55 protein-coding genes and 1 other RNA gene are annotated in these 54,398 nt (G+C 70.6%); 20 read left to right on the top strand and 36 right to left on the bottom strand.

Annotated elements, in window-relative coordinates; genetic code table 11:
* The first annotated feature begins 14 nt into the window (after nucleotides 1–14).
* Nucleotides 15–1,469, top strand: a complete 1,455-nt coding sequence (locus tag EXE44_RS09170; RefSeq protein ID WP_137716908.1) for a hypothetical protein — start codon at nucleotides 15–17, stop codon at nucleotides 1,467–1,469.
* A gap of 57 nt (nucleotides 1,470–1,526) precedes the next feature.
* On the opposite strand, the gene EXE44_RS09165 is transcribed toward EXE44_RS09170, so the two are convergent.
* From EXE44_RS09165 to EXE44_RS09115, 12 genes are all read right to left on the bottom strand, one after another.
* The gene (locus tag EXE44_RS09165; protein WP_137716907.1) at nucleotides 1,527–2,675 is read right to left on the bottom strand and encodes a mechanosensitive ion channel family protein; all 1,149 of its coding nucleotides are present in this window, start codon (nucleotides 2,673–2,675) and stop codon (nucleotides 1,527–1,529) included.
* Between the two features lie 85 nt (nucleotides 2,676–2,760).
* Complete coding sequence (locus EXE44_RS09160; RefSeq protein ID WP_137716906.1) at nucleotides 2,761–3,528, bottom strand: HAD family hydrolase; 768 nt, start codon at nucleotides 3,526–3,528, stop codon at nucleotides 2,761–2,763.
* Nucleotides 3,525–4,319: a phosphonate ABC transporter, permease protein PhnE gene (phnE, locus tag EXE44_RS09155; protein WP_137716905.1), complete on the bottom strand. Its 795-nt coding sequence runs from the start codon at nucleotides 4,317–4,319 to the stop codon at nucleotides 3,525–3,527. Before phnE (EXE44_RS09155) ends, EXE44_RS09160 begins: the two co-directional genes overlap by 4 nt.
* On the bottom strand, nucleotides 4,319–5,119 hold the full coding sequence (gene phnE, locus EXE44_RS09150) for a phosphonate ABC transporter, permease protein PhnE (RefSeq protein WP_121600011.1): 801 nt from the start codon (nucleotides 5,117–5,119) through the stop codon (nucleotides 4,319–4,321). Before phnE (EXE44_RS09150) ends, phnE (EXE44_RS09155) begins: the two co-directional genes overlap by 1 nt.
* A complete protein-coding gene (gene phnC / locus EXE44_RS09145; protein ID WP_137716904.1) occupies nucleotides 5,120–5,950 on the bottom strand; it encodes a phosphonate ABC transporter ATP-binding protein in 831 nt (276 codons plus the stop codon).
* Entirely contained in the window at nucleotides 5,951–7,177 is a 1,227-nt protein-coding gene (gene phnD / locus EXE44_RS09140; RefSeq protein WP_394348228.1) for a phosphate/phosphite/phosphonate ABC transporter substrate-binding protein, read from the bottom strand.
* Nucleotides 7,178–7,340: 163 nt separating this feature from the next.
* On the bottom strand, nucleotides 7,341–8,618 hold the full coding sequence (gene hisD, locus EXE44_RS09135) for a histidinol dehydrogenase (RefSeq protein WP_137716903.1): 1,278 nt from the start codon (nucleotides 8,616–8,618) through the stop codon (nucleotides 7,341–7,343).
* A gap of 38 nt (nucleotides 8,619–8,656) precedes the next feature.
* Complete coding sequence (locus EXE44_RS09130) at nucleotides 8,657–8,866, bottom strand: hypothetical protein (RefSeq protein WP_137716902.1); 210 nt, start codon at nucleotides 8,864–8,866, stop codon at nucleotides 8,657–8,659.
* Nucleotides 8,867–8,875: 9 nt separating this feature from the next.
* Entirely contained in the window at nucleotides 8,876–9,841 is a 966-nt protein-coding gene (locus tag EXE44_RS09125) for a phytoene/squalene synthase family protein (RefSeq protein WP_137716901.1), read from the bottom strand.
* 159 nt (nucleotides 9,842–10,000) lie between these two features.
* Nucleotides 10,001–10,132: an HVO_2523 family zinc finger protein gene (locus EXE44_RS21910; protein WP_255409708.1), complete on the bottom strand. Its 132-nt coding sequence runs from the start codon at nucleotides 10,130–10,132 to the stop codon at nucleotides 10,001–10,003.
* Between the two features lie 98 nt (nucleotides 10,133–10,230).
* Entirely contained in the window at nucleotides 10,231–10,791 is a 561-nt protein-coding gene (locus EXE44_RS09120; protein WP_137716900.1) for a hypothetical protein, read from the bottom strand.
* Nucleotides 10,792–10,898: 107 nt separating this feature from the next.
* Nucleotides 10,899–11,477, bottom strand: coding sequence for a cysteine hydrolase family protein (locus EXE44_RS09115; RefSeq protein ID WP_137716899.1), 579 nt, complete (start codon nucleotides 11,475–11,477; stop codon nucleotides 10,899–10,901).
* Between the two features lie 180 nt (nucleotides 11,478–11,657).
* On the opposite strand from EXE44_RS09115, the gene EXE44_RS09110 reads away from it, so the two are divergent.
* Together EXE44_RS09110 and EXE44_RS09105 are read left to right on the top strand one after the other, a co-directional pair.
* A complete protein-coding gene (locus tag EXE44_RS09110) occupies nucleotides 11,658–13,403 on the top strand; it encodes an Hvo_1808 family surface protein (RefSeq protein WP_137716898.1) in 1,746 nt (581 codons plus the stop codon).
* A gap of 110 nt (nucleotides 13,404–13,513) precedes the next feature.
* Nucleotides 13,514–14,671, top strand: coding sequence for a nicotinate phosphoribosyltransferase (locus EXE44_RS09105; protein WP_137716897.1), 1,158 nt, complete (start codon nucleotides 13,514–13,516; stop codon nucleotides 14,669–14,671).
* A gap of 39 nt (nucleotides 14,672–14,710) precedes the next feature.
* On the opposite strand, the gene EXE44_RS09100 is transcribed toward EXE44_RS09105, so the two are convergent.
* Nucleotides 14,711–15,313 (bottom strand): TIGR00296 family protein, encoded by a 603-nt coding sequence (locus EXE44_RS09100; protein ID WP_121563097.1) that lies wholly within the window; start codon nucleotides 15,311–15,313, stop codon nucleotides 14,711–14,713.
* A gap of 129 nt (nucleotides 15,314–15,442) precedes the next feature.
* On the opposite strand from EXE44_RS09100, the gene rnpB reads away from it, so the two are divergent.
* An RNA gene (gene rnpB, locus EXE44_RS09095) (RNase P RNA component) lies at nucleotides 15,443–15,805 on the top strand.
* A 274-nt stretch (nucleotides 15,806–16,079) separates the two neighbouring features.
* Here rnpB and htpX read toward each other — a convergent pair.
* Nucleotides 16,080–16,949: a zinc metalloprotease HtpX gene (gene htpX / locus EXE44_RS09090; RefSeq protein WP_137716896.1), complete on the bottom strand. Its 870-nt coding sequence runs from the start codon at nucleotides 16,947–16,949 to the stop codon at nucleotides 16,080–16,082.
* A gap of 139 nt (nucleotides 16,950–17,088) precedes the next feature.
* Here htpX and EXE44_RS09085 point away from each other — a divergent pair, with 139 nt between their 5' ends.
* Complete coding sequence (locus EXE44_RS09085; RefSeq protein ID WP_137716895.1) at nucleotides 17,089–18,027, top strand: NAD(P)-dependent oxidoreductase; 939 nt, start codon at nucleotides 17,089–17,091, stop codon at nucleotides 18,025–18,027.
* 28 nt (nucleotides 18,028–18,055) lie between these two features.
* On the opposite strand, the gene flaJ is transcribed toward EXE44_RS09085, so the two are convergent.
* From flaJ to EXE44_RS09035, 10 genes are all read right to left on the bottom strand, one after another.
* Entirely contained in the window at nucleotides 18,056–19,792 is a 1,737-nt protein-coding gene (gene flaJ / locus EXE44_RS09080) for an archaellar assembly protein FlaJ (RefSeq protein WP_137716894.1), read from the bottom strand.
* Nucleotides 19,793–19,815: 23 nt separating this feature from the next.
* The gene (locus EXE44_RS09075; protein ID WP_121563101.1) at nucleotides 19,816–21,489 is read right to left on the bottom strand and encodes a type II/IV secretion system ATPase subunit; all 1,674 of its coding nucleotides are present in this window, start codon (nucleotides 21,487–21,489) and stop codon (nucleotides 19,816–19,818) included.
* Between the two features lie 69 nt (nucleotides 21,490–21,558).
* Nucleotides 21,559–22,308: an ATPase domain-containing protein gene (locus EXE44_RS09070; RefSeq protein ID WP_053770468.1), complete on the bottom strand. Its 750-nt coding sequence runs from the start codon at nucleotides 22,306–22,308 to the stop codon at nucleotides 21,559–21,561.
* Nucleotides 22,308–22,802 (bottom strand): flagellar protein G, encoded by a 495-nt coding sequence (locus EXE44_RS09065; RefSeq protein WP_137716893.1) that lies wholly within the window; start codon nucleotides 22,800–22,802, stop codon nucleotides 22,308–22,310. Before EXE44_RS09065 ends, EXE44_RS09070 begins: the two co-directional genes overlap by 1 nt.
* A complete protein-coding gene (locus EXE44_RS09060) occupies nucleotides 22,803–23,276 on the bottom strand; it encodes a flagellin (protein ID WP_137716892.1) in 474 nt (157 codons plus the stop codon). It abuts the gene before it with no gap.
* Nucleotides 23,266–25,143 (bottom strand): FlaD/FlaE family flagellar protein, encoded by a 1,878-nt coding sequence (locus tag EXE44_RS09055; protein WP_137716891.1) that lies wholly within the window; start codon nucleotides 25,141–25,143, stop codon nucleotides 23,266–23,268. Before EXE44_RS09055 ends, EXE44_RS09060 begins: the two co-directional genes overlap by 11 nt.
* Before the next feature lie 173 nt (nucleotides 25,144–25,316).
* Nucleotides 25,317–25,904, bottom strand: a complete 588-nt coding sequence (locus tag EXE44_RS09050) for a chemotaxis protein CheD (RefSeq protein ID WP_137716890.1) — start codon at nucleotides 25,902–25,904, stop codon at nucleotides 25,317–25,319.
* Nucleotides 25,901–27,091, bottom strand: coding sequence for a chemotaxis protein CheC (locus EXE44_RS09045; RefSeq protein WP_137716889.1), 1,191 nt, complete (start codon nucleotides 27,089–27,091; stop codon nucleotides 25,901–25,903). Before EXE44_RS09045 ends, EXE44_RS09050 begins: the two co-directional genes overlap by 4 nt.
* Nucleotides 27,091–27,447 (bottom strand): chemotaxis protein CheY, encoded by a 357-nt coding sequence (gene cheY / locus EXE44_RS09040; RefSeq protein ID WP_004597560.1) that lies wholly within the window; start codon nucleotides 27,445–27,447, stop codon nucleotides 27,091–27,093. The genes EXE44_RS09045 and cheY overlap by 1 nt, the downstream gene beginning before the upstream one ends.
* Nucleotides 27,448–27,592: 145 nt before the next feature.
* A complete protein-coding gene (locus tag EXE44_RS09035; RefSeq protein WP_137716888.1) occupies nucleotides 27,593–29,953 on the bottom strand; it encodes a BGTF surface domain-containing protein in 2,361 nt (786 codons plus the stop codon).
* Between the two features lie 208 nt (nucleotides 29,954–30,161).
* Here EXE44_RS09035 and EXE44_RS09030 point away from each other — a divergent pair, with 208 nt between their 5' ends.
* Nucleotides 30,162–30,611: a zinc ribbon domain-containing protein gene (locus EXE44_RS09030; protein ID WP_137716887.1), complete on the top strand. Its 450-nt coding sequence runs from the start codon at nucleotides 30,162–30,164 to the stop codon at nucleotides 30,609–30,611.
* A gap of 54 nt (nucleotides 30,612–30,665) precedes the next feature.
* Here the strand turns inward: EXE44_RS09030 and EXE44_RS09025 are convergent, their stop codons facing one another.
* The 4 genes from EXE44_RS09025 to EXE44_RS09010 all read right to left on the bottom strand — a co-directional run bounded on the left by EXE44_RS09025 (nucleotide 30,666) and on the right by EXE44_RS09010 (nucleotide 33,385).
* Nucleotides 30,666–31,388, bottom strand: coding sequence for a hypothetical protein (locus EXE44_RS09025; RefSeq protein WP_137716886.1), 723 nt, complete (start codon nucleotides 31,386–31,388; stop codon nucleotides 30,666–30,668).
* Between the two features lie 82 nt (nucleotides 31,389–31,470).
* Nucleotides 31,471–32,094, bottom strand: a complete 624-nt coding sequence (locus EXE44_RS09020) for an archaellin/type IV pilin N-terminal domain-containing protein (protein ID WP_137716885.1) — start codon at nucleotides 32,092–32,094, stop codon at nucleotides 31,471–31,473.
* Nucleotides 32,095–32,096: 2 nt separating this feature from the next.
* A complete protein-coding gene (locus tag EXE44_RS09015) occupies nucleotides 32,097–32,699 on the bottom strand; it encodes an archaellin/type IV pilin N-terminal domain-containing protein (protein ID WP_137716884.1) in 603 nt (200 codons plus the stop codon).
* A gap of 347 nt (nucleotides 32,700–33,046) precedes the next feature.
* Nucleotides 33,047–33,385 (bottom strand): hypothetical protein, encoded by a 339-nt coding sequence (locus EXE44_RS09010; protein ID WP_137716883.1) that lies wholly within the window; start codon nucleotides 33,383–33,385, stop codon nucleotides 33,047–33,049.
* Between the two features lie 205 nt (nucleotides 33,386–33,590).
* On the opposite strand from EXE44_RS09010, the gene EXE44_RS09005 reads away from it, so the two are divergent.
* Nucleotides 33,591–33,929 carry a helix-turn-helix domain-containing protein gene (locus EXE44_RS09005; RefSeq protein ID WP_017343751.1) on the top strand — a complete coding sequence of 113 codons (339 nt, stop codon included), beginning with the start codon at nucleotides 33,591–33,593 and terminating at the stop codon, nucleotides 33,927–33,929.
* 27 nt (nucleotides 33,930–33,956) lie between these two features.
* Here EXE44_RS09005 and EXE44_RS09000 read toward each other — a convergent pair whose 3' ends face one another.
* Nucleotides 33,957–34,688, bottom strand: coding sequence for an ATPase domain-containing protein (locus tag EXE44_RS09000; RefSeq protein ID WP_004597593.1), 732 nt, complete (start codon nucleotides 34,686–34,688; stop codon nucleotides 33,957–33,959).
* Nucleotides 34,689–34,832: 144 nt separating this feature from the next.
* On the opposite strand from EXE44_RS09000, the gene EXE44_RS08995 reads away from it, so the two are divergent.
* The 4 genes from EXE44_RS08995 (at nucleotide 34,833) to EXE44_RS08980 (ending at nucleotide 38,026) form a co-directional block, all read left to right on the top strand.
* Nucleotides 34,833–35,396 carry a HalX domain-containing protein gene (locus EXE44_RS08995; protein ID WP_137716882.1) on the top strand — a complete coding sequence of 188 codons (564 nt, stop codon included), beginning with the start codon at nucleotides 34,833–34,835 and terminating at the stop codon, nucleotides 35,394–35,396.
* Nucleotides 35,397–35,809: 413 nt separating this feature from the next.
* Nucleotides 35,810–37,348 (top strand): molybdopterin-dependent oxidoreductase, encoded by a 1,539-nt coding sequence (locus EXE44_RS08990; protein WP_137716881.1) that lies wholly within the window; start codon nucleotides 35,810–35,812, stop codon nucleotides 37,346–37,348.
* A 100-nt stretch (nucleotides 37,349–37,448) separates the two neighbouring features.
* On the top strand, nucleotides 37,449–37,730 hold the full coding sequence (locus tag EXE44_RS08985) for a winged helix-turn-helix domain-containing protein (RefSeq protein ID WP_121563115.1): 282 nt from the start codon (nucleotides 37,449–37,451) through the stop codon (nucleotides 37,728–37,730).
* Nucleotides 37,727–38,026: a hypothetical protein gene (locus tag EXE44_RS08980; RefSeq protein ID WP_137716880.1), complete on the top strand. Its 300-nt coding sequence runs from the start codon at nucleotides 37,727–37,729 to the stop codon at nucleotides 38,024–38,026. The genes EXE44_RS08985 and EXE44_RS08980 overlap by 4 nt, the downstream gene beginning before the upstream one ends.
* Nucleotides 38,027–38,071: 45 nt before the next feature.
* Here the strand turns inward: EXE44_RS08980 and EXE44_RS08975 are convergent, their stop codons facing one another.
* The gene (locus EXE44_RS08975) at nucleotides 38,072–39,490 is read right to left on the bottom strand and encodes a DHH family phosphoesterase (protein ID WP_137716879.1); all 1,419 of its coding nucleotides are present in this window, start codon (nucleotides 39,488–39,490) and stop codon (nucleotides 38,072–38,074) included.
* A 198-nt stretch (nucleotides 39,491–39,688) separates the two neighbouring features.
* Between EXE44_RS08975 and EXE44_RS08970 the strand changes: the two genes are divergently transcribed.
* From EXE44_RS08970 to EXE44_RS08960, 3 genes are all read left to right on the top strand, one after another.
* On the top strand, nucleotides 39,689–41,020 hold the full coding sequence (locus EXE44_RS08970) for an O-acetylhomoserine aminocarboxypropyltransferase/cysteine synthase family protein (RefSeq protein WP_137716878.1): 1,332 nt from the start codon (nucleotides 39,689–39,691) through the stop codon (nucleotides 41,018–41,020).
* Nucleotide 41,021: 1 nt separating this feature from the next.
* On the top strand, nucleotides 41,022–42,320 hold the full coding sequence (metX, locus tag EXE44_RS08965; protein WP_137716877.1) for a homoserine O-acetyltransferase: 1,299 nt from the start codon (nucleotides 41,022–41,024) through the stop codon (nucleotides 42,318–42,320).
* A gap of 423 nt (nucleotides 42,321–42,743) precedes the next feature.
* Entirely contained in the window at nucleotides 42,744–44,396 is a 1,653-nt protein-coding gene (locus tag EXE44_RS08960; protein WP_137716876.1) for a long-chain fatty acid--CoA ligase, read from the top strand.
* A 44-nt stretch (nucleotides 44,397–44,440) separates the two neighbouring features.
* Here the strand turns inward: EXE44_RS08960 and EXE44_RS08955 are convergent, their stop codons facing one another.
* Complete coding sequence (locus EXE44_RS08955) at nucleotides 44,441–44,881, bottom strand: DUF5807 family protein (RefSeq protein WP_137716875.1); 441 nt, start codon at nucleotides 44,879–44,881, stop codon at nucleotides 44,441–44,443.
* Nucleotides 44,882–45,218: 337 nt separating this feature from the next.
* Between EXE44_RS08955 and EXE44_RS08950 the strand changes: the two genes are divergently transcribed.
* The 3 genes from EXE44_RS08950 to EXE44_RS08940 all read left to right on the top strand — a co-directional run bounded on the left by EXE44_RS08950 (nucleotide 45,219) and on the right by EXE44_RS08940 (nucleotide 48,343).
* Complete coding sequence (locus tag EXE44_RS08950) at nucleotides 45,219–47,672, top strand: DEAD/DEAH box helicase (protein ID WP_137716874.1); 2,454 nt, start codon at nucleotides 45,219–45,221, stop codon at nucleotides 47,670–47,672.
* Nucleotides 47,673–47,741: 69 nt separating this feature from the next.
* Nucleotides 47,742–47,954, top strand: a complete 213-nt coding sequence (locus EXE44_RS08945) for an antitoxin VapB family protein (RefSeq protein WP_137716873.1) — start codon at nucleotides 47,742–47,744, stop codon at nucleotides 47,952–47,954.
* On the top strand, nucleotides 47,951–48,343 hold the full coding sequence (locus EXE44_RS08940) for a PIN domain-containing protein (protein ID WP_137716872.1): 393 nt from the start codon (nucleotides 47,951–47,953) through the stop codon (nucleotides 48,341–48,343). The genes EXE44_RS08945 and EXE44_RS08940 overlap by 4 nt, the downstream gene beginning before the upstream one ends.
* A 6-nt stretch (nucleotides 48,344–48,349) precedes the next feature.
* Here the strand turns inward: EXE44_RS08940 and EXE44_RS08935 are convergent, their stop codons facing one another.
* Entirely contained in the window at nucleotides 48,350–49,453 is a 1,104-nt protein-coding gene (locus tag EXE44_RS08935) for a molybdopterin-dependent oxidoreductase (protein WP_137716871.1), read from the bottom strand.
* A 56-nt stretch (nucleotides 49,454–49,509) separates the two neighbouring features.
* A complete protein-coding gene (locus EXE44_RS08930; RefSeq protein ID WP_137716870.1) occupies nucleotides 49,510–50,337 on the bottom strand; it encodes an MBL fold metallo-hydrolase in 828 nt (275 codons plus the stop codon).
* Nucleotides 50,338–50,460: 123 nt separating this feature from the next.
* Here EXE44_RS08930 and EXE44_RS08925 point away from each other — a divergent pair, with 123 nt between their 5' ends.
* The gene (locus EXE44_RS08925) at nucleotides 50,461–51,522 is read left to right on the top strand and encodes a succinylglutamate desuccinylase/aspartoacylase family protein (RefSeq protein WP_137716869.1); all 1,062 of its coding nucleotides are present in this window, start codon (nucleotides 50,461–50,463) and stop codon (nucleotides 51,520–51,522) included.
* A 27-nt stretch (nucleotides 51,523–51,549) separates the two neighbouring features.
* Here EXE44_RS08925 and EXE44_RS08920 read toward each other — a convergent pair whose 3' ends face one another.
* The 3 genes from EXE44_RS08920 to EXE44_RS08910 form a co-directional block, all read right to left on the bottom strand.
* Nucleotides 51,550–52,035, bottom strand: coding sequence for a Tfx family DNA-binding protein (locus EXE44_RS08920; RefSeq protein WP_137716868.1), 486 nt, complete (start codon nucleotides 52,033–52,035; stop codon nucleotides 51,550–51,552).
* 126 nt (nucleotides 52,036–52,161) lie between these two features.
* Complete coding sequence (locus tag EXE44_RS08915; protein ID WP_121563128.1) at nucleotides 52,162–52,635, bottom strand: TRAM domain-containing protein; 474 nt, start codon at nucleotides 52,633–52,635, stop codon at nucleotides 52,162–52,164.
* 146 nt (nucleotides 52,636–52,781) lie between these two features.
* A complete protein-coding gene (locus EXE44_RS08910; protein ID WP_137716867.1) occupies nucleotides 52,782–53,129 on the bottom strand; it encodes a hypothetical protein in 348 nt (115 codons plus the stop codon).
* Nucleotides 53,130–53,272: 143 nt separating this feature from the next.
* On the opposite strand from EXE44_RS08910, the gene EXE44_RS08905 reads away from it, so the two are divergent.
* Nucleotides 53,273–53,500 (top strand): hypothetical protein, encoded by a 228-nt coding sequence (locus EXE44_RS08905; protein ID WP_137716866.1) that lies wholly within the window; start codon nucleotides 53,273–53,275, stop codon nucleotides 53,498–53,500.
* Nucleotides 53,497–54,339: a 3-keto-5-aminohexanoate cleavage protein gene (locus EXE44_RS08900; protein ID WP_137716865.1), complete on the top strand. Its 843-nt coding sequence runs from the start codon at nucleotides 53,497–53,499 to the stop codon at nucleotides 54,337–54,339. The genes EXE44_RS08905 and EXE44_RS08900 overlap by 4 nt, the downstream gene beginning before the upstream one ends.
* Nucleotides 54,340–54,398 lie beyond the last annotated feature (59 nt).

The raw sequence follows: 54,398 nt of genomic DNA, 5'->3' as shown, positions 1-54,398 counted from the left end.
CGCGTACTGACTCCGTGAACGCCCCGTCAGAGGCGGAGTTCGCCCGACGGTACCGGTCGCTCTCGGGCGTTGAGCGCCGCGAGTTCGTCGCCGCGCTGTGGACCGCTCGCGGCTGGGAGCGGGTCGACCGGGCGGACGAGTCGAACGTCGTCGTCGTCCGGCGCGGCGGCCGGGAGCGGCGCGTCGCGGTCGGGACGCCCGTCCCGAGCGACGCCGACGCCGTCGTCGGCGACGGGGCGCGACGGCTCCTCTCCGCCTCGCCGCGTCGGCGGGCCGAGGCGGTCGGCGCGGCGTACGTCTCGCCGGCCGACCTCCGCGAGCGACTCCTCTACGGGCTCGACCGGGACGCGGCGGACCGCCTGTTCCGCGAGCGGTTCGGCGTCTCCCTCGCGACCGCCGCGTCGGCCGACGAGGGCGTCCGCGAGGGCGTCCGCGGTCGCCTCGAGCGGGTCCGACGGGCGGCGGCCGACGACCGGAGCGCCCTCCTCGCCGTCGCTCTCGCCGCGGTGCTGGTGGCGGCCCTCGCGGTCCTCGCCGCCGGCGGAGCGCCGGCGCTCGCCGGAATCCCGGGACTCGGGCCCGCGGCCGACGACGCGGAGCCGACCGCTCCCTCGCCGCCGGCCGACGGGGAGTACGCGGCCGCCGCGGCCGCCATCGGAACGCCGGAGTCGGCGGGGCGCGCCGTGTCGACGCTCGACGACGCGGCGTCCCTCGGGCTCGACGAGGACGGCCTCACGGGGACGGTCGGCTCGACCGCCAGGACGCCGCCCGGCGCCTTCCTGACCGGCGTGTACGACGCGGACGCGCTCGCCGACGCCCACGTCGCCGCCGCGGCGAACCTCTCGTCCGCGACCCTCCTCCTCGTCGCCTCGGGCCCCGCGAACGCGACCGGCCTCGACGGGGGGGCCGGCGACCGCGTGGGCATCGCCGGCGACGGCGGCGTCGAACTCGCGGTCGCGTCCGAGCGCCGGTACCGGCTCACCGCCTCGGCGAACGCCTCGATCGGGGACGCGACCCGCGAGGGCACCGTCGAGGTGTACGCCGACGGCGACGCCGTCTACGAGCGGGTCCCGGGGCCGTCCGGCGTCGAGACCCGCCGCCTCGACCCCGCCACAGCGCCGAACGCGACGGCGCTCGTCGGAGGGGCCGCCGCGGAGCCGATCCGCCGGTTCCTGAACGGGAGCGAGTCGACGGTCGGGGCGGCCGCCACCGCGGTCCCGCTGTACCGGATCGAGGTGCGCGGCGAGCCGCGCGCGCTCGGCGACGAGGCCGACGACTTCCGGGCGGTCGCGTTCGTCACCGCCGACGGGCTCGTCGTCGAGCTGTCGGCGACGTACGTTCACGTGCCGACGGGCGAGCGCGTCCGCGTCGCGTTCCGGTACGGCCGGCTCGGCGACACCGTCGCAGTCCCGCCGTCGTGGTACTGGGAGGTCGCTTCCGACGGCGACGCCGGCGACGCGTCGGCGTGACCGTCGACGCGCCCTGACGCTCAGTTGACGGCGGCGTGACCGCCGCCGGCCCGACGCTCAGTCGCCGTCGCCGGCCCGTCGCTCGGCCGGCTCCGCCTCGGGCGTCGGCGACGCGGGCGCCCGCTCTGTCCCGGGGCCCGGCGGCTCCGCTCCGGCGGTCCCCGCGATCGTCACGTCCCGCTTCGGGTACGGGATCTCGATGTCTGCCTCGCCGAGCGCCACGTACAGGGCGCGGTTGAGTTCGTGCTGCGCGCGGCGGCGCCGCGTCGGGCCGTTCACCCAGCAGAGGATCTCGTACTGGAGCGCCGAGTCCCCGAACGAGCGGAACCGCGCCCGCGGCTTCGGGGAGTCGAGGACGAGCGGCTCCGCCTGTACGACCTCGATCGCCAGCGCCTCGAAGGCGTCCACGTCGGTCCCGTAAGCGACCCCGATCGGGACCCGCACGCGGCGGCGGCGCTGCGGCGCCGACTCGTTCGTCACCTTCGAAGCGTTGAGCGTCGCGTTCGGTACCGTCACCAGCACCTCGTCGCGGGTGAGCAGCGTCGTCGACCGCACGCCGACCTTGATCACGGTCCCGGCGGTGCCGTCGTCTAAGACGATGTAGTCGCCGATCTTGTACGTGTCGTCGAAGTACAGCGCGATCCCGCCGAAGAAGTTCGCCACCGTGTCCTTCGCCGCGAAGCCGACGGCGATGCCGGCGACCCCGGCCGCGCCGAGCAGCGGCGTGATCTCGATGCCCCACAGCCACAGCAGGGTGCCGACGCTGCCGAGCAGCACCGCGAGCGTCCAGACGTTCGAGAAGACGGGCGCGAAGTCAAACCGCCCGCCCTCCTCGTTGACCGCGGCGACGACCCGGTTCACGACCGCGTTGGCCGCGTACGCCCAGACGAGGACGATCACCGACAGCGACGGGCGCCCGAAGACGGCGTCGAGCAACTGCGGCTCCACGAGCACCGAGGCGCGCACCGCGGGGACCTGCGTGAGCACGAACACCCCCGCGAGCGCGGCGGTGACGACGAGCGGCGCCCGCAGCGAGGCGATGACGATGTCGTCGTAGCCGGTGTCCGTGCCGGAGACGAACCGGCGCGCGGCGCGGAGGACCACGAACTCCATCGCCACGGCGGCGACGACCGAGACGAGGAGGACGGCGACCGTCGCCTCCACCGCCGTGAACCCCTCGAACAGCGCCCCGAGCGACGGTATCATCCCCGCAGAGACGCGACGACGGGAGATAACCGTTGCTGGGGCGACGCGCCGGTCCGGGCGTGCGGAGACCGGGGGCGCCGCGACCCTATTCGGACGGGCGACCGCGGTCGGCGTCCGAGTTCGGCGAGTCGGCGGGGCGAGCCGACGGCGTCGCGGACGGGTCGGGGGACGAGCCGCCAGCGAGGGGGAGCAGCTCGCGGAGGCTCTCGATCTCTGCGGTCGGCTCGACGTTGAGGTCGCGGTCCGCGTTGTGGTCGCGCCGCAGGAACGCGCTGTCGATCCCGGCCCGGTCGGCGGCGATCACGTCGGTCGCCCGGTCCCCGACGTATATCGCGTCGGTCGCGTCGAGGGCGTCGAGGGCCTCGTTGAGGTAGTGCGGGTCGGGCTTCCGACGCCCGTATCCGTCGGGACCGGGGTCGCGGCCGCGGACGAACGCGAACTCGTCGAGCCGGAAGTGGTCGACGACGAACTCGACGGTCGGGTGGTAGTTGTTGCTCACCAGTCCCAGCGTCGCGCGGTCGGCCAGCGCGTCGAAGACCGTCACGTCTCGGTGGAGCCGTCGCATCCCGGCCGCCAGCCGCTCGACGGCGCGCGTCGCGCTCCGCTCCTCGCGCTCTCGGAAGAGGCGCGCGGGGTCGAGGCCGAGCCCCTCGCAGGCCGTGCGGAACGCGTCGTCGTAGGCGGGGCGCGCCAGCGACTCGCGGCGCGTCGGGGGAACGGTCACGTCCCGGTCGGCGAGCACGTCGTCGAGGGCGCGCGAGCGGACCGCCGGGGCGGTCTCGCGACCTTCGAGAACGACGCCGTCCATGTCGAACAGGACCGCCTCGTAGCCGTCCGGTCGGCGGTGGCTCATCGGACCAGCCCCCGGGTGTACGCCGACAGGCTCTCGGTGACGACCACGACCCCGAGGATGACGATCAGCACCATCGCGACCGACTGCCACGCGAAGGCGTTGACCGCGCGGAACAGCTCGACGCCGATACCGCCCGCGCCGACGAAGCCGAGCACCGTCGAGTCGCGGATGTTGATGTCCCACCGGTAGATCGCCAGCCCGACGAGCGCGGGCTTGACCTGCGGGAGGACGCCGTAGAGCAACACCTGCGCCTGCGACGCGCCGGACGCCCGCACCGCCTCGACCTGCCCGAAGTCGATCTCTTCGATCTCCTCGCCGAGCAGCTTCCCGAGGAAGCCGACCGAGCGGAACACGATGGCGACGGCGCCGGCGAGCGGTCCCGACCCGAACAGCACGACGAAAAACAGCGCCCAGATGATGGTGTTGACCGACCGGCTCACCGTCACGATGAGCTTCCCGAGCCAGAAGGTCGCGCCGTTCGGCGTGGTGTTCTCGGCGGCGAGCAGCGCCACCGGAATCGCGAGCACCAGGGCGCCGAGCGTCCCCAGCGCGGCGATCTGGACCGTCTCGATCAGCGGCTGGACGATCCGCGTGGTGTACGCCACGTCCGGCGGGTACATCCGGGTCAGGAGGTCGCCGACCTCCCGCGGGATCGTCTCCGGCCTGACGACGCCGGTGTCCATGAACTGCCAGGAGGCGATCACGGAGACGGCGGCGGCGAGGAGGAGGACGAACCGGGTGATCCGCCGCCGCCGGTCGAACCGGTCCCAGCTCGGTTGCTCGACCGCCATCAGTTGTACCTCCGTCGCACGACCGCGCTGACGCCCTCGGCCACGAGGACGACCGCGATGATCGCGAGCAGGATGGCCGTGACGTACTGGTAGTCGTACCGGTTGAACGCGGTCAGCAGCACCGACCCGATCCCGCCGGCCCCGACGATGCCGATGATCGTCGAGGTCCGGATGTTGATGTCCCACCGGTACACGGAGAGCCCGGCGAACCGCGGGATGATCTGCGGGACGACCCCGTAGAGGAGCGTCTGGATCGGCGAGGCGCCGGACGCCCGGACCGCGTCGACCGACCCCATGTCGATGTCTTCGAGGTCCTCGGCGAGCAGCTTCGAGAAGAAGCCGACCGTCTTGAACGTGATCGTGAGGATGCCCGCGAGCGGTCCGAACCCGATGGCCTTGACCGCGATGATGCCGACGATGATCGCGTTGAACGCCCGGGAGACGGAGATGAACCCCCTGTTGATCGCGTACAGCGGCTTCGGCGAGAGGTTCTCCGCGGCCATGAACGCTATCGGGACGCTCAGCACGATGCCGGTGAGCGTCGACACCATCGCCATCGCGACGCTCTCGAGCATCTTGTCGAGGATCCGCTGGGCCTGTCGCGGGGTCGCCGAGGGCGGGAGGAAGTCCCCGACGAGCGAGCCGGCGCTCCCGAGCCCCTGCGCGATCCGCGCGGGATCAGCGCCGACCCCGGCGCCGGACCAGAGGAAGAACCCGACGATGCCGGCGTACACCGCCCACTTCATCCCTCGCCGCGGGAAGACGGTCGGCCGCTCCCAGGTCCGGTTGCCGGCGGCCATTCAGGTCTCCCCCGCGAGCGGTCGGTCCGCGTTCGACAGGGCGTCGCCGTCGGACCGCGACCGCGGCTTCTCGCCGTCGGTGTTCTCGGGCACCGCCGCGCCCCGGTACACCTGGTCGAGCCCGCGCTGGTCGAGCTCCGAGGGCGGGCCCTCGAACACGAGCTCGCCGTCGTGAAGTCCGACGATCCGGTCGGCGTGCTCCATCGCGAGGTCGACCTCGTGGATGTTGATCAACACCGGGACCTCGCGCTCTGCGGCGATGTCGGTCAGCAGTCGCATCACCGTGTCCGAGGTCTCAGGGTCCAAGCTCGACGTCGGCTCGTCGACCAGCAGGATCTTCGGCTGCTGGATCACCGCCCGCGCGATGCCGACCCGCTGGCGCTGGCCGCCCGAGAGCTCGTCGACGCGTTTGTTCTCCATCTCGGCCAGCCCGACGCGGTCGAGGATCTGGTACGCGCGTTCGATGTCCTCGGGAGGGAAGGACCGTCGGAACGCCTGCCACGCGGAGACGTACCCCAGCCGGCCCGTGAGCACGTTCTCCATCACGGTCAGCCGCTCGACGAGGTTGTACTCCTGGAAGATCATGCCGATGTCGCGACGGGCCGACCGCAGCGCGTCGTCACCGAGCCCGGTCAGCTCCGTCTCGTCGAGGTAGACCCGACCGCCGCTGGGCTCGGTCAGCCGGTTGACACACCGGATGAACGTCGACTTGCCGGCCCCGCTGGGACCGATCATCGCGACGGTCTCGCTTCCCTCGACGGACATCGTGACGCCCTGTAGCGCCTCGTCGCCGGTGGGGTACGTCTTCCGGAGGTCGGTGACTCGCAACATCTACGACCCGAGCGCGCTCCGCTCGTACTCGACGCCGTTGTACCGCTGGATGATCATGATGTCCTTCCAGACCGTCCTGTAGTCGATCGGGACGAACTTGTTGTACCCCGTCCGCTCCTGATAGGCCGTCCCCGAGAAGTCGGACTCGAGGTACGCCCGCTCGATCCCCTCCTGGATCTCCGGCTTGAGGTTGTAGCGGTACGCGACCGGGCCGCTCGGGAACGGCGCCGACGCCCACACCACTTTGAAATCGTCGAAGCTGAGATCGCTCTGGGCCTCGACGGTGTCGACGAAACAGGTCGAGCAGATCGGGCCGGCGTCGTAGTCGCCGGCCGCGATGCCGCGCGTGGTGTTGCCGTGGCCGCCCGAGAAGTTGACCTCGTAGTCCTCTTCGGCGGTCACGTCGAAGTACTGGTCGAAGAGGGCCGAAGGGGCCTGGTGCCCGGAGTTCGAGGCGGGCTCGGAGTGGCCGATCTTCACGTCGTCGCGGGCGAAGTCCTCGACGCTCTGGATGTCGTCGGCGTCGGCGCGGGTGGTCGCGAACAGCCGGTAGCCGAACTCCTCCTCGGGGGTGAGCCCGACCCCGAACGGGACCGCGCCGCCGAGGTTGACCGCGAACGCGGTCGTGCCGGTCGAGAAGTTCGCGATGTGGGCGCGCTCCGAGCGCATCGCCTCGACGGACGCCGCGTAGCTGTCGACCTTACTGAACTCGACCGGCTTCCCGGTCTCCTCCTCGATGCGGTCGAAGACCGCCTGGAAGTCCTCTTCGAACCGCCCCTGAACGTCCTCGCTCGGGCTCTCGGTGAACACCAGCGTGTCGGGGTCCAGCAGCTCGCTCTCGTCGCTCGGAGTCTCTCGGACCGGATCGCCGTGCGGGACCTCCTCGACCTCCCGGTTTCGCATGTTCTCGAGGTCGGTCGTCGACCCGCGCTGGTAGCCCGCGTCGGTCAGCGCCGCCGACAGGTAGTTGTTCTCGTCCCAGGCCGGTTCCGCGGGGTCGAACTCGCTCGCGTCGGCCAGCATCGGGTCGCCGGACTCGCCGTCGCTCCCGTCGCTTCCGCTGCCACTCGAACCGCCGCCGCTCCCGTCGGCGCCGTCCGAGCCGTCGCCGCCCGAACTCGACGCGCCGGAGCAGCCCGCCAGACCGCTCAGCGCGGCCGCGCCGCCCGCGATGAGGAACTTCCGCCGCGAGTTCGATTCCCGTCGTCCGTCGGTGTCGTCCACCATTACGGCTCGAACAGGCGTCTTAGCGGGTAAGAAGGCTGCTATGAGCCGAATATGGTATTTCAGGCCGCTCCGATCCGGTGGGTACCGCCGTTTCTGTTATTGAGTCTATGTGTTCGACGCAGAGCGCTATATATCGCTATCGAAACCGCTCCGAGGGGTCGGGCTACTCGAACCGCTTCCGCACGCTTTCCGCGTGCGCCTCCAGCCCCTCGGCGTCGGCGAGCGTCGTGACCGTCTCGGAGAGGTCGTCGAGGGCGTCGCGGTCGAGCCGCTGGACGGTCGAGGACCGCAGGAAGGTGTCGACGGAGAGCCCGCTGTACCGCTTCGCGCCGCCGTTCGTCGGCAGCACGTGGTTCGTCCCGGCCGCGTAGTCCCCGGCCGCGACGGGGGAGTACGGGCCGAGGAAGACGGAGCCGGCGTTGGTGATCCGGTCCAAGAGCGCCTCGTCGTCGTCGGCGACGATCGAGAGGTGCTCGGCGGCGTACTCCTCGACGAAGAGGACCGCCTCGGGCATCGAGCGCGCGCGGAGGACCCCGGAGGCCTCGTTGTCGAGCGCGGCCCGGATCGTCTCCTCGCGCTCGCGCTCGGCGGCCTGCGCGTCGATCGCGTCGGCGACGGCCGCGGCGAGGTCGGCGTCGTCGGTGACCGCGACGACCGAGGCGTTCGGGTCGTGTTCGGCCTGCGCGACGAGGTCGGCCGCGACGAGGTCGGGGTCGGCCGTCCCGTCGGCGAGGACCAGCACCTCGCTCGGGCCGGCGAGGAAGTCGATCTCCACGTCCCCCTGGACGATCGACTTGGCGGCGGTGACCCACTTGTTCCCCGGCCCCACGACCTTCTGGACCCGCGTCACCGTCTCCGTCCCGTACGCGAGCGCGCCGATCGCCTGCGCGCCGCCGACCTGGTACACCGCGTCGGCGCCGGCCTCGTGGATCGCCGCGAGGGTGACGGGGTTGAGCTCGTCGGCCGGCGGCGTCGCGACCGCGACGTGGTCGACGCCCGCGACGACCGCCGGGATGATCCCCATCAGCGCGCTGGAGGGGTACGCGGCCGCGCCGCCGGGCACGTACACCCCGACGCGGTCGATCGGGCGGAAGCGGCGGCCGAGCTCGCGGCCGCCGAAGTCGTCGCGCCAGTCCTCCGGGCGCTGTCGCTCGTGGAACTCGCGGACGTTCGCGGCCGCCTCCTGGACCGCGTCGAGGACCGGGTCGCCCGCGTCGGCCAGCTCCTCGTGCGCCCGCGCCGCGTCGTCGGTGACGTCGACGTTCCCGACGGCGACGCCGTCGAACTCCTCCGCGAACTCGCGGACCGCGACGTCACCCTCCTCGCGGACTCGCTCGACGATCTCCCGCACGTCTTCGCGGACCCCCTCGACGCCCGCGTCGCGCTCGAAGAAGGCGCGCCGCTCGGCCGGCGAGAGGTCCGCGACGGTTCGTACGTCCATACTTGTCGTCGGGGACGGCGGGGCAAGGGCGTTCCGACTCACCCCAGTCGCCGGATCCCGGTCACGTCGAGGACGGCGAGGACGAGGAGGACGGCCAGGAGCGCGGCCGCCGCGAAGAGGACCGGGGCCGACACCGCGACCGCGACCTCGTAGGGCGCGACCAGCCGCGTCGTCCCGCGGAGGAGGAAGGAGACGAACACGAGGCCGAACGCGGCGAACGCGAGCGAGACGAACCGGGAGCGGTCCATGCGGGCCGCTCAGTCCGTCTGCGGGACGCCCGTCCCGTGGGGACCGTGCCCGTGGGACTCGCGGGCGGGGTCGAAGTCGGTACACATGTCGTAGAACACCGCCTCCGGGTCGCGGTTCCACTGCCACTTCCAGCGCGTGCGGACGAGCAGCGACAGCTTCCGGGTGAGCGACAGCTCCGGGGTGGCCGAGACGGTGTCGTAGCCGCGGTTCCGGATGAGCCGGTGGTGGTCGACGTACAGCACCGCCGCGAGCAGGACCGCCAGCTGGCAGTCCTCGGGGAGGTACTTGATCCCCGCGACGCCCTCCTCGTAGAGCCGCTCGGTGCGGGCCATCTCCTCCCGGATCGCGGCCGCGACGTCCTCGTCGAACTCCAAGTCGAGGATCTGCTGCTCGCTCACGCCGTGGCGGCGGAGGGTCTCTAGGGGGAGGTAGATGCGGTCGCGCTCGACCACGTCTTCCCGGACGTCGCGGAGGAAGTTCGTCATCTGGAACGCCTCCCCGAGCTTCGTCGCGTGCGGGAGCGCCTCGGCCTCCTCCTCCGGGTCGAGGTCCATGATCGCCGTCATCATCCGGCCGACGGCGGCGGCGGAGCCGTCCATGTACGCCTCCAGGTCGGCGTACGTCTCGTAGCGGTCGGTGTCGATGTCGCTCTCCATCGCGTCCACGAACGAGTGGACGTCCTCGTCGGGGATGTCGTTGCGCTCGACCACCTCGGCGAACGCCTCCAACACGGGGTCGTCGGTCGGCTCCTCGCCGAGCGCGGCCGCTCGGAGGCGGTCGAGTTCGGCCCGCTGTTCGGCTGGCGGTCCGGTGTCCTCGGCGTCGACGACCTCGTCGGCGATGCGGAAGAACCCGTACAGCACGTACGTCGGGTGGCGGATCCGCTGGGGCAGCAGCCGGGTGGCGACGTGGAACGTCTTCCCGGTGCGGCGCTGGATCCGCTTGCTCCGGGCAACCTGTGTTTGCTCTACCATGCTGACCCCGAGCGGTCGGCAAGGAGGGTCGCGTACGGGTCGCCCATCATAGCAGAAAAGTCGGCCTCCAAGAACATAACAGTTCGCACGACACAGTTTGGATCCCGAGCGTCCCCGTCGCGTCCGCCGACCGAGGCGGCGAGCGAATCGCACGTCGGGTCAGTAGAAGGTGTCGCTACAGTCGTAGACGACGCCGTGAGCCGGACAGACGTACTTACAGTGTCGGTGGTACATCGGTGTCTCGCAGACCGGACACGGGCGGCCGCCGTCGTTCGCCGGGTCGTCGCTCACGGCGGGAACACGGGGGCGAGCGACAAAACGCTACCCCACCGGAACCGTCGGCGAGCGGCGGGTCGCGGCGGGGTCGCGGCCGCGCCGAACCTGACTGGTCAGTCGTCGGCCAGTCGGTCGTACACCGACCGGGCGACCGACTCCTGCCCGAACGGGAGCGTCAGCACGCCCCCCCACTCGGAGCCGGTGAGCGCGTCGACCGTCTCCCGGTCGAGTTCGACGCGCCGCACCTCGGTCCCGTCGAGCGTCATCGACACCACGAACGCGGCCGGGTCGTCGGTCGCGCCGGCCCCGTCGAGGCGGCTCCGGAACGAGTCGACGCCCGCGTCGGAGAGCACGACCTGGACGAGGAACTCGCCGTCCCTCGCGAAGACCCCCTTGACCAGGTCGAGGTCGCTCGCGTCGAACAGCAGCGCGTCGGTGCCGTCGTCGCCGGTCAGCCGCGCCTCGAACGGCGCCTCGGGGTCGACGGCGGCCGACTGCGGGGCCGTCTCCTCGTCCGTCCCGTCGCCCGTCGCCGCCGGGCCGTCGCCGCCGATACCGCCGAGGCCGTCGACCGTCGCGCCGTCCGTCACCGTCGCCGCGCCCGCGAAGCCGACGGCGCCGACCGCGCAGACCGCGCCGAGGCCCCCGAGCACGCCCCGTCGAGAGATGTCCATACCTCCCGGTTCCGGCCGGCGGTGAAAAGCGTTACACGCCGATTTCCGCGCGCGATAATTACGGAAATCCGGAACGTTCGCCGTCGGTGGAGGTCGGGGACGCGCGACTACCCCGACGCGAACGCGACCGCGTCGCGGGTCGTCGTCTCGCCGAACAGCCAGTCGGCGTGGTCGACGGCGTACTCGCGGTGCTCCTCGGTGATGTACCCGAGCGCGTCCTCGACCACGACCGGGCGGTAGTCCCGGAGCCCGGCGCTGCCGGCGGTGTGGAGGACGCAGACGTTCGCGAGCGTGCCGCAGATCAGCAGGTCGTCGACGCCGTGCGCGTCGAGGTACCCCTCCAGGTCGGTCCGGTAGAAGGCGTCGTAGGTGTGCTTCTCGACGACGTGGTCCCCGTCGCGCACGTCGAGGTCGTCGACGAGTTCGGCGTCCCACGACCCCTCGACGACGTGTTCGCCCCACCGGTCGAACTCGTCGTAGTAGTGGGTCTCGTCGAACTGCTCGGGCGGGTGGACGTCACGGGTGTAGACGACGGACGCGCCGGCCTCGCGGGCGCGGTCCACGAGCGCCGTCACCGGCTCGACGGCGGCCTCGCTCGGCTCGGCGTAGAGGCTCCCGTCGGGGTGACAGAACCCGTTTTGCATGTCCACGACGACCACCGCGGTTGCTGTCGGATCGAACGCCATACCGCCGGTTACCGCGCGGCGGACAAAAACCGTCGTCCCGCTCGCGGCCGGCGTTTCGGCCCGACGACGGCGGCGCCCTCACGCCGGGGCGTCCGCGGGCCGCCGCCCGCCGAAAAATCCGCCGGCCGCGGCGCCGAAGGAACCGACAAACTACTTACCGGGGCGGCCGATACGATTCGTATGCGACGGGTTCTCACCCCCTCGACCGCGGCCGCGGCCGTCGCCGCGGTCGCCGTCCTCTGTGTCGCCCTCACCGCCGGCGTCGCCGCCGCCCCCGACGCCGGCGCGGTCCCCGCCGCGTCCGGCACCGGGCCGACGGCGCCGGGCGCAGCGCCCTCCGCGTCCGCAGACGAGTGCGGTCCCGGCGACGGCCCCGACCTGGTGGGCTGCTGGAACGGGACCCACTACGAGGAGTCGGTCGACTTCGCGGAGACGGACGGGCTCAACGAGTCACAGCTGTCGGCGCTGACCGACCTCACGATGGCCCGGGTCGAACACGTCCGGCAGCGCCCGTTCAAGGAGGACGTGCCGGTCGAGACGGTCACTCGGAGCGAGTACGTCAACGACACGGCGAGCGGCAACGGGTCCGCGGCGTTCCGCCGCTGGAACGACCAGGTGTGGGAGGCGCTGTTCGTCGTCGGCGACGACACGAACGCCAACAGCGAGATCGACTCGGTGTTCGGCGGGGCGGTCTCCGGCTTCTACTCGCCCTCGCAGGACCGGATCGTGATCGTCGTCCCCGACGGCGAGTCGCCCGACATCGACCCCTCGACGCTCGCGCACGAGCTGCTCCACGCGATGCAAGACCAGTACCACGACCTCACCGACCCGCGCTACGTCGGCGCGACTCAGGACGGCGACCTCGCGGTCGACGGGATCGTCGAGGGGGAGGCGGTCCACGTCGAGGAGCGGTACGCCGCTCGCTGCGCCGACAACTGGACCTGCGCCGAGCCGCCCGAGGGCGACGGCGGCGGGGGCGGCGGAGGCAACTTCAACTTCGGCATCCTCCAGACCGTCCTCCAGCCGTACGGGGACGGCGCGCTGTACGTCCGCGAGCTCCGCGACGAGGGCGGGTGGGCGGCCGTCAACGAGACGATGAACGACCCGCCGGCGTCGACGGCGGAGGTCATCCACCGCAACCCCGACTACGAGGAGGGGAACGTCACGTTCGAGGACGCCGCGACCGGCGGGTGGGAGACCTACCCGGACCAGGGCGTCGACGGGGCGGAGACGACGGGCGAGGCGTCGATGTTCGTCATGTTCTGGTACCAGAGCTTGGAGTACCGTCACGCCGTGTTAGAGCCCGACGCGACCGTTCAACAGAACGTCCAGATCCACCTCGACACGGAAGCGCAGCTCGAGTCGCGGGCGGTGTACAACTACGCGCACCCCGTGACGGACGGGTGGGCCGACGACGAGCTGTATCCCTACCGGAACGGCGACCGGGACGGCTACGTCTGGGCGACCGAGTGGCAGACCGCGGACGACGCCGAGGCGTTCCGCGACGCCTACGTGCGGATGCTGACCGCGCACGGGGAGGCCGAGTACGCCGAGGGGACCGTCTACGAGATCGGCTCGGAGAGCGACTTCCCCGGCGCCTACGGCGTCGAGCGCGACGGGACGAGCGTGACGATAACCCACGCGCCGTCGCCGGAGGGCGTCCTCGAACTCCGGCCCGACGCCGACCTGACGCTTCCGGACGCCGACGGGACCGACGGCGACGACGGGAGCGACGGCGGGGACGGCACCGACGGCGACGACGGCAACAGCAGCGACGGCGACGACGGGAGCGGCGACGCGGACGGCGGCGACGGCGCGGACGGAGGGGCCGGCGACACGAACGACAGCACCCCTGGATTCGGCGTCGCGGCGGCGCTCGTCGCCCTCGCGGCCGCGCTCGGACTGGCCGCGCGACGGTCGACGTAACTCGGAGCGCTGCGCGCGCCGACGAGTTCCGCGCGTCCCCGACGACGGCGCGGTCCGCGCGGTCGCCGCGACACGGGTGGCTTTTCGTCCCCGCGACCGAACCGTCGGGCATGAGCGAGTTCGACATCGTCGACGCGGCCGCGATCCGCGAGGGGCGCGCGACCGACGCGTACTTCGAGCGGACCGAGGCGGCGCTGGAGGCGGCCGGTCGGAACCCCCGCGTGGTCGCCGAGGTGACCGCGGACCAGTTCCCGGACGGGGAGTTCGAGCTGTTCGCGGGCCTCGGCGACGCCGTCGAGCTGCTCGCCGGGCGCGACGTGGACGTGGACGCGATCCCCGAGGGGCGGCTGTTCGACGGCGGCCCGGTGATGCGGATCGAGGGGCCGTACCTGGCGTTCGCGCGGCTGGAGACGTCGCTCCTGGGCTTCCTCTCGCACGCCTCCGGGATGGCGACGGCGGCGCTGGACTGCCGGGTCGCCGCGCCCGACTCGCAGATCCTCTCGTTCGGCGCGCGCCACGTCCACCCCGCGATGACCGCGGCGGTCGAGCGCTCCGCGCTGGCGGCCGGGTTCGACGGCTTCTCGCACGTCGCCGCCGGCGACCTGCTCGGCCGGGAGGCCTCGGGGACGATGCCGCACGCGCTCGCCATCTGCTTCGGGCGCGGCGAGCAGGAGGCCGCCTGGCGCGCCTACGACGAGGGCGTCCCGGCGGACGCGCCCCGGATCGCGCTGTGTGACACCTACTCCGACGAGGTCGACGAGGTCCTCCGCGCCGTGGAGACGCTCGGCGACGACCTCGACGGCGTCCGCCTCGACACGACTGGCTCCCGGCGCGGCGACTTCCGGCACATCGTCCGCGAGGTACAGTGGGAACTCGACGCGCGCGGTCACGGCGACGTGGACGTGTACGTCTCCGGCGGCCTCGGGCCGGCGGACCTCCGCGAGCTACGCGACGTCGTGGACGGGTTCGGCGTCGGCGGCTACGTCTCCAACGCGGACCCCGTCGACTTCGCGCTCGACCTCGTCGCCGTCGACGGCGAGCCGGCGGCCAAGCGCGGGAAGCTCTCGGGCGCGAAGGCCGTCTACCGCACCGACGACGGCGGCCACGCCGTCGGGCTGGCGGACCGCTCGGGACCGGCGGACGCCGAGGCGCTCATGGAGCCCGTGATCCGCGACGGCGAGGTGGTCGCGGACGACGCGTTCGACCTCTCGGTGGCGGCGGAGCGGGCGCTCGCGGACGCGGAGGCCGTCGGCTACGGGGCGGACTGACGCGGGCGGCGAGACGGAGAAAACGCGGGCGGGCGCGGGCTACAGCTCCTCGACGGCGCCGCCGTCGGCGCGCTCTCGGAAGACCTGGCCCTCGATGAGCGTCACCATGGTGTCCTCCTCCTGCCACGCGGTCGGCGAGAGCTTCGCCTTCCGGCAGGTGCGCGAGAGGAACTCCGCGGCCGACCAGCCGTTCTCGACGGGGACCGTCGGGTAGAGCCAGCCGTGGGCGTTGCCGCTGTCGACGGCGACGCCGTGCGTGCCGATCTCGAGGTCCTCGGCGGGGTCGTTCGTGAGGACGGTGTTCGAGACGACGAACACCGAGACGGTGATGTTGTCGAGCTCCTTCGGCTCCACCTCGGAGCCGCAGGAGTCGTCGGACGCCGCCTTGATGGCGGCCTCGACGATCGCGTGACCGAGCTGGTCTGAGGTGTCCCACGCGCCGGCGCAGCCGCGGAGGCGGCCGCGGCCCCGCGTCGACTGGAGCCGAACGAAAGCGCCCGTGCGGGCGTAGAACGCCTCTCGCATGCTGCCGGGCTGTTCGCGTTGCCCGTGTCGGACGAACGACTCGACCGCCTCCCGCGCGAGTTCGACCGCTCGTGCACCGTCGTCGTACGACAGCTGAACGGTCTGAGCCTCGGACATGAGAGTCCGTTACAGTGCTGACGACTTGAACGCTTCCCTTGTGGCACCGCTCTCGCGGCGCTCGCGGCGTCTCGCCCGAGAGGCGCCCGACCGAACGCCTTATTCGCCGGCGGGAGAAACGACGAACCGGACAGAGGGAGCCCGACTCCCGTGCCCTTGGCATGAGGAAAGTCCCCCCACCGGCCGGACAGGCGACCGGGCACACGCCCGGAGTCGGAGACGGCTGGCTCTGGAACAGCAACGACACCCCCCGCCCCGACCGATGAGTCGCGTGCGGTCGCCTCGGCGACCGACGGCGTTCGCGGGGTCACCCGCGAACGCGCGAACCGACCCGCAAGGGAAGGGAGTTAACCCGACGAGGGCCGACGGGCGGGAACGGATGGAACGGCGAATCCTCGCCGGTGCAAGTCCGCGCCATAAGGTAGTCCGGCCGCGGCGCGGACGCTCAGCCGAATGTCGGGACGAACCGAAGGGGGCTTACTCCCCTCAGTCCGCTCGCACCGCAGAGCGGCGCGACTGTCACGCGATTGCTTACAAGTGAACTGCGGTGGCGCGTGCCTGCGAGCGGCCGCCCCCGGCGGCCGCGAGGAGCACGCGCGAGGGACGCGGTGAGCAACGGGCGACCGGAGGGAGCCCCGAGCGAACCGCGAGGTTGGGGAGGCGTGAGGCTGCGGTGCCGTGCGGGGCGGGACTTCGGCAGTGTCGTCACCGATTTGTGATTACCGACTCAAAAACAACCGATTACAAATACCAATCAAGCCCCGTATCAGGCCGTCTCCATCTCCTTTTCCAGCTCGCGGAGCTTCTCGATGCGGTTCTCCGTCGAGGGGTGCGTGGAGGCGATCTTCCCGACGAAGCCGGCCTTGATCGGGATGATGAAGAACGCGTTCATCTCCGCCTCCTCGCGGAGGTCCTCCTTGGGCACCTTGTCCATCCGGCCGTCGATGGTCATCAGCGCCGAGGCGAGCGCGCCGGGCTTCCCGGTGATGAGCGCCGCGCCGCGGTCGGCGGAGTACTCGCGGTAGCGCGAGAGCGCGCGGATGAGCAGGAACGAGACCACCCACACCAGAAGCGACACGAGGATCGCGACGATGACGGGCGCGCCCTGCCGGTTGTCGCCGCTGAACAGCCACCCCCACCGCACGATGAAGAAGGCGATGGTGGAGAGGAACGACGCGATGGTCATCACCATCACGTCGCGGTTCTTCACGTGGGCGAGCTCGTGGGCGAGCACGCCGTCGAGCTCGTCCTCGTCGAGGCTCTCCAGGAGCCCGGTCGTCACCGCGACGGTCGCGTTCTTCTTGTTCCGGCCGGTCGCGAAGGCGTTCGGGACGCGGGTGTTCGCGACCGCGACCTTGGGCTTCGGGAGGTCGGCCTGCTGGCTCAGCCGCTCGATCCGCCGGTGGAGGTCGGGGTACTCGTCCGGGTCGACCTCGCGGGCGCCCATGCTCCGCAGCGCGAGCTTGTCGCTGAAGAAGTACTGCGCGAGCGAGAACCCGCCGAGCATGATCAGCGGGAACAGGAAGTCGCCGAAGTACACCGTTAGGGCTCCGACGAACACGACGTAGAGGGCGAACAGGAGGAACATCGTGAACGCCATCCGTCCACGCAACCCCCAGTCTGTCTTCCAATCCATGCGCGTAAGTTACCGTTCTGCGCGTTAAAGGTTGCCGGAGCGGGAAGCCGTGGGTGCCGACCGGCGCCCCGGACCGGGACGCCGTCGCCGGGAAATCGTCGAGCAACGCGCTTTTGCCCCCGCTGCGCGAGGCGTTCGCATGGACACAGTCCTCGTCACCGGCGGCCGCGGCGCTTCCGGGCGCTGGGTCGCCGACCGGCTCGCGGGCGACTACGAGGTCGTCGTCGTCGACTACGACCACCCCGGGCTCGGCGTCGACCCGGCCCCGAACGTCTCGTTCCGCGCGGCCGACCTCGCCGAGCGCGACCAGGCGCTCGACGTGGTCGCCGCGGTCGACCCCGACGCCGTCGTCCACTGGGCGGCGATTCCCGTCGCCGGCACCCACCCGGAGGGGCGGGTGTTCGAGACGAACGCGCTCGCCGCGAAACACGTCTGCGACGCCGCGGGCCGCGCCGACGCGCCGGTGGTCCAGGCCTCCAGCGACGGCGCGTACGGCTTCTTCTTCGCCGATCCGACCCCGTTCCCGGACGAGCTGCCGGTCACCGAGGCCCACCCGCTCCGCCCGGAGGACCCCTACGGGCTCTCGAAGGTGACCGCGGAGGCGGCGGCGGGCGCGGCCGCGCGCCGTCACGACATTTCCGCCGTCTCCGTCCGCCCGTCGTGGATCCAGTACCCCGGCGACTACGCCTGCCGCGCGGACGAGTACGTGAGCGACCTCGACGCGGGCGCCGGCAACTTCTGGTCGTACGTCGACGTCCGCGACGTGGCCGACCTCGTCGCGGCCGCGGTCGCGGACCTCCTCGGCGACGACCCGACGGTCGACCCCGGGACCCACGAGGCGGTCAACTGCGTGGCGGCCGACAACGCGCTCGGCCGCCCGCTCCTCGACCTGTTGCGCGAGTCGTACGGCGAGATCCCGGCCGACTGCGCGGTCGACGCGGACGCGCTCGACGAGGGCGACGACCGCGGCGCCTACGCGATCGGGAAGGCGACGCGGCTGTTCGGGTGGACGCCGTCGCGCTCGTGGCGCGACGCCGCCGACGCGGCGGTCGCCGAGCCGACGCTGTTCGAGGAGTGATCGGACCCGAGGGAGAGCCCGTCCGCGGTCAGATCGACAGGATCGCGTTGACGAGCGTCCGCGTCGCGATGGCGGTGCCAGCGCCGAGCCACGTGAGGAGCACGAAGTGGATGTAGCCGTTCGCGGGGTTGCCGCCGTCGATCCGGCGGATCATCTGCGAGGAGAGCGCGGCGTTGAACAGCACGACGGTGAGCAGGAGGTACTCGATGAGCGGGATGTCGTAGGCGCCGGGGTAGACGATCTGCCCGATGTCCATCTGGTCGAGCCCGAAGTCGGCGGTGAGGTCGGCCAGGATGGCGACGATCTCCAGCCCGATGAAGAAGGCGAACGTCGCGGCCGCGGTGATCCCGTACAGCAGGCCGATGAACGTCATCGCCGCCTGCCGGCGCTGCTCGCGCAGCTGGTTGACGGCGTTCATGTTCTTCGAGATCAGCTCGCCGAGCAGCTTCGGGTCCCCGCCCATCCGCCGGCCGACGAGGTACATCTCGGAGAACTTCTGGATGAGGTACGAGCGCGTGTCGCGCGTGAACGCCCGCCAGGCGCCCTCGGTGCTGATCCGCATGTTGAGCCGGCGGTAGAGCCGCTCGATGGCCTCGGAGAGCTCGCCGAAGTTCTTGTCGCGCAGCGTCGTCAGCACGTCGGTGGTGGTGGACTGCTTCGCGCTCTCGGTCGCGCCTAGCGCGCGCACGAACGAGGGGAACTCGCCGTCGCGGGCGGTGATCGCCTGTTCCTCCTGCCGGAGGACGACCCCGGTGATGATCAGCGGCGAGATGGGGACCGCGAGGTACAGGGGCAGCCGGACGTCGTCAAGGAAGAAGAGGAGGCCGGGGAGCCCGGGGCCGAACCCGAACATCCCGGCGGCCGTGATCCCGATGAGCAGGAGCGAGAGCGCCCCGCCGCCGATCAGCGAGCCCCACAGCTTGAGGTCGCCGGGCGCCCGCTCGTCCGGGTGGTACCAGATCGGGTCGTACGGCGAGGTCGCGCGGATCATCGCGTAGAAGCCGAGCTGGACGAAGACGAAGAGGACGATGACGGCCGCCACCGTCGCGGTCGGGTTGTTCCCGGTGAGGATCGGGAGGACGACGGCGAACACCAGCGCGAACGTCATCGAGAGGATCATCGACATGTACAGGTCCTTCATCACCTCCAGGTTCGAGAGCGCGGACTCGTAGCGCGTCTCGTACTGCGCGAGCATGACGTCCTGCTCGGAGACGAGGAACTCCTCTAGCGACTGGCCCGCGCCCATCGTGTAGCCGAGGCGGTCGAAGAAGTCGGCCATCGCGTCGGAGGGGACCTCCTGCGCGCGGCGGCGACAGGCGTCGTCGAGGCTCTGGTTCCACGTGTCGACGAGGTGGACGACGCGGCCGATCTCCTCGGCGGCGACGCCGTACTCCTCCTCCTGGGCCAGCGTCCGGAACACCTCCATCCGGTCGATGTTCGTCGTCGACAGCACGGTCATGTGCGTCATCACGAGGTGCAGCTGGTTGTCGATCTTCGTCTCTAGGCTGGAGAGGTAGATCTTCGGGTAGATGACGGCCGCGAACAGGACGAGCCCGCCGAACATCGGGATCGGGACGCGGGCGGCGAAGGGGAGCGGGAGCGCGACCAGGCCGACGACGCTGCCGAGGAACACGAACAGGGCCGGCACCAGCACGAGGCCGACGTACTTCCCCTTGGAGATGTCGAGCTGCTCGTACGACTCCATCACCTCGGAGGTGAGCCGCGCGGCCGTCGCGAGCCCGTCGCCGAACTGTTTCACCGCCATCGGCTATCTCCCCTCCATCGTCGCTACCTCGTGTTCCGGTGCATGTCGAAGGGGAGCCCCTCGACGCCGTCGCGCTGGAACGAGTTGATCGCGTCGTTGACCTCATGGTAGCCTAAGATTCCCTCCTGGATCATTCGCTCGATCAGCTCCGCGCGGAAGTCGAGGTCGTCGTAGATGTCGCGGGTGTCGGCGTAGCCCAGGAGCGTCGCGATCTGCTCTTCGAGCACGTAGGAGTTGTTCATCCCCTGGAAGACGATCTCGTCTTCGACGGGGTCCCAGCTGAACACCTCGCGGGTGACGACCCCCTCCATCTCCTTCGAGTACCCCTCGATCTCCTGGACGCTCGTCACGCGGCGCAGGACCTGGTCGCCCTGCTTCACGCGGTTCTGGAACAGCGCCACGTCGGCGTTGTCCATGAACGTCTCCGGGACGTTGATCGGCTCGGAGGTGAACCGCTGGATCATCGAGACGATGTCGGACGCGTGGAACGTCAGCATGACCGGGTGGCCGGTCTGGGCCGCCTGGAACGCCATGCGCCCCTCGGCGCCACGGACCTCGCCCACGATGATGTAGTCGGGGCGCGACCGCAGCGCGGCGGCGACCAGGTCGAACATGTCCACGTCTGAGGAGCCCTCGCCGCCGCCCTCGCGGGTCAGCAGCTGCTGCCAGGTGTTGTGCGGCGGGATGACCTCCGCGGTGTCCTCCGCGGTGTAGATCTTCGAGTCGTCGGGGATGTACGAGAGGATGGCGTTCAGCGTCGTCGTCTTCCCGGACGCCGTCTCCCCGACCACGAAGACGGTCTGCTCGTTCTCTAAGCAGAGCCAGAGGTACGCCGCCAGCTCCGGCGAGAGCGTCCCCCAGTTGGTGATCTGGTTGATCGACAGCGGCACCTCCTCGCCCTGGCGGATGGTGAGCGAGGAGCCCTTCAGCGACACGTCGTCGGAGTAGATGATGTTGATACGCGACCCGTCCGGCAGCGTGGAGTCGACGATGGGGTCGGAGTCGGAGAGCGGGTCGCCGATCCGCTCGCCCATGTTGCGCAGCCAGTTGTCGAACTCCTGGGGCGTCCCGAAGTCGACGGTCGTCTCCAGCATGCCGAAGGTGCCGTGGTCGACGTGGCACTCCTTGGGGCCGATGACGTGAATGTCCTCGTTGGCCGGGTCGCGCATCACCGGTTCCAGCGGCCCGAGCCCGACGATGTCGCGGTTGAGCCGGTACCGGATGTTCTCGTAGGTCTCCTCGGTGACGGACAGCTTCCCGAAGTTCTTGAGCTTCGAGAGGCCCTTCCGCCACCCCGACGCGGAGTCGTCGACGTGGGTGACCTCCTCTAACAGTTCCTCGATGAGGTCGTCGTACTCGGCCTCGTTCTCCGGCGCGCTGTGCTGGCCGCTCACGGTCAGCAGCCGGTTTTTCACCTCGTTGAGGATCTCCGCCTGCGGGCCCGACACCTCGGGCTCGATGGCGTAGTACTTCGTGTCCTGCCCGAGGTCGCCGTAGATGTGGCTGTAGATGGGGCCGCCCACCGGGTAGATGACGTTCGGCCGGGGGGACTCGTACTCGTCTTTCGGCTCCTCGATGAACTGCGGGAACTCCCCGGTGATCTGTTTGAACTCGCGGAGGTGCTCCCGGAGGTGGGGGCGGCGCATGGCCGCCTTTCGGAGCTCTTCGGACGGTTGGGCGGTGCCGTGTTCGGTCATGTCCTGTGCCGGGTCGCGGTGGTCGCGGTCCGCGCGCGCGGACCGACTGTGCGTCGACGGGTCATGGTGTTAGGCGACGCTGCGGCTCTCAATGACGATTCCGGTTCCGGAACGCACCGAGAACCCGATCGTGTCGCCGACCTGTTCGCCCATGCCCGCGAACCGCTTGACGTTGATCTGGCGGCGGATGTCGTTGCCGACCTCGATCATCTCCAGTTCGAGGAACACGTCGGCGATGGACCGGAACGGCCCGATCGCGTCGTCGTCAACCGCCGAGGGGTCGACGGTGAGCACGACGACCTTCCCCTGCGAGATGATCTCGCGGAAGAAGGAGATGATCTCCAGGGCGGCCTGCCGCTCCTCGTTCTTCCGGACCAGCGCCTCGAAGGTGGGGTCGTTCCGGAAGATGGCGTCGAACGTGTCGAGGAAGACGACGTCGGAGTTCCACATCGCCTCGGCGTTCATCAGGCGCTTGAGCAGCTCCTTGCGCTCGCCGTCGCCGTCGGAGAACGCGCCGCCCGAGTCGAAGTCGGCGTGGAGGAAGAGCAGCTCCTCCTGGAGCAGCGGCTTCACCATGTCGTACTCCAGCGAGTGCATCTGGTCGATGAACCCGCGGACGGTGAGCTCCGTCGACATCATCGTGACGGACGCGCCCTCCTGGACGAGGCCGTAGGCGAACCGCTGGGAGATGGCGCTTTTCCCGGCCCCGTAGTCGCCCTCCATGAGGACGATGCTCCCGCGGGGGATGCCGCCGCCGAGCTCCTTGTTGAGCCGGTCGCGGTCGCCGAGGCCCAGGGAGAGCAGGTTGTCGTGGGGCATCAGTTACCCCCCTCCACGCGGAACTGGAACAGCTCCTCGTCGCCGTTCACCGAGAGGAACACCCGGTGGTCGCCGTCGGCGAGCCCGTCGGAGCCGTCGATCTGGTTGGTGTCGATCGTGAGCCGGAGCACGTCGCCACGGCTCCACGCGTTCGCGCCGTCCGCGGAGACGAGCTCCCCGGAGATGGCATCCGGCCGGACGTACGCGCCGTCGAAGACGACGTCGAGGTCGGAGCCGTCGGGCGCCAACCGATACGTACCGGTGTTCTTTATCAACAGCGTGACGTTCTGGTCGCCGCTCGCGTTGTACACCCCCGCGCTGGGGTCCGAGATGATCGTCACGTCGGTCCGGAGCTGCTCGGTCGCGTCGAGGCCGGCGTCGTCGACGGCCGCGCTCACCCGGTCGACGCCGGTGGTGATCGTGCCGACGACGCCGGCGGCGATCACCAGGCTGGCGATGAACAGGATGAGGTGCGAGACGGGGACGCTGGCCATCTACGCGCTCACCTCCGTCACGGTCGCGGCGTCGCGGACGCCGGACTCGACGACGAGGACGACGCGCGTGCCCTCCCCGATCGTCGTGGTCGTGTCGCTCTGGTCTACCCGCACCGTGAGCGTCTCGTCGCCGAGCCAGAGCGCGGTGTCGCCGTCGCCGTCGACCGTCGTGGTGGCGTTCGGCCCGCCCACGTCGACGTACTCGTTGCCGACCACGAGCGTCGCGTCGCCGGCGACGAGGCCGACCGCCCCCTCGTTGGTGGCGTTGACGGTGAGGGTGTCGGTCGTCGTGTCGAACGTCGCGTTCGTCACCGCAAACTCGGTGTTCTGCCGTTCGAGCGCGCGCTCGTTGACGCCGTGCTGGGCGTCGGAGACGCGGTCGAGCCCGTTGGCCGCCACGGGGTAGAACGTCGTGAACGCGAAGAACAGCCCCGCGACGATGATGGCCGTGGACGCGGAGACGCTAACGCCCATCTCCCCACCCTCCGTCGGCCGGATCGGCGCGGTCGGAACGGGGATTCGGATCGTTCATCGGGCGGGTGGAACCGTTCCGCTCGCGCCGGTCGTCGCGGCGGCCGTCGTGCCGGTCGGCGTCCGTTTCGGGCGCCGCGTCGTCGCGGTCCGCGCCGTTCGTCCGCCGCTCGCGGTCGTCGGGCGCGTCCCGGCGACCGCCGTCGTGGCCGTTCCGCTCGGGCGCGGGTCGGTCGCTTCGCGCGTCGCGGCCGTCGCGTCCGGCGCGACCCGAACGCGCCCGTCCGCCGCGACGGCCGCCGCGGGGCGCGTTGACGGGGCCGCCGCCGACCATCGAGCCGCCGGCGAGGTCGTCCCAGCGGTCCAGGAGGACCGTGTGGCTGCTCGTGCCGTTGAGCTGGGTCACGTACCGGAGGCTGCGGGTGTGGTGCTCGCGGACGAGCCGGTCCGTGCCCGGCCGGTCGACGAGGTTGCGGTCGATGGTGCCGAACCCGGAGAGGAAGTCGCGGAGCCGCGCCGCGGCGTCCGGGCCGATCCACTCGATCCGCTCGTAGTAGTTGATGGCGCGCACCGCGTCGGTGACGTCGCTCTCGGAGACGAGGAACTCCAGCCACTCCATCACGAGGAGGTCGCCGACGTAGTCGCCGGGGAGCTCCGTGAGGTACGGCTTGCCGCGGCCGCCGCTCCCCGAGAGGTCGTCCTCGCCGACGTACTCGAAGCCGCCGGTCGCCTCGGCCGGATCGCCGCCGGGCTGGCGGTCGGGCGCGGGCTCCGGGTCGGCCGCGCCCGCCGGTTCGGGGTCGGGGTCGGGGTCGGCCGGCTCGTCGAAGTCGACGCCGTCGTCCTCGACGGCGCCGCCGAGGTCGTCGTCGAACCCGTCGTCGGCGTCGTCGAACGAGTCGGTTTCGTCGCCGGGGTCGGCGAACGAGTCGTCCCCGTCGTCGAACGGGTCGTCGTCCGCGCCGTCGTCGCCCTCTTCGGCCCAGTCGGCCTCCCCGGAGTCGTACTCTTCTTTCAGTTCGCTGAAACTCTTTCCGTCTTCGTTCATGTCGTCTCCGTCGTCCGCCGTTTCGGTCTCGGACGCGGCGTCGTCCGTGCTGTCGTCGTCCAGTTCGTCGAACTCCTCGTCGAAGTCGTCGAAGCCGTCGTCGCCGTCGAGGTCGTCGAACTCCTCGTCGTCGCCGTCGTCATCGAGCTCCTCGTCGAACCCGTCGTCCTCCTCCTCGTCGAGGAGGTCGTCGTCGAAGAACCCGTCCGCGTCGGCGTTCGCGACGTCCTCGTCGAGGTCCTCCTCCTCGCCGGCGTCTTCGTCGTCGAAGATGCCGAACGAGCCCTCGCCGCCGCCGGCGACGCTGTCGAAGCCGCCGGAGTCGTCGACGAACGGGTTGATGCCGCGGGTGACCATCTCGTAGATGTCGAGCAGGTTGCGGACGTCCTCCTCGATGTCGTCGACGGCGTTCGAGATCTCCTCGTTCTCCGAGCGGACCGTCGAGACGGTCGAGGAGAGCGACGCGACCTCGTTTTCGAGCTCGTCGAGCCGGTTCTCTAGCTCGTCGGTGGCCGCGCCGCCGCCGCCACCGCCGCCGCCGTCGTCGAACTCGTCGTCCCACTCGTCCATCCCGTCGAAGTCGTCGAAGCCGTCGCCGCCGCCACCGCCGTCGCTCATGCCGCCGCCCATCCCTCCGCCGCCCATGCCGCCGCCCATGTCGCCGCCGAAGGGGTCGTCGTCGCCGTCCATACCACCGGAACCGTCGTCGTCGGACCCGTCGTCGTCGAGGAACCTGTCGAGGACGCTCGCACCGACGAGCCCCAGCGTGGCGACTGCCCAGGCGGCCGTTGGAGCTCCCCACACCGGTAGTTCGAGGCCCATTACCGTGTACCACCCGCAGAACCCACTTCAATTCACCCCTCAAAATATCAACAGTGAGAAGACACATCGGGCGGCGGACGTCGACCGCTGATCGGGGTGAGCGCCGAGAAATCGCGACCTGTCGGAGGCGATCCGGTCCGGTGACGGGGAGCGAGACGCCTCTGGAGAAGCGGTCAGATGGCTCGTTCGAAGCCGTCGGCGGCCCGGATGACGAGCCGCCCGTCCGGACCGAACCGGACCGTCCGCCCCACCGCGTCGCCGACGTCGCTGGCGACGACCGGGACGTTCGCGGCGTCGAGCACCTCGCCGACCCGCTCGACGTTCCGGGGACCGACCGCGTCGGTGAGGTCGAGCATCTCGGCGCCGCCGGCGACGCGCGCCTTCAGGCGGCGCGGGTCGGCGCCGGCGTCGTCGAGCGCCCCGATCAGCGAGTCGATCCCGGTGTCGACGTACTTCGCCGGCCGCGAGGCCGCGGTGGACTGCCCCTCGCCCGCGGGCAGCATGGCGTGGAGGAGCCCGCGGACGCCGGCCCGCTCGTCGACGAGCGCGACCGCGACACAGGAGCCGAGGCCGCTGGTCGTCAGGACGGCGTCGCCGTCCGTGACCGCCAGCTCGCCCACGCCGACCTTGATCCGGCCCGGGTCGTCGCTCGCCGCGCCGCCCGTGACGGCGGCGGGCTCCGCGTCGGCGACCGCGGTCCCGTCGCTCTCCGTTCGCTCCGCCGGGGCGTCCGGCCGATCGTCGGAGAGCGAGCGGGTCACGGGTCCGAGAGCCGGTCGAGCGCCCGGGCCAGTTCGCGCTCGTCGGGGAGCGCGTACACGTCGCAGCGCGCCTGGATCCCCTCGGTCTGGATCGCGGTGTCGATCACGAACCCGTAGTCCTGCCGCTCGCTCAGCTTGGCGACGAGCGGGCTGATCGTCGACGCGCCGATGTCGTGGACGAACTCCGGCGGCGAGTGGGTGATCGACGTGCCGAGCACGTTCGCCCAGCCGTCGATGAACCCGCTCGTCATCACGTTTCCGAGCTCGCACAGGGCGTTCTCGGCCATGTCGCCGAGGGGCTCGTCGGGCTCCATCGGCAGCATCGCGTCCGCGACCGCCGCCGCCGACGACTCCTCGAAGAGGATGGCGAGGTAGCCGCTCGGCTCGCCTTGAAGCTCGAACACCGTGCCCGCGTGCGGCTCGGTACCGACCTCCGCGGGCACGTCGGCGAGCGGGACGAACCGGAGCCGGCTCACGTCGACGCTCGTTTCTAACCCGGTCATCATCGCGATGTTGTCGGCGGCGTTCGCCGACCCCTTCTTCGCCAGCGAGGAGAATGTCGACAGCGACTCGTACGGGACGGCCGTACTCTCCGTCCCGCCGTTCGCCTCGCCGCCGGCGGTCGCCGCGGGCGCCGTCTTCCCGACGATGAGGTCGCGGAACGGCCCCGAGTCGGGCAGCATGTAGATCGAGAAGTCGAGGTCCGTCGTCGTCGCGTCCAGCCGGCTCTCGAAGAGGAAGACGCCGTCGCCCGCCAGCGCGCCGTCCGGCAGCACCGCCGCGCCGTCGGCCTCGAAGTACCGCGGGGGCGTCATGTCGATCGCCTTCCCGAGGTAGTTCGCCCACCCGTCGAGGAAGCCGCCGAGGGCGATGTTGCCGACCTCCGTCACCGCGCTCCGCTCCATCGACGCGCCGCCGGGGAGCAGCGAGAGCAGGGCGTCGGCGTTGACGGCGTCGAACGCGAGGACCGCCTCGCCGTCCAGCCCGCCGCGGAGTCCGACGCTCACGCCGATGGACTCCCGGCCCGCGAACGACTCCGCGAGGTCCTCGCCGCTGGCGACGCTCGCGCCCGTCACCTCCACCGCGAGGTCGGTCCCGGTCAGGTCCGAGAGCGCGCCGGCGGCCTGTTTCGCGCCCTGCTCCGCGAGGCGGTTACAGGCGCCGAGCGCGCGGACGTCGACGCGCATTATACCGCCGAGCCGATTGCGTCGAGCACGTTCGGCTTCTGGAACGGCTTCGTGATGTACCCCTCCGCGCCCGCCTTGATGGCCGCCTTCATCTTCTCCTCCTGGCCGACGCTGGTACACATGATCACCGTCGCGTCGGGGTTCTCTTCGAGGATCTCCGTCGTCGCCTCGATCCCGTCGCGGATCGGCATCACGATGTCCATCATCACGAGGTCCGGCCCGTGCTCCTCGTACATGTTCACCGCCTCCACGCCGTTCTCCGCCTCCCCGACGATCTCGAACTCGCCTTCGAGGATCTCCCGGAGGAGGTTCCGCATGAACTCCGAGTCGTCGGCGATGAGTACCCGCGTAGCCATTGTTGTCTGAAGGGGGGGAAAGCGAACACTTAATCGCTCCCCCGCGGTTCTCAGCGATGAGAACGGACGCGGAACGGTCCCGGCGGCGGGCTCGTTCGGGCCAGTAGACGGAGGCCGCCGCGGGCCGGCGGCCCCGCAGAGCGTCTCAGACCCAGTGGCCGAGGATGTGGACCGCACCGACGAGGACCGTGCCGCCGAGCGCCTCGCGGGTGCCGAAGGGTAGCAGGAGCATGCCGACGGAGTCGGGCGCGTCCCCTGCCGGCGTGTCCCCGTCGCTCGTCTCGCCGGAGCCGCCGTCGGTCTCGGTGCCGTTCGAGCCGCCGTCCGAGTCCGACCCGTTCGGGGCGGTCGAACTCTGTTCCGAGTCGCCGTCGTCGCCGCTCGCTTCAGTCCCGTCGTCGGTCCCGTTAGCCGCGCCACCGTCGTCGGCGTCGGTGCCGTTGGCCGCGCTCCCGTCGCCCTCGTCGTCGATCGTCGTCGTCGCCGGGTCCTGCTCGACGATCAGCGTCCCGCCGCGGGTGTCGCCGTCGAGCCGGAGGGTGAACGGATACCTGCCGGGGTCGAGGTCGGCGGGCACGGAGGCGAAGTCGTAGGTCCGGGACTCGCCCGGCGCGAGCCGGACGCCCCACGAGCCGCCGAGGCTGCCGTTGTCGACGGTGAGCGCGAGTTCGCCCTCGCCGGTGAGCCCGCCCGCGTTGCGCGCGACGACCCGGAGCGCGGAGAGGTTCCCGCCCTCGGTGACGGTGACGTTGTCGGGGGCGTCGTCGATCACCAGCTCGTCCGGGTTGTCGGCGTCGCCGACGACGATGAGCGTCCGGCTGTCGCGGAGCGTGGACCCCTCGTACAGCTCGTAGTTCAGCCGCGTCCCGGGGGAAACCCCGTCGAGGTCGACGTCGACGGTGAAGTTGCCGTCCGCGATCTCCAGCGGCGACTCGTCCCGGAACGGCGCGTCGCCGGCGTCGTTCACGAGCGTCGCGGTCATCTCCCGCCGCGGCAGCAGCGACGTGGTCCCCGTGAGCTGCCCTTCGTCCGCCTCGACGAGGAGGTCGCCGTCCTCGGTGACGTGGTCGTACCGGAGGTACCGCTCCCGGACAGTGAACGACGCCTCGGCGCGGACCGTGCTGTCGGCCGCCTCCCAGTAGGGGAACTGGGCGGCGTCGTCGGGCCCCGACGCGGACGCGAACGCGGCCGGCGGCTCCTGCCCGTCGGCGAACGCGTACCGCTCGCCCTCGGTCCCCTCCAGCGCGAACGCGACGGAGAACTCGTCGCCCGGTTCGGGGTCATCGGTGAAGTGGTCGCCGTCGCTCGTGTCGATCACGAGGTAGAAGCGACCCGGGGCGTCGGGCGACTCCAGCTCGGTCGCGTCCGCGACGATGAGCGAGACGTCCTCCGGGTCGGCGCGCGAGAGGTCGAGCCTCGCGGGCCGTTCGTTCATCCCCGGGTTCGTCTGTCTGACCATGAGCGACACGCCCGACTCCTTCTCCAACAGGTCGGCCAGGACGCGGTGGTCGACCGCCTCGCCGGCCTCGATCGGGCCCGCGCCGCGCTCCGCGGCGAAGTGCGACAGCGCCCCCCAGATGCCGGTCGACTCGAAGCCGAGGACGATCCGGTTCCCCTTGGTCACCACGGACCGCTCGGCCCCGTTCTCGCGGAGCACGCCGAGCGACTCCGCGTCGGCGTCCTCGCCGAGCGCGTCCCGGTCGGCGGTGGTGAACACCTCGACATCGTCTCGGAACGACGGCTTCTCCAGCACGAGGTCGGCCTGATCGGCGGCCGCGGTCGGCGTCACCACGCCGTCGTCACTGACGACGAACGTCCCGTTGGTGATCGCGAGCCGGTAGCGCTGCGGGACGAGCGGCCGGGCGAGCCCGCCGGCGCCGGTCGCGCCCGTGAACGCGCTCAGGTCGTCGAGGCTCTCCGCGACCACGTCCCCGTTCTCGTCGCGGAACTCCAGGTCGCACGTCGCGTTCGCGCAGCTGTTCGCGCTGGTCGCGTCGGTGCCGATCGTCCGCGTGTTGATCGTCGTCGTCTGCCCAGTGAGCTTGACCACGTCGACGAAGCCCACGGGCTCCCCGGTGTCGCTGAGCCGGTTGCCCCCGATCAGCAGGTACGCCGGACCGTCGGGGTTGTCGAAGGTGTGGCTGATCTCGATCGGGTCGCCCGCGACGCCGGTGTAGGTCGGTCGAGAGAATCCGCCGCTGATCTCCGGCCGGTCGGCCGGGCCGACCGGACCCGGGGCCTCGACCGCGACGGGCGCCGTCGGTCCGGCGGCGACGGACGACGCGGACGAGCCGACCGCGAGGCCGGCCGCGACCGGGGCGGTCGCGAGGAGGCCGGCGAGCGCGACGAGGACGGCGAGACCGACCGCGCTCGCTTGGATCCCCGACAGGTCGGTGCCGAGCGAACGGAGTCGCCGTCGCGCTCCGGTGCCGCTCGTCCGATCGCCGTCGGTCGCCGTCGGGTCCGTCGAACGCGTGTCGGTCGCGTCGTCTCGTTCCAGTGTCATGAGGGCGTGGGCAACGAGTGCGGACCGTCGACCGGCCCGCGCCTGGTTGCCGACGACTCCGCGGGTCACCGACTAAAGCGTACCCACCCGATTATCAGGGCGTGTAACGAGATCGGGGAAATCGAGGGGAGGACGCGGAAATCGCCCGACGTGAGCGGAGTCGTCGGTCCGAAGAATTAAGCCGTGGCGGCGCCCGATCCACGCCAAGATGCCATCGTGTCCCCGCTGTGACGCCCCGGTCGACGACGACGCGCGGTACTGCGCCCAGTGCGGCGCTCCGCAGACGGAGGACGCGGCGGAGGAGCTCGACGAGTACGTCCAGCGGCAGGCGGAGCAGGTCGCAGGCGGCGGTGCCGGCGGATCGGAGGGCGGCGGGTCGGGCGGAAGCGACGCGTTCCCGTCCATGGAAGAGCTCTCGGACCGCGAGCAACTGTGGCGGCGCGGGTCGTACGTCCTCGGGTACGGGACGATCGTCGTCGCGCTCACGCGGGTCCCGGCCGCGGAGTCGTGGCCGCTGATCCTCGCCGGGATCGCGATCCTGCCCCCGATCCGACGGCTCACCGCGGAGCCGCTCGGCAGCCCGCTGAAGCGCGAGGTGATGGCAGGGGTCTACGCGGTGTTCGCGCTGATCGGGATCGCTCTGTTCGTGCTGTTGTGAGGTACGCGGAAGACGGGGCGGTCCCCTCGAATCGGGGTCACTTCTCGATCCGAATTACTCGATCCTGAATCCGCCCGCGTCCTCGGCGGCCCGAACCAGGTCGCCGATGCTGTCGCTCGCCGTGAGGCCCTGGCTCGCCGCGAACCGCTTTATCATCACCGGCGGGATGTCGACGGTCGTCTCGGAGGCCGCGAGCAGTAGTCCGATCGCCTCCGGCGTCGGCGAACTCGGGCCGGCGTTCGACGCGAACCACGAAATGAGCGTGTCGAACGTCGCCGTCACGTCGTTCGACACCATCCGCTGCCGGGTGGTGTCGCCCTTCGCGTGGAGCGTCGCGTCGATCCCGTAGTCGAACCCGTCGCCGTCGAAAGAGTTCGCCAACCATCGGCTCACCGCCTGTCGATCGACCACGTCGCCGCTCACTGCGGCCTGATTCCGGCGCTGCCCCTGCGCGTTCGGCGGCGGTTGGCCGCCGCCGGGGTGTCCACCGCCAGCCTGTCCGCCGGTGGACTGCCCGCGTTGGCCGACGCCGGGGCCGGCCGCGCTCGCCCGCGGGTCGTCACCGGCGGGGCGCCGCTCGTCCGGGCTCGCAGGGTCGGCGGCGGTGAACCCGGAGTCATCTTCCGGCGGCGCGCGGCGCTGCCCCCGCGAGCGGCCGACGTTGGGACGGCCGTTCGTCCCGACGACGTAGCGGCCCTCCCCGATCTCGACGACGTTCTCGTCGTCGGTGAAGTCGAGCTCCTCCGGATCGGCCGGTACCGCGTCGTCGTCACTCATGGGTCGTGGTAGCGCGCGCCGAAAAATAGGTGTTGCGGGCGGCCGAGCCGCCGCACGTCGTCGAACGTCGGTTCGAAGCTCGTTAGAGCCGGACCGCTTCGCCGTCCTCCTCGTAGAGGTCGGGCGAGTCGAGCGAGATCGAGGTCGTCGCCGACGACGGCGAGACGATCTCCAGCGACGAGGTGTCCCCCTCACCGAACGGTTCGCTCGACGAACCGAACGGGCTCACATCGGGGTTGAGGACGATCGTCAGCTGGGAGTCCTCGTCGAGCACCGCATTGTCCGAGCTGACGAAGTTCCCATTATCGTCCTTGACGCCAAACTGATTGGCGGTGAGGTTGTCGACACTGTCGGTCCCGTTGAAGACCAGGTTTTCCTGTCCGTTCGGACCGACCGCTTCGATGGTTGTTTCGCTCAGATCAATCTGATCGGAGCCGGCCGCGCCGGCCACGCTGACGCGAATCTCGTTGAGCGTTCCGTTGGACGCGTTACCGACGATTCCGACCTCACTCGTCACGTCGATCCGTTCGGAGACGAGGTCCGTACTCTCCTGACCGGTCGCTTCCGCCTGTGACTGGAGGAACCCGGCCGTGTTGATCAGAACGCCAGCGGCGATCGCCGCCACCAGCACCATCGCGATGAACACGATGAGGGTCCCGATACCGACCTGACCGCGGTCTTCGTTGTTAGTGATGAATTCGAACATTGTTACAGCCTCACCGAGTCCTGCTCATCGGTTAGCGTCGTCGGGACGCGCAGCTCCGCTGAGGTCGTCGCACCCGACGGCGTGGTGAAGGTGACGGTTAGACTGTCGCCACCTCTGAGTTCGCCATTTTGATCGGTGTTGTACTGTGTACTGCTGAGGTCGATACCGATGTCCGCGCGGTCGCTGCTGGAGGTCAGCACGACGTCGCCGGGGTCACCGGTGAAGATGTTGATGTTCGACTCGGAGCCGCCGAGTTCGAAGGACTCCTGCCCGCCGGTCCCAACCAGTTCGACCGTCGTCTGGTTGAGGTCGATGTTACCAGCTCCGGGCGACTGGGCGACCGTGAGGTTCAGTTCGTCGATGACCCGCACGTTGTCGGTAGTGTTGTCAGTAACATTCCCGGACTGACTCACGACTTGGAGCCGGTCGCTCACTTGCGCTGTACTCTCTTCGCCCGTTGCTTCCGCCTGCGTCTGGAGGAACCCGGCCGTGTTGATCAGGACGCCGGCGGCGATCGCCGCCACCAGCACCATCGCGATGAACACGATGAGGGTCCCGATCCCCACTTGACCGCGTTGTTCCTCGTCCGTGATTGCTTCGAACATTGGTTGTGTTGCGTCGGCCCCCGGCCTGCCCGGCGGGCGTTATCGATAGCGATGGGGAATTCCTACTTAAGATCACTCACCCGGTTATTCATCTTGATAAACGGCTTACGTCGTGCGGTTTTCGTATTTATTTTGGCGTTTTAGTTACAGAACTAATTAACGAAGCCACAGATCGATTCTCAGAGTTGGATCTGGCGAGTTAGCGCGCGTCGTCGATACTCAGCGACGAAACAGTTGAGCGGAAAAGACGGGACAGCCGACGGCGGGGAGAGGGAGTCGAGCCAAAGAGCGACGGCGACGGCCGCAGAACGCGCGGTCGTTTGCTGGGCGTTAGACTCGCTCGGTGTTCACTGATCGCGCAGGCGCGACAGTTCCGACTCGGGGATCACGAACTCCTGGGTCCCCGGCTCGTAGACCGCGAGGCTCCCGGCGACGAGCGCCATCGACGCCGCGAGCAGTCCGGTGTTGATCAGCAGAAGCGCCTCGGCGTTCCCGAACTCCGTCCGGAACGCGGCCGCTGGCGTTCCCACTGCCGCGACGACGACGAGACCGAAGCCGACCGCCAGGTACGCCATCGCCGTGCGGCCCGACGACCGGTACGCCGCGACCGCGAACGCGACGAGCGTCGCGCTCGCGCCGGCCAACACGGTGGTCGTCACCAGGTACAACCCCTCGATGAGCTCCATACACCTCCTGCTCGAACGGCGGTCATAAACCCACGGGAGCGGGTATCAGCCGCGATAATACCTCCGGCGAGGGGTGAGAGACGAACGAGTCGAAGGCGACTGAAACGGACGAAATCGCGGCGAAAACGGACGACGAGAGATATGACGTGCGTCTGACGATCACCGGTACCCTTTTACCACCCGGAAATCAATCTCGATAATGTGAATGGTGGGGGACGATCTGATCACCGTACTCGGTAACAAATACAACACGGACATCCTGACGGCGACCGGCGAAGCGAAGTCGGCGCAGGACCTCAGCGACCAGCTGGACGTCCCGATCGCGACGTGTTACCGACGGATCAACGAGTTAGAGGAGGCGGACCTCCTCGAGTTACACGACCGACCGCTGTCGGACGAACACCGGCGCGTGAAGGTGTACCGCCGGAAGGTCGACGGAGTGGAGGTCGACTTCCGCGACGGGCTCACCGTCGAGGTCGAGGAGCGGTCGGCGGTGAAGAACCGCCTCGACGACGTCTGGCGCGACCTCTCGTCGCGAGAGTAACACCGTTCCCCGGCGGCTCTTGACTCGTCAGAACGACGGCTGGTCGTCGGAGCCGCCCATCATCGAGAAACCGCCCGCGCGCTCGTGGACGGTGATACCGCCCTGCCCGATCTCCATCGGGAAGATGTCGGTGTCGATGTCCTGTTTCCGCATCTTCGCCACCCAGACGTAGCGGTTGACGCCGGAGTCGGTCGGCGTCTGGATGAAGTAGATGTTCCCGTCCGTGAGGAAGTTCTCTAAGCCGACCTCGGTATCGGGGAAGACGGCGCCCTGCTCGTTGATGAGCAGCGAGGTGAGCCCGTTCGCCTTGAGGATGTCCGAGAACTTCAGCAGGTACGTGCGCTTCTCCTGTTCGGCGTCGAAGAACAACTGGAACATCGACAGCGAGTCGAGGACGAGGCGGTCGAAGTCGCCGTCCTCGACGGTGTCGAGCAGGCGGTCGACCGCGGTCGAGAAGTCGGTCTCGCGGAGCATCTCGCGCTTGTCGAGGATGACGATGTCGCCGTCGTCGACCATCTCGTCGAACCCCTCGAAGCCGACGGACTCGGCCGCGCCGCGGATGTCGGCCTCGTCCTCCTCGAAGGAGACGTAGACGCCGCGCTCGCCGTGTTCGGAGACGCCGTGGTGGAGGTACTGGATGCCGAAGATGCTCTTGCCGGTGCCCGGGTTCCCCGAGACGAGGACCGTGGACCGCTGGGTGATGCCGCCGGTGAGAATGGAGTCGAGCCCCTCGACCCCGGTGGAGACGAGTTCTGACATTCGTCTCCCCTTACACGGCCGGACTATATAAAAGACGGTTCAGCACATCGGGCGAACGGACGGCGACAGTTTTATCTCTCGACACACCGCCCGTTCGTGTATGCCCGGTGAAGCGTGTCCGGTCGCTCCCGGCGGTGATCGACGGTGAGCGATCCGTCGATACTCGTCGTGGAGGACGAGCCAGACATCGCGGCGCTGTACGCCGGCTTCTTAGAGGAGCGGTACGACGTCGACGTCGCCGAGACCGCCGCCGAGGCGGTCGACCGCGTCGACGCCGCCGTCGACGTAGTGCTCCTCGACCGCCGCCTCCCCGACGGGAGCGGCGACGACGTCCTGGAACACATCCGCGAGGAGGGGTACGACTGCCGCGTGGCGATGGTGACCGCGGTCGAGCCCGACTTCGACATCATCGACATGGGGTTCGACCTCTATCTCACCAAGCCGGTGAGCCGCACGAAGCTGCTCGCGGCCATCGACACCCTCCTGACCCGCAGCGAGTACGACGACCTCGTCCAGGAGGCCGCCGCGCTCGCAAGCAAGCGCGCCGTGTTGAGCTCGCAGAAGCCGGCCGCGCAGCGCGAGGGGAACGAGGCGTACGCCGAGCTCGTCGACCGGCTGGAGGAGTTGGACGCCGACATCGACGACCTCGGCGAGTCGCTGTCGACCGACGACTACCGCGCGATGTTCCGCGACCTCGGCGAGGCCTGACGCGACGCCACCCGACCTTCTCGCGGTGGGGCCGACCTGCGATTCGCCGCTCACCCGATTCTCCCGACGCGCCGCCGAACGCGACAGCGTTTCTTCGTCGCTCGCGCGCGCCGAACGTTACCGCGCTCCGACAGAGAATGTCCATCGCCCTCCGACCGTGAGCGTCTGCCCGAACCCGTCGACCGCGGCGGGATACCGAACGAAGTTTGAACGGATCCGGGCCGGACTCCGAACGGATGTTGTCCGGTCGTTGAAAAATCTATATCCCCGCCGTCGTCCTCGTCGAGGACATGACGCAACGAGACGCGCGAGATCCGGCCGCGGCGGCCGGTCGCGGTGCGACACCGGCAGTATCCGCGGGCGCACCGGCCGTTGAGGGCGTGGTTCAAGTGACCGCGACCCCGATGTAGCGTATGATCGACGTTACCGAACAGCGAGACGCGCTGCTCGCGGCGGCGGCCGGCGCGGCCGCGGTCGCGGGCTCGTACCTCGCCACGGGGTGGACGCCCGCGTTCGTGGTCAGGCCGGTCGACCAGGCCATCGTCAACCTGACGCCGGGGCCGATCGTGACCTTCTCGATCGAGACCTTCGGCGACGCGGGGCACCTGATCCACATCGCCATGGCCGTCGCGACCGTCGTCGGCCTGTTCGGCACGGTCGCGTTCGCCGGCCTCGAACTCGCCGCGCGCACCGATAGCCGAGGGGTCGGCGCCGCGGTCGCCGGGGGCGGATCCTGGCTGCTCGCCGCCGCCCTGACGGGAATCTCGCTCGGCGCGCTCGGCGCGGCGCTGCCCGCGGCGGCGGTCGTCGGGGTCGGCTGGCTGCCGGAGTCGGCCGCGCCGTCCGGGGGCGACGCCACGCCGTCCGACGACGATGCCACCGGCGCGCGGGACGCGCCGGCGGTCGTCGACGCGGTGCGTCGCCGGACCCTCGGAGTCGTCACTGGGGCCCTCGGGTTCGCCGCCGCGAGCGCGGTGGGGCGGCGGTCGCTCGCGCCGGGCGACGGGCCGCTCCCCGACGCCCCGCGGTCGGAGGGCGCGGCCGCGCGGCTTCAGGAGGTCGAATCGGCGTCGCTGGCGGTCGAGAGCGACGCCCTCGGCGGGATGGTGAGTCGGATCGGCGAGTTCTACAACGTCGACATCGCGGAGTTCGACCCCGAGGTCACCGCCGACGAGTGGTCGCTGACGTTCACCGGCGAGACCGGGAGCGAGCGGACGGTCGACTTCGACGAGCTGACCGACCGCCCCGTCGAGCACCGCGCGATAACGCTGCGGTGCGTCGGTGAGGATCTGAACGGGCGCAAGCTGGACAACGCCGTCTGGACGGGGACCCCGATCCGGCCGCTGCTGGAGTCGGTCGACCCGCAGGGCGAGTGTAACTGCGCCATGCTGCGCGGCGAGGACGGCTACTACGTCCAGTTCCCGGTCGACGTGCTCGCGGAGGGGTTCCTCGCGTGGGGGATGAACGGCAAGGAGCTGCCGACCAGCCACGGGCACCCGGTGCGAGTGCTGATCCCGGGCCACTGGGGAGAGACGAACGTGAAGTGGCTCTCGGAGATCGAGCTGCTGAACGTCGAGGAGGACGGCTACTGGGAGGAGCGCGGCTGGGAGGGGACCGGCGAGGTGAAGACGGTCGCCAAGCTCTGGGACGAGGGGATAACGGAGCTCGGCGACGGCCGGATCGAGCTCGCCGGCCACGCCTACGCTGGAACGACCGGTATCGAGCGCGTCGAGGTCTCGACCGACGGCGGCGATACCTGGACCGACGCCGAGCTCTCCGAGCCGCTGCCGGACGCCGACGTGTGGCGCCAGTGGCGCCACGTCTTCGAGGCGGACGGGGAGCACGAGGTCGTCGTCCGCGCGACCGACGGCGAGGGGGTCCTCCAGACGCGGGAGGAGTCCGGCTCCGTCCCGAGCGGCGCCTCGGGGTGGGTCCGTCGGACCGTCGGCTGACGCGGCCGTCCCGGGACCGTCCCGGGGCAGAGCCGGCCGCCGGAGCGACCGCGCGGGTCGAAACGACTTTCATCGCCTGCTCACCACACCAGTACGCCAAATGGAGAAGGCCCTGTGGTACCTGTTCGTCGCGAGCCGCGGTGGCGCCAACAGGGTCCGGATCGTCCGGGAACTCCGCGACCGCCCCCGGAACGCGAACGAGCTGGCGGAGCGACTGGACGTCGACTACAACACCATCACCCACCACCTCGACATGCTCCGAGACCACGACGTCGTCGAACCGAGCGACCACGACTACGGCAAGCTCTACTTCCTGACAGACCGCTTCGAGCGTCACGCGGACGCGTTCGAGGAGATCACCGCGGAGGTGGACGCCGAATGAACCCGGCGTCGCCGACCGGGCTCGCCGTGTTGATCGGGATCGTCAACAGCGCGCTGCTGGCGGTGCTGGCCGCCGTGTGGCTCCGCAACTACCGGGAGTTCGGGTCGACGCTCCTCCTCGGGCTGTTGGGATTTTGCGCCGTCCTGCTCGTCGAGAACCTGATCGCCATCGGGTTCTTCTTCAGCAGCATGCGGACGCTGTACGCGATGGACCCGCTGGTGGGGCGGGTCGTGCTCGCGATGAGCGTGCTCGAACTGCTCGCCGTCGCGCTCCTGACCTACGCCACGCTGAAGTGACGGCCGAGCGGGTCGCCTCGGGCGGGGACGCGGCCGCTGACCGGTTCAGGAGAGCTGCTCGCCGACGATCCGGTCCGCCTCGGCGAGGAACGCGTCGCGCTCGTCGGTCGGGATCGTCGCGCCCGCGGCCACGTCGTGGCCCCCGCCGTCGCCGCCGACCGCCTGACTCGCCTCGCGCATCACCGCGGACAGGTCGAGCCCCCGTCTGACGAGCGCGTGCGAGCCGCGCGAGGACACCTTCAGCTCCGTCGCGCTCTCCTCGGCGAAGGCGATCACCGGCTTCGAGCGGTCGACCGCGGGGGAGCCGACCGCCATCCCGGCGACGATGCCGACGATGGTCTCGCGGATGCGGGAGCCGGCGTCGAACCACTGGAGGTGCTCCTCGTGGGTGACGCCCTCGTTTTTGACCCACTGGAGCCCCTCGGAGAGGTTCTGTCGGTGCGTGCGCAGCAGCCGGCGCGCCTCCGCGAGCGCGTCGCCGCGGTCGCCGAGACACACCGCCAGGCCCACGTCGCCGCGCTCGTAGCGCGCGGTGGCGTTGAGCAGGGTCGAGAACTCGCTGACGTCGCGCAGCTCGGTGCCGGGCTCCTCGTCGACCAGCGTGTAGGCGGTGCCGACGAGCGCCTCGATCCGGTCGGACGGGACGCCCGAGGCGACCGCGCGGCGCATCAGCGCCGACGCGAGGGTCCGCCGCTCCCCGCCGTCGAGGTCGACCCAGCGCCGCCACTCGCCGTCGCGTTTCACGTCGACGTCGAGGTCGGTGAGGAAGGATATCGCGCCCGCCTCGTCGTTCGAGACCCCCGGGATCTTCACGTCCGAGGCGTACTCAAGGAACTTGGGGAGCGGGCGGGTCTGTCTGCCGTACAGGTCGAGGTCGGTCTGGGCCTCCAGGACGCCGGCGTCGACGCCGTCGGCGACGATCGACTCGTTGGCGCCGACGAGTCCGCCGTCGGAGTCCTGCATGTCGCCGACCGCGCCGACGACCGCGAGCGCGGCGAGGTCGCGGTTGTCGCCGTCCGGCCCCTCCAGCGCGCGGGCGAGGACGTAGCTCGCGCCGGCGCCGGAGAGCTCGCTCGCGCCGTCGATCCCCTCCAGCAGGGGGTTGAGGTGGTAGCGCGTGTCGCGGTCGGCCGGCTGGTGGTGGTCGGCGATGACGGGGACGAAGTCGCCGCGCTCCTCGTGGTCGGCGATCACGTCGAGCTGGCCGGAGCCGAAGTCGGTGAAAAGCACCACGTCGAACTCGCGGGCGGCGATGCCGGCGATCGCGTCGGCGTCCAGCTGCTTCTCGAAGACGACCTCGTGGTCGATCCCGGCCCGGGCGAGCGCGGTCGATGCGACCGCGGCGCTCGTGATCCCGTCGGCGTCGATGTGCGACGCGAGCAGCACCCGGCCGGCCTCGCGCAGTCGGTCGGCGCAGTCGGTCGCGCGGTCGGCGAGGTCGGGGACTGGGGCGGCGACTGCCATTACCACCGGTTGGCGCCCGACCGGTCATAAACGCACGCTTCGGCGGGGCCAGCGCGGCCCGGCACGGCTCGACGCGGGGCCTGCGCGAGCCCGGCGCGGCGTGGCCCCGGTCCCGGCGACGCCCGGCGTCACCGGCGAAGGGGCATCAATTGCCGTAACTGACGGTTATAGAAGTGCGTAGACGTATGAGCAACAAACATGACACGTGGGTTTTCCACCCGGAGTCTCCACGCCGGCGCCGAGCCCGACCCGGCCACCGGCGCCCGCGCCACGCCGATCCACCAGACCACGTCGTACGTCTTCGACGACGCGGACACGGCGGCGGAGATGTACGCGCTCCGGGCGGAAGGTCACATCTACTCCCGGCTCTCGAATCCGACGGTGAACGCCTTGGAAGACCGGATCGCCGACCTCTCCGGCGGGTCGGACGCGGTCGCGACGGGCTCGGGGATGGCCGCGTTCGACGCGATCACGACCGTCCTCGCGAGCGCGGGCGACAACGTCGTGGCCAGCTCCGAGATGTACGGCGGGACCGCGGCGTACCTCACCAGCATCGCGGACCGCCGCGGCATCGAGACGCGGCTCGTCGACACGCTCGACTACGAGGCGTACGCGGACGCGGTCGACGACGACACCGCGTTCGTCCACGTCGAGACGATCGCGAACCCCTCGCTCGTCACGCCCGACTTCGAGCGGCTCGCCGAGATCGCCCACGAGCACGCGGTGCCGCTCGTCGTCGACAACACGTTCGCGACGCCGTACTGCTGCCGGCCGTTCGAACACGGCGCGGACATCGTCTGGGAGTCGACGACGAAGTGGATCACCGGCAACGGCACCACGGTCGGCGGCGTCGTCGTCGACGGCGGGCAGTTCCCGTGGGGCCACCCCGACGCCGACTACGACGAACTGGACGGGCAGTCGCCAGCGTACCCGATCGACTTCGTCGAGCAGTTCGGCGACGCCGCGTTCGCCAACGTCGTCCGCCAGCGCGGCGTCCGCCCGACCGGCGGCCAGCAGTCCCCCTTCGACGCGTGGCAGACGATCCAGGGGCTCAACACGCTGCCGCTGCGGATGGAGCGCCACTGCGAGAACGCGCGGGAGGTCGCCGAGTACCTCCGCGACGACGACCGGGTCGACTGGGTGAGCTACCCCGGCTTCGAGGACCACGAGAGCCACGGGAACGCCGCCGAGTACCTCGACGGCTTCGGCGGGATGGTCACCTTCGGCGTCGACGGCGGCTACGAGGCCGCCAAGACGTTCTGCGAGTCGGTCGAGCTGACGAGCTTCCTCGCGAACATCGGCGACGCGAAGACGCTCGTCATCCACCCGGCCTCCACGACGCACGCGCAGATGGACGAAGACCAACAGCGGCACGCGGGCGTCTACCCCGAGATGCTCCGGCTCTCGGTCGGTATCGAGGACCCCGAGGACGTGATCGCCGACCTCGACGCGGGGCTCGCGGCGGGCGAGCGCGCCGCGAGCGGGGGAGCCGGAGACGACGGGGCCGCAGTCCGCGAGGAGGGGAGCTGAGATGAGCGCCGTCCCGACCGACCACGGGGTCGCCCAGCTCGGCGAGTTCACCTTCGAGTGCGGTCAGTCGGTCCCCGACTTCGAGGTCGCCTACGAGACCCACGGCGAGTTCGACGGCGACAACGTCGTGCTGATCTGCCACGCGCTCACCGGGAGTCAGAACGTCGCGCGGTCGCCCGAGCCGGAGCGCGACGCCGGGACGGCCGGGGCCGGACAGGCCGGGCAGGCTCGCGCCTGGTGGGACGACGTGGTCGGGCCGGGGAAGGCCATCGACACGACCGAGTACTACGTCGTCTGCGCGAACGTCCCCGGCTCGTGTTACGGGACGACGGGGCCCGCCAGCGAGCGGCCCGCGGACCTCGACCTCCGCGAGGAGCCCGACCACGACCGCTGGGGGACCGCGTTCCCGCCGGTCCAGGTCGAGGACTGGGCGCGCGCGCAGCGCCGCCTCCTCGACCACCTCGGCGTGGGGCGGCTGCGCGCGGTCGTCGGGGGCAGCGTCGGCGGGATGAACGCCTTAGAGTGGGCGAAGCGGTACCCGGACGACGTCGACCGCGTGGTCGCCATCGCGACCGCGGGGCGGCTCGACGCGCAGTGTCTCGCGCTCGACGCGGTCGCGCGCCGCGCGATCCGCGCCGACGACGACTGGAACGGCGGCGACTACTACGGCGACGACCGACCGGACCCGACCGAGGGGCTCGCCATCGCCCGACAGATCGGGCACGTCATGTACCTCTCGAAGGCGTCGATGGAGCGGAAGTTCGGGCGCCGGTCGGCCGGCCGCGACTCGCTCACGCGCGAGGACGGCGACCTCGGGCTGCCGGCGGAGCCGACGGCCGGCTTCTTCCCGTACCGCGAGGTGGAGTCGTACCTCGACTACCAGGCGGAGGGGTTCGGCGACCGCTTCGACGCGAACAGCTACCTCTACCTCACGCGCGCGATGGACGAGTACGACCTCGCCGCCGGCCACGGCACCGACGCCGACGCGCTCGCCGCGTTCGAGGGCGAGGCCCTCCTCATGAGCTTCACCGCCGACTGGCACTTCACCGTCGAGCAGTCCGGGTCGCTCGCCGACGCCTTCCGCGAGACGGGCGTGCCGGTCGCGCACCACGTCGTCGATTCCGACCACGGCCACGACGCCTTCCTCGTCGAGCCCGAACACGTCGGTCCGCCGGTCCGGGACTTCCTCGCGGACGGCGTCGACGGCCGCGCCGTCTCCGACGACGGCGGCGACGACGGCGACGACCCGCGGCCCGACTCCGACCACGCGCCAGTCCACGCGAGCCTGTTCCGAGGATAGTCTCTTTTTTCGTGGAACGTGTGCGGTGGCGCGTGCCGACGAGCGCCCGACAGGGCGCGAGTCGCACGCGCGAGGGAGTCGCGAGCGAAGCGAGCGACGAGGCTGGGGAGGCGTGAGGCGCGGTTGCCTGCGGGGCGGGACTCGAAGGGGCAGTCGCGAGGCGGGCGCAGGGGACGCGAGCACCGCAGGGAGCGAACGGAGTGAGCGACCGAGGAGCGCGGCGAGCGTGCGCCCGCCTCGCGACTGGGGCTTCGGCGAGTTCCTCCGTGGTGGCAGCTGCGTATTGTCGTGTAACTGAAACTTCGGCGGTGTTCTCCGTGGCGGCAGCTACGTCGCACCGATCGGCGTCGGGGTCGCCCACGTCCTACAATCACGATCAATCATGATAACGTTCATAGTTCCCGACCGCGTGGTGTGTGAGGTATGCCAGGCGGACACGCTCAGACCCTGCGACCGTTCATGTGGCGCGCGGAACGACTGTACCCCGACACGGAAATCGTCTCGCGCACCCACGAGGGGCGGACGCGGCACACCTACGCCGAGTACGCCGACCGGACCGCACAGCTGGCGAACGCCTTGGACGACCACGGGATCGAGCGCGGCGACCGCGTCGCGACGTTCTGCTGGAACCACACCCGGCACTTCGAGACGTACTTCGGCGTGCCGAACACGGGCGCGCAGCTCCACACGATCAACCCGCTGCTGCCGGACGAACACATCCGGTACATCGTCGACGACGCGGCCGACGAGATCATCTTCGTCGACCCGTCGCTGGCCGAGAAGATCGCGGGCGCCGCGGAGGGCGCCGAGGAGTTCGAGGGCGTCGACTTCGTCGCCATGGGCTCCGAGGGGATCGACGCGCTCGACGCGCCCGCCTACGAGGAGTTCATCGCGGACCACTCGACGGAGTACGACTGGCCCGACCTCGACGGCGACCAGCCCGCCGGGCTCTGTTACACCTCGGGCACGACGGGGAAGCCGAAGGGCGTCGAGTACACCCAGTCGATGCTGTGGAGCCACACGATGGCCTCCCAGACGCCGCAGGGGATCCCGATGGAGGACTCGGACGTGGTGATGCCGGTCGTCCCCATGTTCCACGTCAACGCGTGGGGAATGCCGTTCACCGCGGCCGCCGCGGGCGCGAAGCACGTCTACCCCGGCCCGTCGCCGGACCCGGCCGACCTCGCGGCGCTGATCGAGGAGGAGGGCGTCACCATCTCCGCGGGCGTGCCGACGGTGTGGCTCGGCCTGCGCGAGTACATCGAGGGGGGCAACGACGTCGACCTCTCGACGCTCGACACCGTGATCATCGGCGGCGCGGCCGCGCCGAAGGCGCTCATCGAGTGGTACGACGAGCGCGACGTGGAAGTCCTCCACGCGTGGGGGATGACGGAGCTGTCGCCGATCGGCACCGTCTCGCACCTCACGGACGACCTGCGCGACGCCGACTACGAGACGCAGGTGAACAAGCGCTCGAAGCAGGGCCTCGTCGCCCCCGGCCTGGAGTTCGAGGTCATCGACGAGAACGGCGAGGAGATCGCGTGGGACGGCGAGGAGTTCGGCGAGCTCCGCATCCGCGGCCCGTGGGTGACGAAGGAGTACTTCAAGCGCCCGGAGGCCAACGAGGAAGAGTTCGTCGACGGCTGGCTGAAGACCGGCGACGTGGTCACCGTCGACGAGGACGGCTACATGCAGCTCGTCGACCGGACGAAGGACGTGATCAAGTCCGGCGGCGAGTGGATATCGAGCGTCGAGTTGGAGAACGCGATCATGGCGTACGACGGCGTCAGCGAGGCGGCCGTCGTCGGCGTGCCCCACGAGCGCTGGCAGGAGCGGCCCGTGGCGTTCGTCGTCGTGGCCGAGGGCGTCGACCGCGAGGCCCTCGTCGACCGGATCGAGTCCGGCCTCCGCGACGACTACCCCAAGTGGTGGGTGCCCGACGCGGTGGAGTTCATCGACGAGGTACCGAAGACCGCCACCGGGAAGTTCTCGAAGAAGGACCTGCGCGAGCAGTACGGCGACCAGTCGCTCGTCGAGGGCGCCGTGCCGGAAGACGACGCCCCCGACGGGGAGTAACGCGCCGCCGCGCGCAGCGAGCGCACCGGGCGCTCGTCCAGATTTCAGTCGTCGCGGTCGCCGATCACCCACTTGTGCGAGTAGCTCTCGCCGCACGTACAGTGGGCGTACGCGTGGACCACGTCCCCCTCGGCGTAGAGGCCGCCGACCTCCTCGTTTTGCGCCTCCGCGAACGCGAAGACGAACCGGATCGCGTGGTCGTCGTCGGAGTCCGCGTCCGCGAACGGACAGGCGCCGTCGTCGAGCGAGCGCGCGATCTCGCCGTCGGCGCCCATCGCCGTCTTCGCGAACTCCATCGCGCCCATGCCCGTGCCGGCCTGGAACGCGGACCGGCCGGTCTCGCCGTCGAGGATCAGCCGGACGCCGCCCGCCGTCTCGGTCCCGACCTCGCGCAGCCGGGAGTCGTCGTCGAGGTACTCGTCGCTCAGGTAGAAGACCACGTCGTCGAGCCGCTCGCCCGCGAGGAACTCGTCGAGGTTGCTCATGGCGGTCGGAGGCGCGTGAGCGGTAAAAGGCGTGCGAGTCGACCCGAGCGGCGAACGGACACCTCTAACCGGAGGCGGTGCGCGTCGCGGCCGGGTGGCCGGCGTAACCCGTCCGGACCCGTGCTAAATCATGCAGAATCGGGGTAACTGTTAAGACGTATCACGGAGATCCGTCGCGTGATGAGTGCGCAAACCCGATCCGGCGACCGGCTCGCTGAGTGGGCGCAGCTGGTCGACGAGGACGTTCCGGAAGAGCTCCGCGAGGAGCGCTCCGCCGACGGATAACTTTCACCCCGCTTCGCGAAGGCTTTAGGCCGACGGCGGCGAAGCACCGCCGATGGCGACCGAGGCCGCCGGGATCGACAGGGATCTGCTCGTCGACGGGTTCTTACAGCGCCGCCGCTACCAGCTCCAGCTGGCGGACGCCGCCGCCGACGAACACACGCTGGTCTGTCTCCCGACCGGCCTCGGCAAGACGACGGTCAGCCTGCTCGTCACCGCCGAGCGGCTCCGCGAGGCGGGCGGGAAGGCGCTCTTCCTGGCGCCAACCAAGCCGCTCGTCCAGCAGCACGCCGACTTCTACCGCGAGGCGCTACGGGTTCCGGACGACGAGATCGTCGTGTTCACCGGCGAGGTGAAGCCCGACGACCGCGCCGCGCTGTGGGACGACGCGCGGATCGTGATCGCGACCCCGCAGGTCGTCGAGAACGACCTCGTCGGCAACCGGATCTCGCTCGCGGACGTGACGCACCTCACCTTCGACGAGTGCCACCGCGCGACCGGCGACTACGCGTACGTCTACATCGCGGAGCGGTACCACGCCGACGCGGCCGACCCGCTCGTCACCGGCATGTCCGCGTCCCCGGGCGGCGACACCGAGGAGATCGAGACGGTCTGTGAGAACCTCGGGCTCGTCAACGTCGAGGTGATGACCGAGGAGGACGCCGACGTCGACGAGTACACCCACGACACCGACGTCCAGTGGGAGCAGGTCACCCTCCCGGACGAGGTCCTCGCGATCCGCGACGCGCTCAACGAGGTGATCACGGACCGGTTAGAGAAGCTGAAGCAACTGGGCGTGACGAACACGACGAACCCCGACCTCTCGCAGAAGGACCTCAACAAGATGCGGGGACAGCTGAAGCAGATGATGGACAACGACCAGTCGGACGGGTACAAGGGGATGAGCACCCACGCCGAGGTGATGAAGCTCCGGCGCGCGACCGAGCTGGTCGAGACGCAGTCGGTCGAGTCCGTCCGGCGCTACTTCGAGCGCCAGCGCGAGGCCGCGCGCTCCTCGGGCGCCTCGAAGGCGAGCCAGCGGATGGTCGCGGACCCGAAAGTGCGCGAGGCGATGCGGAAGGCCGAGTCGTTCGACGGGCTCCACCCGAAGTTCTCGAAGGCCCGGATCCTGCTCGCCGAGACGCTCGGGATCGACGGCGGCGAGCGCGCCATCCTGTTCACCGAGTCGCGCGACACCGCGGAGGCGCTCGTGGAGTTCCTCTCCGCGAGCTTCGACGTGCGGAAGTTCGTCGGACAGGGCGACAAGGACGGCTCCGACGGGATGACCCAGAAACAGCAGCAGGAGACGCTCGACGAGTTCAAGGCCGGCGAGTTCGAGGTGCTCGTCTCCACGAGCGTCGCGGAGGAGGGGCTCGACGTGCCCGAGGTCGACCTCGTCTGCTTCTACGAGCCCGTCCCGACCGCGATCCGGTCGATCCAGCGGAAGGGGCGGACCGGCCGGCAGGCCGAGGGGAAGGTCGTCGTCTTGATGGCCGAGGACACCCGCGACGAGGCGTTCTTCTGGATCTCGCGCCGCCGCGAGAAGGAGATGGCGAGCCAGCTCGCGGAGCTGAAAGCGGCGACAGACGACATCGAGGACTCCGTCGGCGACGACGGACAGGCCGGCCTCGGCGCGTTCGCCGACGAGTCCGGCGGGGACGCGGAGGCGACCGAGGACACCGGCGGCGAGGGGGAGACCGCAGACGACGGCGGCGACGCCGGCCTCACCGACTTCGCGGCCGACGCGCGAGGGGAAGGAGACGACGGAGAGGGCGAGGAGAGCGAAGAGAGCGGGGACGACGCGGCCGCGGCCGACGATGCGGACGACGACGGCGTCGTCGCGACCGCCGGGGTAGAGGACGGCGTCGAGGTCGTCGTCGACCAGCGGGAGCTCGACTCCTCCATCGCGAAGGACCTCTCGACGCGCGACGGGCTCGTCACGCGATTGGAGACGCTCGCGGTCGGCGACTACGTCCTCTCCGACCGGGTCGCCGTCGAGCGCAAGTCCGCGGCCGACTTCGTCGACTCCATGCTCGACGCCGACCGCTCGATGTTCGAGCAGGTGGGCGAGCTCTCGCGGGCGTACGCCCGGCCCGTGATGGTCGTCGAGGGGACGAACCTCTACGGGCAGCGCGACATCGACCCCAACGCGATCCGCGGCGCGCTCGCGTCGCTCGCGGTCGACTTCGACGTGAGCGTGCTCCGCACCGAAGACGAGGCGGACACCACCGAGCTGCTCGCCACCATCGCCAAGCGCGAGCAGGAGACGCGCGACCGCGAGGTGAGCGTCCACGGCGAGAAGACGACGAAGACCCGCGCCGAACAGCAGGAGTACGTCGTCTCCTCCATCGCCGACATCGGCCCCGTCACCGCCCGGTCGCTCCTGGAGCACTTCGGCACCGTCGAAGCCGTGATGACCGCGCGCGAGGCGGACCTCCTGGAGGTCGACGGCGTCGGGCAGGTGACCGCGGAGCGCATCCGCGAGGTCGTCGGCAGCGAGTACGAGTAGCGTTGATCGAGGGGACGAACGACAACAGCGGCGAAAGGATATTGTATACGAGGTAGTATACGAGTGGACATGAGCAAGAGCATCCGCGTCGACGAGGAGACACACGCCGCGCTCGCCTCACTGAAAGGCGACGACGAGACCTTCGACGACCTGCTGACGCGGTTGCTTCGCGAGCGCCGCGAGGATGTCCGGTCCGGGGCCGGCCTGTGGGAGGGAAGCGACGCGCCGGAGCGCGCCCGGGAGAAACGCCGGGAGATGAAACGCGGGGTCGACTCGCGGTGACCCTGTACGATAGTAGCGTCCTCATCGATTACCTCGCGGGACGATCCCCCGCCGTCGAGTATGTCGAGTCTCACGCCGACGAGCGTGCGGTCGCACCGCCGCTCGTGCTGTTCGAAGTGTATCAAGGAGAGGTGTTCAAGTCGGGAGCGACGGACCTCGGCGCGGTCGACGAGGCGCTGGACTGGATAGATGTGATCGATACGTCGGCGGCAGTCGCTCGCGAAGCGGCGGTGCTTCAGGATGCGCTCCGTGATCGAGGAGATTCCCTCGCGGCCCGCGACGCTTTCATCGCGGGGGCCGCCGTCGCACAAGACGAACGGCTCGCCGTGTCGGACACCGACTTCAACGTCGACGGGATTCGTGACGCACTCGATTTCGATTTCGTCTGAAGGGGCTCAGTCGAACCCGCTCACCAGCGTCACCACCCACTGCCCGAGGTCGTACTCGGAGCGGACCTCCACGCGCGTCACCCACTTCACCCACTGGAAGCCACGGCGGTCGGGCGCGACCAGCCGCGCCGGCGCGCCGTGGCCGTGTGAGAGTCGCTCGCCGCCGACGCGCGTCGCGAGCAGCGCGTCCTCGGCCTCCTCGATCGGGAGGCTCCAGCGGTACCCCGTCACGGACGTGAACCGGACGTACGCCGGCTCACGCTCCGAGTCGGCGGAGTCGACGCCGCCGGCCGCCTCCAGCAGGTCGCCGACGCGGACCCCGCCCCACTCCTGGACCGTGTACCAGCCGCTCGTACAGTCGAGCAGCGCCTCCGTCTCGTGACCCGCCGCCAGCTCGTCGGCCGTCAGCTCGACGGGGTCGCCGACGAGGCCCGCGACGGTCAGCCGGTAGTCGTCGCGGTCGATCGGGTCCGGGTCGTCGGCGACCCACGAGGTGATCGGGAAGGCGCCGTTGCCCGCGCCCTCGCGCGGCTGCGAGCCGGTGAACCGGCGGTCGGCGCCGGCGGTGTCGAGCGCGTCGTTGACCCCCTGCTGGAGCCGGTAGGTCGCGCCGCCGGCCGCCAGCAGGGCGAAGTAGGTGACGGCGGTGCGCCGGCGCTCGAAGTCGACGCGCCGCGGGAGCCGGAACCGGGTGGACGCGTGGGCGGCCACGAGCGGGACCAGCGCGAGGCCGAACCCGACGTGAACCGAGAGGAGCGTCCAGTACGAGATCCGCACGTCGAGGCCGAACACCCACGCGGCCCCGGTCCCGATGGCGCCGACAGCGGCGACGAGCGTCAGGACGGACAGCGCGGTCGACCGCCGCCAGAGGGTCGGGTCGGTGAGCCGGCGGCGGACGCGCGCGAGCTTCCACGCGAGCAGCGCGACGATGCCGGCGCCGAGCGCGCGGTGGAGCCAGAACAGCGGCCACCCCTCGGGGACGCCGACGGTGAACGAGACCAGTCCGGTGACGGCCTCGGCGACGACGAACGCGAACAGCGACCAGTCGACCGCGCGCGGCGGCGGCTCCAAGCGGTCGAGCGCGGTCCGGAGGCGGTCCGTCGCTGCCATCTACGCGCGATAGGCGCTAGCGAGACAAAAGGGTACAGCCCGCCGCGCGCCGTGACTCACAGGTCGTACACTTCGCCGTCGACCGCCAGCGGCTCCGCGAACGCCTCGTCGGCCGGGTAGTAGTGCGCGAGGTGGACCAGGCGGGTGCGGTCGGCGTCGAGCTCGTCGGCGAGCGCGAGCGCCCCCTCCCGGGTCATGTGCTTCGTGCCGAAGGTCCGCGGGACGCCGTCGGGCCCCTCGTGGCGCCCGCCGATCGGGTGGTGCTCGCACAGCGACGCGGGGACGATGGCGTCGGCGAGCAGGAGGTCCGCGCCGGCGAGCGCGTCGCGGGAGCGCTCGGGCACGTCGTAGCTGGTGTCGCCGGTGAGCGAGAGCGTCGCGCCCGTCTCGGGGTCCTCGATCACGACCCCGTAACAGACGAGCGGCGGGTGGTCGACGGGGACGAACCGCACCTCGAAGCCGCAGGTCTCGAACGGCTCGAAGGGGTCGCGGGCGTGGACGCCGATCCGGTCTTCGAGGTAGTCGTACTTGCGCCGGATCGTCTCCGCGACGCTCTCGTCGGTCGCGGGGTCCGTCTCGTTCGGCGCGTGGACCGGGAGCCCGTCGACGAGCCGGTAGACGTTCCCAAGCCCGTCGAGGTGGTCGAAGTGGATGTGCGTCACGAGCCCGGCGTCCGGGAGGGGGACGTCGGCCGCGAGGAACTGCTGTCTGAAGTCGGGACTGAAGTCGACGAGCAGCGACTCGCCGGTGCGCTCGTTGGCGACGTGGACGGAGAAACGCGACCGCGACACCCCGCGCTCGCGGGCCGCCTCGCAGGTGTCGCAGTCGCAGCCGACGGTCGGCGTCCCCGTCGTGTCGCCCGTCCCGAGGAGGGTGACCCGCATGGGACGGGATGCGCGGGCCACGGCCTTAGCGTCCGCGGTCGAGACCGTCGCGACCGGCGGCCGGGGCGACCGCGTCGCGCTCGCACCCCGGACGTATAACTCCGCGCCGCCCCGATCCGGACCGTGCACACCAGTCGTACCCTCACCCTCGCGCGGCTCCCCTCTGGCGTACCGATCCGGACGACCGTCCACGCGTACGGCGAGGGGCGGCTCGTCGACGGCGACGACGGCCCCGTCCTCGACGCGCCCGATGACGCGCCGGTCGTGTACGCGCAGGCGGCCCAACACGGCCGCGAGGTGAACGGGACGGCGGTCCTCCGGCGGCTTCACGACCGGCTCACGGGCGACGCCGCGGGGGGGTCCGGTACCGGCGGCGCGGGCCTCGCCGACGGACCGAGCGCCGCCGACCTCGACGGGACGCTCGTGACGGTGCCCGTCGCCGACCCGCTCACCTTCGACCGCGTCTCGTACACGACGCCGGAGTCGCTCGACTCGCGGCAGCCGAACATGAACCGCTGTTGGCCCGGCGACCCCGAGGGGTCGCTCCACGAGCGGATGGCGGCCCGGCTCTGGGCGTTCGCGAGCGAGGCGGACGCGATCGTCGACCTCCACACCGGGTCGCCGTCGATGGCGACGCACGCGGTGTACATGCGCGGCGACGACGCCTGCCGCGGGCTCGCGGAGGCGTTCGGCACCGACCTCCTGCTCGCGGAGGCGGCCGGGGACGACGCGGACACCGAGTGGGACGAGCGCGGCTTCGCCGGGAAGCTCCGCGTCGCGGCCACGCGCGAAGGGATTCCGACGATCACGCCCGAGCTCGCCCACAGCAAAGAGATCGTGCCGGAAGCGGTCGAGACCGGCGTGAGCGGGACGCTCGGCGCCCTCCGGCACGAGGGGCTGCTCGACGGCGACCCGGAGCCGTGGGACGGCGTCGTGGCGCGCAACCACCTCGGCCGCGTGATCGCCGGCGACTCCGGGCTGTTCGTCCCCGATCCCGACCTCGCCGTCGGCGACCGCGTCGCGGCGGGCGAGCGCGTCGGCGAGGTGTTCGACCCGACGACGTTCGAGACGCTCCAGGTCGCGCGCGTCGACCGCGACGGGATCGCGTACTCGGTCGCGCGGGAGGCGACCGTCACCGCGGGCGCGACGCTGGTCGGCGTCGCGGAGCGGATCGACGGGGAGTAACGGGGACAGCGGGCGAAATCCGCGGGGCTACGGCCGGCGAACGCGGATCCGTCCGTCGGCGGCGACGGTCACGAAGATCCGGTGGCGGACCTCGCGGCCGCGGACCGCGTCGCCCGCGCGGTCGCCGATCGCCTTCATCAGTTCGGGCGCGGTCTGGTTCACCTTCACGCCCGCCTCGTCGCAGGCGTCGTACACGCGCTTGGGCGCGTCGTAGAGGTCGGTCCCGGCGTCGATCTCGACGCGGACCGGCGCCGACAGCGCCTCCGCGAACGCGACCGTCTCGCGGGCGCGCTCGACGTTGTCGCGGGCGCTCGCCTCGACGCTGGAGACGTTCGCGCGCGAGGTCCCGAGCCGGTCCGCGATGTCCGACTGTCTGAGCCCGCGCTCGCGGAGCGCCAGCACCTCCGCCTGCCGACGCGTGAGCACGCTCTCGTCGGCGTCGAAGCCGGCTCGCTCCAGGATCGAGTCGGCGTCGACGTCGGCCGGGTCCGGCCGACCCTCGTCTGCCACCATGTGGTCACCGACGGGCCGGGCCGTCAAAAAACGGCGGATTCGCGGGCGGGCGGAGACGGGCGCGTGTCGCGCGGAAAATCGACGGCGTCCGGACTGTCCGTGGGGCGGGGCTCCCCCGGGACGCCGTCACTTGCCCCAGAAGTTCTCGCGGCTGCCGAGCCGTTCGCGGTCCGGGCGGTCGCGGCGACTGCGCTCGTCGTCCGCGTCCTCGTCGTCTCCCTCGTCGCCGTCCGCGGCCTCGCCGTCGGACTCCTCGTCCGGGTCGTCCGGGAGGCGCTCGATCACTTCCTGGGCCGTCGCGTGGCTCGACTTCACGCGGTGGATCTTGACCTCGGCGCGCGCCGGGGGGAGCAGCCCGTCGACGAGGACGATGAACCCGTCGTCGGTGCGGCCGACGCCGGCGCCGCTCTCATGGATGTCGTCGACCTCGACGACGACCGCCTCGCCGGGCTGGACCGGCTGCTGTTTCAGCTCGTAGATCGGCATGTCGTAGTGGTTACACCACTCCGCGCCGCCTTTGTTGCCGTAGTGTTGACACCCCATCCCCTGGATCCGTTCGTCGAAGCTGGGGCAGTCGTCGGCGAGTGGACAGTCCGCCATACCGTAGGGGAGACCGGCCGCCGTTGTAAACGTTTTCGACTCTCAGACCGAAATTCGCGAAAACGGCCGATTCACGCGGGCGAGCGGCGGCTGCTTCGAGACGGGGAGAGAGCGCGGAGCGCGGCGGGACGCGGATCCCGGCGGCCTCACAGGAACTCGCGGACCTCGGAGTACCACATGTCGTGGTGGTCGACGGCGCCGAGCGCGTCCGCGACGTCGACCGCGATGGCGTGCCAGCAGCGCTGGTCGGGGTCGTCGGCGTCCAGGTTGTACGTCGCGTCCGCGCAGTTGCACTCCCCGTCCTCGACGACGTACTCGTCCTCGTGGCCCACGACGACGGTGAAGTCGCGGTAGCGCTTCACGCGCCCCTCGCCGACCGCCTCGATGGCGCGCTGTCCCCGGTCGCCGTGGGCCTCGACGATCGCCGCCGCGATCGGGCCGGTCAGCTCCCCGGCCTCGTCGATCGCCGACCGCCAGTCGTCGACCGGCTCCATGGCCACCCGTTCTCGGGCGGTCGGTTAAACAGCGTCGGTCAGATCGGACCGGATCGAATCGGATCGGAACGGACCGGATCGGAACGAGTCGGAGCGGTCGCCCCGACGCGGGGTTTCAAGCCGCCTCCCCGCCTCCGTCCGCCATGGACGAGACGTGCCAGTACCTGACATACCGCGAGGAGGGCGACGGGAAGTCGTTCGAGACCGCCCGCGCGTTCTGCGCCGTGACGGAGTCGTTCGTCCAACCGATGCGCGCGGACGTCTGTAACGCGCGGTACGACCTCGACCCCGCGACGGACTGCGAGTTCTACGTCGAGCCCGGAGCCGGAGCCGGAGACGACGCCGATCGCGAGGACGACGGGGCGGAATGACCTACGACGACTACCTCGACGGGAAGCCGGCGGTCATCACCGCGGCGCTCACGGGCGGCGTCCACGGGAAGGAGGCGCACCCGGACCTCCCGGAGACCCCCGAGGAGATAGCGGCGGCCGCGGCGGCCTGCGAGGAGGCGGGCGCGAGCGTCCTCCACCTCCACGCGCGCCGCGACAACGGGGAGCGCGCCTTCTCGACGGAGCGGTTTCAGGAAGTCGCGGACGCGGTCCGCGAGGCCACCGACGACGCCGTCCTCCAGCACTCCACCGGCGGGACGGCGGCACCGGACGCCCTCCGACACGAACCGCTCCGGACCGATCCGGCCCCCGAGATGGCGTCGCTCGACATGGGGCCGCTCAACCGCTACGAGCGGCTCACCTCGGAGAACACCCGCGGGCTGGTGGCGTCGCTCCACGCGGAGATGAGAGAACGGGGAATCAAGCCCGAACTGGAGGTGTTCAACGACGGCCACCTCAACGAGTCGCTGGCGATCCTCGACGACCTCGACGACCCGCCGTACCTCAACTTCCTGTTCGGCGGCGGGACCACGTCGCCGCCGCATCCGCGGAACCTCGTCAGTCGGGTCGAGGCGCTCCCGGAGGGCGTCGAGTTCAACGTGATCGGGTTCGGCCCGCACCAGCTCCCGATGACGACCCAGTCGCTGCTGCTCGGCGGGCACGTCCGCGTGGGGTTGGAGGACAACCGCTACTACGAGAAGGGGGAGCTCGCGACGAACGAGCAGTTGGTGGCGCGCGCGGCGCGAATCGCCGAGGAGGTCGGGCGCCCCGTGGCGACGCCCGAGGAGACGCGGGAGCTACTGGGGCTCCGGGGTCGGTAGCCCGCTCACTCCAGCACGATCAGCACGTCGCCCATGTCGACGCTGTCGCCCTCGCCGAC

The organism is Halorubrum sp. SS7, assembly GCF_005435055.1.
In the GTDB taxonomy this organism is placed as follows: Archaea; Halobacteriota; Halobacteria; order Halobacteriales; family Haloferacaceae; genus Halorubrum; species Halorubrum salinarum.
The sequence above is the reverse complement of the archived record's forward strand: the minus strand, read 5'-3'. Positions and strand labels throughout refer to the sequence as shown.

What these genes read in the sequence shown, in the direction of transcription:
- EXE44_RS08990 (WP_137716881.1), top strand. Translation starts at nt 35,810, where the DNA reads ATGATCGACGTTACCGAACAGCGAGACGCGCTGCTCGCGGCGGCGGCC.
- htpX (WP_137716896.1), bottom strand. Translation starts at nt 16,949, where the DNA reads ATGGATTGGAAGACAGACTGGGGGTTGCGTGGACGGATGGCGTTCACG.
- phnC (WP_137716904.1), bottom strand. Translation starts at nt 5,950, where the DNA reads ATGTTGCGAGTCACCGACCTCCGGAAGACGTACCCCACCGGCGACGAG.
- EXE44_RS09085 (WP_137716895.1), top strand. Translation starts at nt 17,089, where the DNA reads ATGGACACAGTCCTCGTCACCGGCGGCCGCGGCGCTTCCGGGCGCTGG.
- EXE44_RS09010 (WP_137716883.1), bottom strand. Translation starts at nt 33,385, where the DNA reads ATGGAGCTCATCGAGGGGTTGTACCTGGTGACGACCACCGTGTTGGCC.
- EXE44_RS09110 (WP_137716898.1), top strand. Translation starts at nt 11,658, where the DNA reads ATGCGACGGGTTCTCACCCCCTCGACCGCGGCCGCGGCCGTCGCCGCG.
- EXE44_RS09130 (WP_137716902.1), bottom strand. Translation starts at nt 8,866, where the DNA reads ATGGACCGCTCCCGGTTCGTCTCGCTCGCGTTCGCCGCGTTCGGCCTC.
- phnD (WP_394348228.1), bottom strand. Translation starts at nt 7,177, where the DNA reads ATGGTGGACGACACCGACGGACGACGGGAATCGAACTCGCGGCGGAAG.
- EXE44_RS09035 (WP_137716888.1), bottom strand. Translation starts at nt 29,953, where the DNA reads ATGACACTGGAACGAGACGACGCGACCGACACGCGTTCGACGGACCCG.
- EXE44_RS09165 (WP_137716907.1), bottom strand. Translation starts at nt 2,675, where the DNA reads ATGATACCGTCGCTCGGGGCGCTGTTCGAGGGGTTCACGGCGGTGGAG.
- EXE44_RS08905 (WP_137716866.1), top strand. Translation starts at nt 53,273, where the DNA reads ATGGACGAGACGTGCCAGTACCTGACATACCGCGAGGAGGGCGACGGG.
- EXE44_RS09000 (WP_004597593.1), bottom strand. Translation starts at nt 34,688, where the DNA reads ATGTCAGAACTCGTCTCCACCGGGGTCGAGGGGCTCGACTCCATTCTC.
- EXE44_RS09115 (WP_137716899.1), bottom strand. Translation starts at nt 11,477, where the DNA reads ATGGCGTTCGATCCGACAGCAACCGCGGTGGTCGTCGTGGACATGCAA.
- EXE44_RS08955 (WP_137716875.1), bottom strand. Translation starts at nt 44,881, where the DNA reads ATGAGCAACCTCGACGAGTTCCTCGCGGGCGAGCGGCTCGACGACGTG.
- phnE (WP_137716905.1), bottom strand. Translation starts at nt 4,319, where the DNA reads ATGGCGGTCGAGCAACCGAGCTGGGACCGGTTCGACCGGCGGCGGCGG.
- EXE44_RS09060 (WP_137716892.1), bottom strand. Translation starts at nt 23,276, where the DNA reads ATGGGCGTTAGCGTCTCCGCGTCCACGGCCATCATCGTCGCGGGGCTG.
- EXE44_RS08945 (WP_137716873.1), top strand. Translation starts at nt 47,742, where the DNA reads ATGAGCAAGAGCATCCGCGTCGACGAGGAGACACACGCCGCGCTCGCC.
- metX (WP_137716877.1), top strand. Translation starts at nt 41,022, where the DNA reads ATGAGCGCCGTCCCGACCGACCACGGGGTCGCCCAGCTCGGCGAGTTC.
- EXE44_RS08930 (WP_137716870.1), bottom strand. Translation starts at nt 50,337, where the DNA reads ATGCGGGTCACCCTCCTCGGGACGGGCGACACGACGGGGACGCCGACC.
- flaJ (WP_137716894.1), bottom strand. Translation starts at nt 19,792, where the DNA reads ATGGCGGTGAAACAGTTCGGCGACGGGCTCGCGACGGCCGCGCGGCTC.
- EXE44_RS08920 (WP_137716868.1), bottom strand. Translation starts at nt 52,035, where the DNA reads ATGGTGGCAGACGAGGGTCGGCCGGACCCGGCCGACGTCGACGCCGAC.
- EXE44_RS09100 (WP_121563097.1), bottom strand. Translation starts at nt 15,313, where the DNA reads ATGTCCGAGGCTCAGACCGTTCAGCTGTCGTACGACGACGGTGCACGA.
- EXE44_RS09120 (WP_137716900.1), bottom strand. Translation starts at nt 10,791, where the DNA reads ATGGACATCTCTCGACGGGGCGTGCTCGGGGGCCTCGGCGCGGTCTGC.
- EXE44_RS08935 (WP_137716871.1), bottom strand. Translation starts at nt 49,453, where the DNA reads ATGGCAGCGACGGACCGCCTCCGGACCGCGCTCGACCGCTTGGAGCCG.
- EXE44_RS09070 (WP_053770468.1), bottom strand. Translation starts at nt 22,308, where the DNA reads ATGCCCCACGACAACCTGCTCTCCCTGGGCCTCGGCGACCGCGACCGG.
- EXE44_RS08900 (WP_137716865.1), top strand. Translation starts at nt 53,497, where the DNA reads ATGACCTACGACGACTACCTCGACGGGAAGCCGGCGGTCATCACCGCG.
- EXE44_RS08975 (WP_137716879.1), bottom strand. Translation starts at nt 39,490, where the DNA reads ATGGCAGTCGCCGCCCCAGTCCCCGACCTCGCCGACCGCGCGACCGAC.
- EXE44_RS09015 (WP_137716884.1), bottom strand. Translation starts at nt 32,699, where the DNA reads ATGTTCGAAGCAATCACGGACGAGGAACAACGCGGTCAAGTGGGGATC.
- EXE44_RS09005 (WP_017343751.1), top strand. Translation starts at nt 33,591, where the DNA reads ATGGTGGGGGACGATCTGATCACCGTACTCGGTAACAAATACAACACG.
- EXE44_RS08950 (WP_137716874.1), top strand. Translation starts at nt 45,219, where the DNA reads ATGGCGACCGAGGCCGCCGGGATCGACAGGGATCTGCTCGTCGACGGG.
- EXE44_RS09020 (WP_137716885.1), bottom strand. Translation starts at nt 32,094, where the DNA reads ATGTTCGAATTCATCACTAACAACGAAGACCGCGGTCAGGTCGGTATC.
- EXE44_RS08915 (WP_121563128.1), bottom strand. Translation starts at nt 52,635, where the DNA reads ATGGCGGACTGTCCACTCGCCGACGACTGCCCCAGCTTCGACGAACGG.
- EXE44_RS08960 (WP_137716876.1), top strand. Translation starts at nt 42,744, where the DNA reads ATGCCAGGCGGACACGCTCAGACCCTGCGACCGTTCATGTGGCGCGCG.
- EXE44_RS09030 (WP_137716887.1), top strand. Translation starts at nt 30,162, where the DNA reads ATGCCATCGTGTCCCCGCTGTGACGCCCCGGTCGACGACGACGCGCGG.
- EXE44_RS09125 (WP_137716901.1), bottom strand. Translation starts at nt 9,841, where the DNA reads ATGGTAGAGCAAACACAGGTTGCCCGGAGCAAGCGGATCCAGCGCCGC.
- EXE44_RS09105 (WP_137716897.1), top strand. Translation starts at nt 13,514, where the DNA reads ATGAGCGAGTTCGACATCGTCGACGCGGCCGCGATCCGCGAGGGGCGC.
- phnE (WP_121600011.1), bottom strand. Translation starts at nt 5,119, where the DNA reads ATGGCCGCCGGCAACCGGACCTGGGAGCGGCCGACCGTCTTCCCGCGG.
- EXE44_RS09075 (WP_121563101.1), bottom strand. Translation starts at nt 21,489, where the DNA reads ATGACCGAACACGGCACCGCCCAACCGTCCGAAGAGCTCCGAAAGGCG.
- hisD (WP_137716903.1), bottom strand. Translation starts at nt 8,618, where the DNA reads ATGGACGTACGAACCGTCGCGGACCTCTCGCCGGCCGAGCGGCGCGCC.
- EXE44_RS08980 (WP_137716880.1), top strand. Translation starts at nt 37,727, where the DNA reads ATGAACCCGGCGTCGCCGACCGGGCTCGCCGTGTTGATCGGGATCGTC.
- EXE44_RS08985 (WP_121563115.1), top strand. Translation starts at nt 37,449, where the DNA reads ATGGAGAAGGCCCTGTGGTACCTGTTCGTCGCGAGCCGCGGTGGCGCC.
- cheY (WP_004597560.1), bottom strand. Translation starts at nt 27,447, where the DNA reads ATGGCTACGCGGGTACTCATCGCCGACGACTCGGAGTTCATGCGGAAC.
- EXE44_RS09160 (WP_137716906.1), bottom strand. Translation starts at nt 3,528, where the DNA reads ATGAGCCACCGCCGACCGGACGGCTACGAGGCGGTCCTGTTCGACATG.
- EXE44_RS08910 (WP_137716867.1), bottom strand. Translation starts at nt 53,129, where the DNA reads ATGGAGCCGGTCGACGACTGGCGGTCGGCGATCGACGAGGCCGGGGAG.
- EXE44_RS08970 (WP_137716878.1), top strand. Translation starts at nt 39,689, where the DNA reads ATGACACGTGGGTTTTCCACCCGGAGTCTCCACGCCGGCGCCGAGCCC.
- EXE44_RS09025 (WP_137716886.1), bottom strand. Translation starts at nt 31,388, where the DNA reads ATGAGTGACGACGACGCGGTACCGGCCGATCCGGAGGAGCTCGACTTC.
- EXE44_RS09065 (WP_137716893.1), bottom strand. Translation starts at nt 22,802, where the DNA reads ATGGCCAGCGTCCCCGTCTCGCACCTCATCCTGTTCATCGCCAGCCTG.
- EXE44_RS09055 (WP_137716891.1), bottom strand. Translation starts at nt 25,143, where the DNA reads ATGGGCCTCGAACTACCGGTGTGGGGAGCTCCAACGGCCGCCTGGGCA.
- EXE44_RS09045 (WP_137716889.1), bottom strand. Translation starts at nt 27,091, where the DNA reads ATGCGCGTCGACGTCCGCGCGCTCGGCGCCTGTAACCGCCTCGCGGAG.